This window comes from Nitrospirota bacterium, from assembly GCA_020846775.1.
Taxonomy (GTDB): domain Bacteria; phylum Nitrospirota; class 9FT-COMBO-42-15; order HDB-SIOI813; family HDB-SIOI813; genus RBG-16-43-11.
In genome coordinates, this window is the sequence record JADLDG010000086.1 from 1 (window position 1) to 55,375 (window position 55,375).

Below are 55,375 nucleotides of genomic sequence, written 5' to 3' on the forward strand. Positions count from 1 at the left end.
AATTCTTCATTGATAAATCCTTTAGAATATTTCTCTGATTTTTCGTGTGATAGAATATTTATAAAATTGTTGCCTAACATTATTTCAAATTCATCTTTAAGGATAATATCAGCTTCAGTATTATTTGCAAAAATCAGTTTATTATTTTCAACTTTATTCCTGGACTTAAGGTCTCTTAAGATGGCGATAAATGGAGTTACTCCCGCGCCGCCCGCTATGAATACGCCCTCACCTTTGTAATTGATTAAACCCCAGGGATCGCTGATAATCAGCTCATCACCGGTTTTAAGATTACCAATCTCTTTAGTAACGCCATTATGATCATTATAAATTTTGATTGTGAATTCAAGATAATTCCACTCATTTAAGCTAGTAAAAGTGAATGGTCGTTTTTCATTAACGTAGTTCGGTTTGTTTATAGAAACATCAGCGGCTTGTCCGGGAGTAAAAATAAAGCCTTTTGGCTTCTCAAATTTTAATGATCTTACATTATGTGTAACATTTTTAATATCGCTTATTTTTACTTTATGATCGCTCATAGTATCCCCCGCTTTAATATTGTTGATTGAAAAGAATTTTTAGTGTCAGTTTTCACAATCGGACATTTAACTAAAGCTAACATTTATGCTGATCTTCACCGAGTGCAATGGCATCTTTTGTGTGCATTTCCAGGCAATGTGCGCATCCGTTTATTTGATATATCAATAGGACAATCGAAGAACTAAGTCCAATAATACTCCGCAAAATCTAAGGTGTCAAGACGATTTTTAGGGGTTTTAGAGGTTTTTGAAGGGCCGTCAGCGGCGGGTATGGGTCAAATTTTCCTATTTTGAACTGACTTTTATTTCACCGGGAACGGAGGTGAACACACTTTTTTTTTGGCACACCTGGTGGGCAGGACTTTTTGAGATTTTTCAATTGGCATACCCGGTATTGTGGAAGTAAGACTCCGCAGAGAAGGTCAGAGAGATAGATGGAGCTGCTCGCAGCTCGTGTCCCATCTCCTTATGAAAGCCTCGAATATTATTATGGTATCTATTGCAGCTCACACAGGGAAAGAGAGAATGGAAAACTGGGATGATCAGAATGGGCTCGATTAATCCGTCGTGTCTTTGAAGTAAAACCGCTCCAACGTATAAAATGCGAGGGCAATCAGACATCCTCCCTTAAGATTTCCCTAATTCCAGTTGACAGCAGAATCTTATCCTGTTACCTTATCCTCAAGAAAAGCAAATCCCTATTCTGAATCTCCAATGGTTTTACCTGAACCATGTTTTTTCCTTATCATCGTCGGTCGGATAGGAGATTGTTCAAACTCAGCAACGAAGAGGACGTTCATGGAAACAGCCAAAACAGTGATGTACACCTTGTTTTTTGTGGTTCTGGCCACCCTTCTGGGAAGTCTAATCTTCATATATTCCGGGGTATTCGATGTTTCCGCCCGTTGGGAAGACGGCCCTCTGGTGAAGTGGGCGATCATCACCACCCGCGAACACTCCATTGATGTTCGCAAGCAGGGGATTAAGGTCCCTTCTGACCTGGACAACCCTAAGGTCGTCACGGAGGGATTCAAGCATTATCGGGAAATGTGCGTTGGGTGCCACCAGGCGCCCGGTCTGCAAGACTCGGAGATCAGTAAGGGCCTCAATCCGAAGGCACCGAACTTTGGCCGCCTGAAGGCAATGGATGTGGATCCTGCAGAGTTCTTCTGGATCATCAAAAACGGCATCCGCATGACTGCCATGCCAGCCTGGGGCGTCACCCATAGCGACGAAAAGATCTGGGCCATGGTGGCCTTTTTGCAAAAGCTGCCCAATATGACCCCGGAACAATACAAGGCCATAGACAGAAAGGCCGGCCCGGAGACGGAGCATGACTAAGAGGCAAACGACGCCGATGAACATAATCACGATCACAGTCACTGATCAGAGCAGAGGCGATAGAAAAGTAAAAATAAAAAGGGGACGGTTCTATTTTATAGTGAAGCATTGATTTCCCTTTGTAGATCAGGGGAGAGACAGGTACTGTGTCGGGAGGACGACGGTGGTTTGGTCTATTTTAAGTGTCTGCTAAAGAGCGTCGTGGAGAAAGGGCCCATTGTGAATTCCAGGGAGTAACTATGCCGAAGGTAAAGCGTTTTTATGAGGCAGCTGAGAGAAGCGATGGGGTTCGCTTTTTGGTTGAACGGTTATGGCCGCGCGGAATGAAAAAGGAGGATCTGATCATGCAGGCCTGGCTGAAAGACGTTGCACCCAGTAACAATTTGCGGCGCTGGTTTGAACACGACCCTCTTAAGTGGAGAGAATTTCAGAAGCGTTATCAGGCTGAATTGGATGGCAATCCTAACGTATGAAAACCCATCCTGGAGTCCGCCAAACATGCTGATGTGACTTTATTGTACAGCTCCCGGGATACCGAACATAACAATGCCATTGCGCTGATGCTGTATTTGGAAGCACGCAATTCGCAGGAAGCAGAGAAATGATATTTCCTGATCGCCCCCGCGTGGTCATCGTCGGAGCTGGATTTGCAGGCCTATGGGCTGCCCGAACCTTATCACAATCACAGACCGACGTTCTTCTTTTGGATAAGCACAATTACCATACTTTTTTCCCACTGCTCTATCAAGTCGCGGCAGGGGAGCTTGAACCGGAGGATATTGTTTATCCAGTGAGAAGTATTTTACGCAGGCAGCAAAATATCCGTTTTCTAATGAATGTAGTTACAGAGATAGACCTTGTTGCCAAACAGGTCAAAACCACGGATCACGTTTTCCCTTACGACTTTCTTGTCATGGCCATCGGTAGCACCCCCCACTTCTTTGGAGTGACAGGCGCAGACGAGTATACTTTCCAACTGAAGACGCTGGAACAGGCAATCGCCCTGCGCAACCATATCCTGTTTTGTTTTGAACGGGCATTGTGTGAAACCGACCCTGAGCGGCGGCGACGAATGCTGACCTTTGCCATTGTTGGAGGCGGGCCGACCGGAGTGGAATTAGCTGGCGCTCTTGCCGAACTGATTCGTGGTCCACTGGTAAAGGACTATAAGGCCATAGACCCTGGGGAGATGCATGTCCTGTTGCTGGAAGCAAGTGACCGTCTGCTCGCACCCTTTCCTGAGCGTCTTGGAACATATGCCGTAAAACGGCTGAAGAAGATGGGATTGGAAATACATCTGCGAGCGATAGTAAGCCAAATCACACCTGAGTATGTGAAATTAAAGGATGAGACAACGATCCCTCTTGAAACTGTGATTTGGACAGCTGGCGTGCGAGGTGAGTCTATCAATGCAGAACTTCCAACAATGCGGAATGGGCAGATACGGGTTCTTCCAACGCTTCAAACTCCTGACCATCCCGAAGTCTATGTAATTGGTGACCTGGCCTTTATGGAGCAAGATGGACATTCACTGCCAATGCTTGCCCCTGTTGCCACTCAACAAGGTGAAGCAGCCGCCCGCAACATTATCCGCCAGGCAAACGAACAAGAGCCTATGCCTTTTTACTATCACAACCGGGGTACGATGGTCACTATAGGCAGAAATGCTGCTATAGCCTGTATAAAGGGTCATGCTTTTGCTGGCTTTCCGGCCTGGGTTCTATGGCTGAGCATACATTTATACAGCCTGATAGGATTTCGTAACCGGCTACTTGTTTTAATCGAATGGGCCTGGGATTACTTTTTTTATGAGCGTCCCCTGAGTCTTATTGTATCTTTGCCGATTTCACGAATGATGCAGACAAAGAAGATTTTCCCTGTAGCCGATTCGAAAGGTACTGTTTCCCCTAACCAAAAACATTCTGAGAGTAAGGGATATCGCAAGACTGACTGATATAAAACTTATTTTAAAAAATGACAGATCTTAGTTTAATCTGTAACTAATTATAGTGACAGTAAAAGACCCTATATGCGTTTCCCAAGATGTAATATTCAAAGCTTAGATAAAGGATTTTACTGTCAATGCATAGGTTGTGATGCTATTGCAGAAGGTGGGCAATGTGTATTAAGTTCATTTCTGGGAAAGCGAAACCTTCCGGGCTCCAGCATATAGACTGTGGAGTGAGGGATATCCCGCTCCACGAGACGGGCCGAAGCTTTCAGGACTTCCTGCAACTGATAAGCGCCGACGGCTGTAAGGATCACGCGCTGACGCGCCGCCTGATGACCCGCCCAATCCAGACGATGCGCTCCCATCTCAAAAAGACGGGTTGCTTCATCCACAGTAAAGAGATCGGGCGACGCATCTATCTTCGGGACAACCAGCGTCCATATCTGCCCGTGTGTTTGATATATCCGGCTAATAACGACGGCGGCTGTGTTGTAATCAGGCACAAACATGGCCCGCGACACGTCCGAAGGCTCGCCGAGCATCGCCTCGGCCATGGACGGGTCCTGGTGCGATCGCTCATTTTTGGCATTTTCCCATGTATGGGAAGTTAGCACCAGCGGCACGGAAAGCCAGCCCGGACGACGACCGACCTCATTGCAGTGGTCTACGAAGATGACTTCCTGACGGACAACGCCGTGCATCTTTGTGTCGAAGGCCTCATAGGTGTGGATGAAATTGATACCGCCTTTGTTTGCCAGGGCAGCGGCGGCTACCGCCTCTTCGTTAAGGGCCGTGATAACAGCGCCCTGGATATCCTCCGGCATGCCCGGCTCGGGGTCGGTCACACGGAACTTCAGCTTTTTCAGAGTCTGGATCATACGGTTAGAGCGCATTTCATCGGGGTTACCCACCCGGACACGAAGGCGCTTATTGGCCTGAACTGTGGCCAGGAACATAGCATCTACCGCGAACATTGGGGAGGTCCTGGTCCATCCTGACGGATCTCGCCGGTTTTCCGGCACAGGCCGGGAAACCGTCTGGGGAACTTCGCGTAAATTTACTATTCTATTTACCAGGGCATGGTCACGCTCCCTGGGCCTGCCAGTTGCCGGATGATTCTGAAATGTTACGATGGAATCGTTGAGCTCCTGCGGAGGCACACGCAACTTTCGTGCGCCCTCATTGAAATATCCGGCTGCCGCAGTATCGGTACTCGGATTAGACATAAGTGGCAGATTGTGGGCGAGGTTAGTTCCTTCGCCGTAGAAACCGGCGCCTTTGGGCGCCATGGCTATACCGTAAGGAAGCATCAAGGGGTAATTACCGGCACTATATCGTATTGCATCGGATGCAGCCTCAAGACGGCGCTCCATTTCAAATATAGCCCAGGCAAAGGCTGCCGGGTCTCTCCCGTCAAAGACGATAGGGTCGAAACCGTTGAGTTTCAGATGCTCCACGAACCAGTCAGTCCCGCCCTCTGGTCAGGTGTCTGTACTTGATCCTGTGCGGCTGATCTGCTGCGGCGCCGAGACGGGTCTTTCTGTCTGCCTCATATTCAGAGTAGTTTCCCTCGAACCAGACCACCTTGCTGTCACCCTCAAATGCAAGCATGTGGGTGGCGATACGGTCGAGGAACCAGCGGTCGTGGCTGATTACTACGGCACAGCCTGCAAAGCTCTCCAGCGCCTCTTCAAGGGCACGCATGGTGTTTACGTCGAGGTCATTGGTAGGTTCATCAAGGAGGAGGACATTGGCCTCTTCTTTCAGCATGCGGGCCAGATGCACGCGGTTTCTCTCGCCTCCGGAGAGTGTCGAGACCTTTTTCTGCTGGTCACTGCCTGAGAAGTTAAACCGGGCGACATAGGCACGGGAGTTGATCTGTCTCTTTCCGAGCGAAACGACCTCCAAGCCGTCAGAGATTATCTCCCAAATGGATTTATTAGGGTTAAGGTCATTTCTACTCTGGTCAACATATGCGAGCTTTACGGTCTCTCCTATCCTGAATGTCCCTGAGTCAGGTTTTTCCTGCCCGGTAATCATACGGAACAGCGTTGTCTTTCCTGCACCGTTCGGTCCGATGACTCCTATAATACCGCCCGGAGGAAGGGAGAATGTCATTTCATCCATCAGTATATTATCACCGAATGCCTTGCTGACATTATTGGCCTCAATAACGACATTACCAAGTCTGGGACCCGGTGGGATGTATATCTCCATCTCTTTTAATCCCTTATCAGCATCCTGACGGAGCAGCTCCTCATAAGAGGAGATACGGGCCTTTGATTTTGCATGACGTCCCTTTGGAGACATCCTTATCCACTCAAGCTCGCGCTGTAAGGTCTTCTGCCTCTCGCTCTCTGTTGCCTCTTCCTGCTGGAGACGGTTCTTCTTCTGCTCAAGCCATGATGAGTAATTCCCTTTCCATGGAATACCCTGACCTCGGTCGAGTTCCAGGATCCAGCCTGCTACATTATCAAGGAAGTAGCGGTCATGGGTTACTGCAATGACAGTACCCGCATAGTTCTGCAGATGATGCTCAAGCCATGCCACACTCTCGGCATCCAGATGATTCGTAGGTTCGTCAAGAAGCAGGATGTCCGGTTTCTGGAGGAGCAGTCTGCAAAGTGCTACACGGCGTTTCTCTCCGCCGGATAAGAGATTAACGGCTGCATCTCCGGGCGGACAGCGCAGCGCATCCATAGCCATCTCAAGACGGGAATCAAGTTCCCATGCGTCCATGGCCTCAAGCTTTTCCTGTATTACTCCCTGCTGCTCGATAAGTTTACCCATCTCATCATCTGACATGGGTTCGGCAAATCTTTCATTTATCCTGTTATATTCATTAAGTGCATCCACTACTTCCTGCACGCCTTCTTCCACAACCTGTCTTACAGTCTTGCTTTCGTCCAGTTCCGGTTCCTGAGTGAATAGACCAACGGTGTAGCCCGGTGCGAGGACAGTCTCTCCGTTAAACTCTTTATCCCTTCCGGCAAGGATACGCAGGAGTGAGCTTTTCCCTGAACCGTTGAGACCAAGGACTCCGATCTTTGCCCCGTAGAAATATGACAGGAAGATGTCTTTCAACACCGCCTTCTTGTCGTAAAATTTGCTTACTCCAATCATGGAGTAAATGACCTTATTTGGTTCAATGCTCATAGTTTAGATGCTGCTGTAAAAAATGGCGTCCCCAGGGGGATTTGAACCCCCGTTTGCGCCGTGAAAGGGCGACGTCCTGAGCCGAGCTAGACGATGGGGACGCTGATGAATGAGCCGCGATGGATTCGAACCATCGACAGCCGCCTTAAAAGGGCGGTGCTCTACCAACTGAGCTAGCGGCCCATAGATAAGCTTAGAACATATGTTTATATCATTTACTCATTATTGATGTCAATCATTTTTAAGAGATTAAAATAAGTGATACTTATTGTGTTCACATGAAAATACACCTTTCAAATCCCCCCTTACCCACCTTTTCTAAAGGGGGGGCTTTATTTCCCCCTTTGAAAAAGGGGGATTATTTTCATGCCCTTTTCTCATGCCGGTTTTTCCTCATTGCCCGGCATGTCAGGCATCCCGCTCCACATGGCTGTGTTTCTAGGTTTTCTGTCTATCTGCTCAATGGTCGGGATGTCTTCACTGCCTGTGACACCAAGCTCTTTAAATTTCCTGACTGTAGGAAGCACCCTTGATTCCATGGAACCAACTACCTTGTTGTACGTATCAACCCCCCTGCTTATTGCAGTTCCAAGGTCATCAAAGTGTCCTGCTAATGTGCTTATTCTTTCATACAATTCCTTACCGAGAATACTAACCTGCTTTGCGTTTTCAGTGATCTGCTCCTGCCGCCAGCCGTATGCAATTGCTCTTAGAAGGGCGATAAAGGTTGCCGGCGTGGCAATTATGACCCCTTTCTGGATACCATCCTCTATTAGAGAACTATCCATCTCGAGGGCCGGGCTCAGGAATGACTCGCCTGGGATGAAAAGGACCACAAACTCAGGTGATTTATCAAACTGGCTCCAGTATTCCTTGGAGGCAAGCTTATTCATATGAGTCCTTACATGCTGAGTATGCCTCGTCATTTTCTCTTTTTTTTCATCTTCACTATTTACGGATATGGCATCGAGGTATGCCTCAAGCGGCACCTTTGAGTCTACGACTATCTCCCTGTTCATTGGAAGATGAACTATCATGTCAGGCCTTATCCTTCCCCTGTCCGTATCAACGGATAACTGTTCAGTGAAATCACAGTGTTCAGACATCCCTGAAAGCTCAGCAACCCTCCTTAAAGTCACCTCACCCCATCTTCCGCGCACCTGGGGTTTCCTCAATGCAGTGACAAGGTTTCCTGTCTCTTTCTGGAGTTGTTCCTGTGAAATAGTAAGCGACTTAAGTTGTGACTCAAGGCTGCCGTATGCCTTATGCCTGTTCTCCTCTATGGACCGTATCTGCTCATCAAATCTTTTAAGTGCATCATTTAATGGTTTTATCATGCCATCCATGGCAACCTGATGCTCGCCAAGCCTGCCTTTCGTGTCAGATACAATGCGGTTAAGATTTTCAGAGGCCAGTTTCAGGAATTCATCACTGCTGCTTTTAAGTGCAGCAGATGACAATGCATTGAATGTATTTGTCATATCACCCTTCATAGTCTCGAGAAGCTTACGTTGTGCTTCAAGGTTCTCATGTGAGGCCTCCAGTCTGGTGAGCGCCTCAACTTTGGATTTTCTCTCTGTCTCAATTTCAACTCTGATCTTATTAAGGTCTGAATCCTTCTGCTGATTCTGTTGTCTGAGCTCATTAATAACTGCCTCTGCACTCATGGCCCTTCCTTCAAGTTCTGATAACCGATTGGAGTTGTCTGAATTGAGTTCTGCTATCTCCCTTGAATGGATGTCATGCAGCCTGGTTCTTGCGAGGAACCATGTTAGTCCGCCGCCGATTATTATTCCTATTATTATATAGATAATATTTTCCATACTCAGTATTGTTTGAGATCCTGAAATGAATTCAGTATGACACTAATTAATCGTAACGTGGATGTTCATATCCCACACATGACAATCGTCATTCCTTGTTGTTCCTGTTGTTTTTCCTGAGCGGGAGACCGAGTGCCTTGATCTCCTGTTCTATCACCTTTACCCTGTCGTTCATCCCGAGTTCTCTGTAAATATCCAGAAGCCTCTCAAGGACAACCATGTGGTCGGATTTTGTAATAACCATCTTCTTTGCCTTAAGAAAATAGCGTTCAGCAGACTCCTTGTCTCCAAGGCTTAACATTGCATCACCTGCATTTATAATGACCCACATATCATTAGGAAATCGCATTATATTTTCTTCAATCTGCATAAGGGCTTCTTCTCTTCTGCCTGCGTCTGCCAGTATGCAAGCAGTGTCTCTCAGAAAATTCTGTGGCTGACCGGAAAGCGCTGAAAACCATCTCCCGATGTTAACGGCCTGATCTGTAAGTCCATGCCTGGAAAGTTCATGCGGAATGCTGAGAAGGAATCCATCGAAGTCACTGTGTGCATACCACGTCATGTCATTGTAGAGATCAACATTGGGACTCCCGTCTTCATTCAGCAGCCTATGATAGAAATCCCTAACCCGATCATAGATATTTACCATAAAATATTGCTCATGCGTCTCAGGACTTTCCTCATAAGTATTAAAAATGTCATCAATAAATTCTGCCAATATCTCAGGCGTCCGCTTATCATTACCCAGGTGCCTTCTCCAGAGTTCGAAGATAGCGCTGTAAAGAAAGGTGTCTTCCTCAGCAGTCCAGGTTCCGAACATATAGGCCCAGTTGCCTGCAAGCATTTCAGGCGATCCAGCCTTCATCGCCTCAGCCTTGAAATCATCTATGGTAATCTCCAGCCCCTCATCACTCAACCTCTCCAGTATTTCTTCATCAGTAAGGTCTCTTGGATCAGGCGTAAAACCCTCATCACCTGTCATGCCATGGCGCATAATGCAGATGCTCCTTCCATTGATTCAGCTTATTTAATTGAGCAATAAGCAGTATGAATTGTCAAGAATTATTTGGAGTTTCTTGACACTGACAAAGATTTCCTCTAATCTCAAACTCATGCTGGCAAACAGAGCGGTCACCAGGGACGTTTAACATTTTGTACGTCACCCAATATATCTGGGGTAGGTCTGGATTTTAGATAGAATTATGGGGGGGAGACAGGGTGGGGATTTGGTCATCTGAGCATGATAGATTCATGGAAAAAGCGATAGAAGAGGCCATCAATGCAGCCTCTGAGGGTGAGGTCCCTGTAGGTGCAGTGGCTGTAGCAGGAGGTGAAGTAATTGCAAGGGGACACAACCTGCGTGAATCTCTCCAGGACCCGACTGCCCATGCGGAAATGATAGTAATCAGGGAGGCATCAGGCAGGCTGGGGAAATGGCGGCTGACTGATCTCACTTTATACGTTACTATTGAGCCATGCGCTATGTGTGCCGGTGCAATAGTACTGGCAAGGATCCCCAGGGTAGTCTTCGGGGCGGAGGACCTTAAAGCGGGAGCAGGAGGTTCGTTGTTTCAGATATTGCAGGAACCGGCATTAAATCACAGAGTTGAATTGGTAACAGGGGTAAGTGAATACAAGTGCCGCAGCATCATGAAAGACTTCTTTGTAAACCGTAGAGGGGTAACCCCTTACCGCCGGTAAAGTTGAAATAAATTGATTCTTTGCTATAATACATCACTTTGCCGGGTTTCTCTTATATGCCCACTATGACAGAAGACGCTAATTACGCAAAGACGGAGACGTCAGATGCGCACGAATATCATAAGGCAGGCATTTTTAACAGGTTTGTTGCCAGGGTCATTGATCTGATAATAGCTGCTGCCTTTTCAATGCTGCTATATCCTGTAGGCTTTTTCGCGGGACTTACATATATCCTGATAGCAGATGGTTTTTTTGATGGAAAAAGCCTCGGCAAGAAACTCATTAATCTGAGGACCATAAAGAGTGATGGGGAACTGTGCTCGTATAAAGAGTCTGTTCTCAGAAATATTACAATTGCAGGGGGGTATCTCTTCTTTTTTATTCCGTACGTGGGGTGGTTGTTCACTCTCGCAATAGTTGGGGTCGAAACGTTGATTATTATTGGTAATGAAAAGGGTTTAAGAATTGGTGACGAACTTGCAAAGACAATCGTAATAGAAAATGGAGGGGTAAAAATTGTTAAGTAGTATATTAGGGTGGTTTTCAACGGATTTGGCAATAGACCTCGGTACGGCCAGTACCCTTGTCTATGTGAAGGGTAAGGGGATTGTTTGTAACGAACCCTCGGTAGTTGCCATAGAAAAGAAATCAGGGAAGGTTCTTGCAGTAGGCGCAGAGGCAAAAAGAATGCTGGGAAGGACTCCCGGAAATATTGTCGCAATAAGGCCGATAAAGGATGGAGTAATTGCCGACTTTGACGTTACTGAAAAGATGCTGAGTCATTTTATAACAAAGGCACACAACAGAAAGGCATTCGTAAGCCCGCGCGTAATTATAGGCATCCCTGCAAAGATTACCCAGGTTGAACAAAGGGCAGTCCGGGACTCTGCAGAGTTGGCAGGGGCCAGGGAGGTCTACCTCATTGAACAGCCAATAGCCGCGGCCATAGGCGCAGGTCTGCCTATAACAGAACCATCAGGTAATATGGTAGTAGACATAGGCGGGGGGACTACTGATATAGCTGTCATATCACTTGCCGGTATAGTTTACAGCGACTCGGTCAGGGTAGCCGGAGACAAGATGGACGAGGCGATCCTCTCCTACATTAAGCGTAAATATAATCTCCTGTTGGGCGAACATATGGCAGAGATGATAAAAATGGAGTTAGGTTCAGCCTATAAGATGGAAGAAAAACGTTCCATGCTGATGAAGGGACGGGACCTCATATCAGGAATACCCAAGACCCTGGAGGTCAACAGTGATGAGATAAGGGAGGCGCTTGAAGAACCGGTTAGCGCCATAGTTGACGCTGTTAAGGTTGCCCTTGAAAATACCCCTCCTGAACTTGCAGCTGATATAATAGACCGCGGGATTGTTCTGGCTGGAGGGGGTTCAATGCTGCGGGGACTGGATCTGAGGCTGAGGGAAGAAGTAAATCTTCCCATAATAACTGTGGAGGACCCTTTAACGGCTGTTGTCATGGGGACAGGAAAGGTACTGGATGAACTTGACCTTCTGAAGAAGGTCTCTGTGCTTACCCAGTAATACAGCAGGCAGGGTATGCATGTTCAGGTTTCTGACTTTTAACAGAAAGATCTTAATTGCCTTTATCCTCCTTATAGGAATCTTTGTATTACTCTCTCCTGAGATTAAACAGAGTCCGAGATACAATCTCCTTGAAAGACCTTTTTTAAATATTACAGGTTTTGTTCAGTCAGGTCTCGCCGCCATCTCTAACGGAATTTCATCAACATGGTTTGGATATATATATCTGATAAATGTTCAGAAGGAAAATGAAATGCTTGTTGAAGAAGTGAGAAAACTTCACTCTGAAGCCGTATTCCTTAAGGAAAAGGCATCAACAGGCGACAGGCTGACGGAACTGCTGAAACTTGGTGATTCATCTGCTGTTAAACAAGCTGTTGCCGTCATCATTGCAAAAGATCCCGCAAACTGGTATGAGGCATTAGTTATAAACAAAGGTGAAAAGGAAGGGATAAAGCCGGGTATGGGTGTAATTACAGCAGGAGGGGTTATCGGCAGGGTGGTCAAGACATCGCCTGATTATTCGAGGGTACTCCTGATATCTGACAGGAACAGCGCCGTTGCCGGACTTATACAACGCACTGGTTATGAGGGTATTGTGGCGGGACAACAGGGTAGTACCCTCCGGCTTAACTATATTTTAGCAGATGAGGATGTTAAAAATGGCGACATTATCATTACATCAGGCACTGACGGTGTCTTTCCGCGGGGGATTATGGTCGGCAGGGTCAATAGTGTAGTAAAAACTCAGAACCGGTTATTCCAGTCAGTGACGCTGATACCCGAGGCAAATATTTCCAGGGAAAGAGAGGTTTTGGTAATAAAATCTCCTATGTCATATGATGGTTACAGACTTCTTGAGGGGGAAAAAGAGGAGTGAGGACAATCCTGTGGTCGTTGTTCCTGATACTAATTGCAGCGTTTCAGGGCAGTGTATCGAATCCTATAGAGGCAGGCGGTATTCGGCCTGACTTTATACTGATAACCGTATATTTCCTGGGAATGTTCCGCGGAGAGGCAAGGGGTGGACTTGTAGGTGCCCTGCTCGGATTCTTCCTCGACGTCACATCTGCGGGACCTGTCTACAGTAATATCTTTTCGAAATCTTTTATAGGTTATCTCTCCGGTGTTATAGGACGCTGGGTTCATAACCCGGGTTATCTCCTGCATATGACCCTTATATTTTTAGTTTCTTTAATCCAGGGACTGATCATCTTCCTTATATTCTTATTCCTCGGAACCGAACGGTTTCCCGGGGACATTTTGTATATAGCCATTCCTCAGGCTTTTCTTGACGGTCTCCTTGGCGGGATCATATATTCACTAATATCACTGGTGAGCAAAAAAACATTTCATATCGTTAAATTATAATAATGGAACAGCAGGATAAAAACAGGGGGCTTCGGAAACGCATTGGACACCTCAGGATTTTTTTTATTATTCTCCTTGCGATTATCCTGTTCAAGGCGTGGCATATGCAGATAATGCAGGGGAAGTATTACAGGAAGCTTGCTGAAAACAACAGGGTCAGGAGTGTCGTAGTTCCCCCGTTACGCGGGATAATCTATGACCGTAACAGGGAGGTCATGGCAAAAAATGTGGCATCTTTTGACCTTGGTCTTGTTCGCGCTGATATTGAAGACCTGGAGATGACCTTGAGAATCATTTCTCCAATCACAGGGCTTTCTCCTGAAGAAATGAAAGACATTATAATAGAGAATAAAAACCCTGACCCATTCTCACCGTTGATTATCAAATATGATATCTCGATGAGAGATGTTGCCCTTATAGAATCCCGCAAATGGCTGCTGCCGGGAGTTCAGGTAGTGGTGGAAGGAAGACGCGAATATCCTCACATGGAAAGTGCAGCACACCTGCTTGGATATGTCGGCGAGATCAGTAAGTCACAGTTAAAAGACCCAGAATATGCCGCAGAGATCCCCGGCAGGATTATAGGACAGTATGGAATAGAAAAGGTCTACGATAATCTATTACGGGGAAGTTTGGGAAGGAAGTATATAGAAGTAGATGCAGCCGGACGTGAGCGCCGGGAACTCGATACTATAGAACCGGTATCAGGTGATAATATCATTCTGTCTGTAGACATGAGATTGCAGAGGATGGCTGAAGACGCCCTGGGGGAAAGAAGGGGTGCGGTTGTAGTTATGAAATCCGATACCGGAGAGATACTGGCGCTTGTCAGCAGCCCTGCTTTTGATCCAAATCTGCTGTCAAAAAGGCTGACGCATAAGGTTTGGCAGCAGATTGTGAATGACCCTGAATTTCCCATGAACAACAGGGCAACTCAGGGGACGTATCCCCCAGGCTCTGTATTTAAGGTAGTGATGTCAGCAGGAGGTCTCGAAGAGGGATTAATTGATGATAAGGCAAGGATCTCATGCAGCGGAGGGATGCGCTTCGGAAACAGGGTTTTCAGAGACTGGAAGCCCGAGGGGCACGGCTCTGTTGACCTTAAAAAAGCCATAGTCGAATCATGTGATGTATATTTCTATCAGCTCGGTAATCGGATGGGGGTGGACACTATAGAGAAATACGCATCTCTCTTTGGCCTGGGAACTATTACAGGCATTGATCTGCCGTCAGAAAAGAAGGGGCTGGTGCCCTCAACACAATGGAAACTGGCAGCAAAAAAGGAGCGCTGGTATCCGGGTGAGACATTATCTGTAGCAATTGGTCAGGGGTACATGTCAGTTACGCCTCTGCAGCAGGCAGTCATGTTAAATACTGTGGCCAATTCAGGTGTCGTAGTGAGGCCGAGAATACTGAAAGGGATAATGCCTGAACAATCTGTCAGTCAGGCAGTAAGTAAGGATGGCAGTCAAACCGGGGCTTACAGTCTTGCGGGGACAGAGTTTAATTCTGTCCCCAATGCAGGGAGCGACATTCCCACCAACCGTGTCTACGAGTTCCCTCCTGTTGAAATAAGAAACACAGGCATCAATGAACACACATTGATGCTGATCAAGGAGGCGCTGAAAGGTGTCGTTAACAATGCCGGAGGGACTGGCGGGGCCGCAAGGAGCAATCTTGTCGAGATCGCCGGAAAAACGGGAACTGCGCAGGCTGTAGGAAGAAAGTCCAAGGCAGGCCCGGGCAGCTTCAATGATCACGCCTGGTTTGCAGCATTCGCACCTGCAGATAAACCTGAAATAACAGTTGCGGTGCTTGTTGAGCATGGTGGTCATGGTGGAACTGCTGCAGCTCCTGTTGCAAAGAAGATTATTGAGGAATATATAAAAAATGCTGAATAAAAGCACAATAACCCTGTTCGACTGGAAGGCATTTATCATAGTTGTCCTGATAATGCTTATTGGTCTATCAACCATATTCAGTGCAACATACACCAGTACCCCTGAGAATGTTGCCCCTCTGTACATAAAGCAGGTAGGCTGGATTATCATAGGCATATTCTTTATGTTAGTCGGAAACTACATTGATTATCAGGCTATTGCGAGGTACGCGTATTATCTTTATGCATTATCCTTCATATTATTGCTGGTTGTCCTGGTGGCCGGGAGAAGCGGATTTGGGGCTCAACGGTGGATTGCCATAGGAGGATTCTCATTTCAGCCGTCAGAACTCGCAAAGCTGGCGACTGCATTCGCCATTACAAGATATTTCGCAGACTATCCGGCCCGACATGGTTACAATGTTAAGGAACTGCTGATCCCGGGAGTTCTTATAGCAATCCCGGTACTCCTCGTATTAAAGCAGCCTGATCTCGGGACAGGAATGGTCATAACATTTGTCTCTGTTGTCTTAATCTTCCTTGTAAGGATCCGCTCTCGTGTCTTTGGCATCATGACCCTGCTGATTTTAATGACCTCCCCATTCATATGGCATATATTCTGGGATAACCTGAAGGAGTACCAGAAGACGAGGCTTCTGGTATTCATAAATCCGTCAGCGGACCCTACAGGAACAGGATATCACATTATTCAGTCAAAGATAGCCATCGGGTCCGGGGGGTTTTCCGGAAAAGGTATTTTTCAGAGCACACAGAGTCAGTTGAACTTTCTCCCTGCAAGACACACTGATTTTATATTCTCTGTATTTGCAGAAGAATGGGGTTTTGCAGGCATAGTTGTCCTCCTGCTATTATATCTATCTCTGATTACATGGGGTGTGGATGTTGCCATAAAGGCAAAGGACAGACTCGGCATGTTAATGGCATGCAGTGTAGTAACGATTTTTACTTTTTATTGTGTAATTAACATCGGGATGACCCTCGGGGTCTTTCCTGTTGTAGGAATACCACTTCCCCTCATGAGTTATGGCGGCACATCCATGATTACCACCTTGTTTTCTATTGGCATATTGTTTAATATAAGAAAGAAACGGTTTTTGTTCCACTGATCATTGACCCCGTATTTACTATGTACACTGACATCCTGTTATCCGTCTCCAGGCCTTCACGCTACATTGGCCATGAGATCAATACCCTTAAGAAAGATCCGGCATCGGTTCGAACAAGGGTTGCTTTAATATTCCCTGATACATATGAGATAGGTATGTCCCACCTCGGGATCAAGATATTGTATCAGGTTATTAATAATATGGGCCATATTGTTGCGGAAAGGGCATTTGTCCCCTGGACAGATATGGAAGAGGCACTTATATCGAAAGGACTTCCAGTTCTGTCAGTCGAATCATCTACTCCTCTTGCAGGGTTTGACATCCTTGGATTCACGCTCCCATATGAACTTTGCTATACAAACATTCTTACTATGCTGTCTCTTTCAGGCATCCCCCTTTACTCATCGGAACGTGATTCCTCGTTTCCCCTCATAATAGGCGGAGGAAGCGCCGTATTTAACCCAGAACCGGTGGCAGATTTTTTTGACCTTTTTTTCCTTGGCGACGGTGAAGAGGGGATAAGGGACATAATCAAAATATACGATAAATGGAAAGCGGGCGGAAGTTCCAGAAAATCCCTGCTTAAAGACCTGTCGAAGATTGAAGGTGTGTATGTCCCATCCCTGTACCATCCGGAATATAACGATGACCTGACTATCAGCGCCATAGTGCCGACAGAAGGCGCTCCCGATTCCGTCAGAAGGCGAGTGCTGGAGGATCTGAATGAGGCTCCTTTTCCTACAGCCCCTGTAGTTCCTTACATGCAGGCAGTACATGACCGTCTCACAATAGAGATTGCCAGGGGGTGTACACATGGATGCAGGTTCTGTCAGGCTGGAATAACCTACAGGCCGGTTCGGGAGAGACGTCCTGAAAAGATACTAAGCATTATAGAGGATTCCCTCAGGAACACCGGATATGAAGAGGTTTCATTATCTTCCCTTAGCACAGGTGATTATGCCTGTCTCAGCAGTACACTTACTTCTCTTGTAAATACTTACGGTGATAAACATGTATCTTTTTCACTTCCATCCCTTCGCGTTGGTACATTGACGCCTGCAATAATAGAGCAGATAACCAAAACAAAAAACGCAGGTTTCACTATTGCGCCTGAAGCAGGGACAGAGCGGCTCAGGAAGGTAATCAATAAGGAGATGGATGAAGGTATTCTTGAGACAACTGTAAGAGATGTCTTCAGCAGGGGGGTAAAATCAATCAAGATGTATTTTATGGTTGGTCTCCCCACTGAAACTGATGAAGACCTTCAGGGTATAATCACCCTTGCTCAAAAGGTAAAAGACATAGGTAAACGATTTAGTAAAGGGGCAAAAGAAATTACTGTAAGTATATCTGCGTTTGTGCCTAAGGCCCACACACCCTTTCAATGGTACGGCCATATATCGCCTGATGAGCTTATGAGAAGGCTTAATTATCTTCGTGATGGCCTTAAGAAGGTCAGGATAAATTTAAAGTGGCACAAACCTGATATGAGTTATCTTGAATCAGTATTTTCAAGGGGGGACAGAAGGCTTGGGAAGGCTATAGAGACTGCATGGAGGTCCGGATGCAGGTTTGACAGCTGGACAGAAAAGCTCGACATGGATAAGTGGGAAGATGCCTTTAAGGTATGCGGTATTGAACCTGACTGGTATTCTTCAAGACACATTCAACTTGATGAAGTTCTCCCCTGGGAGCATTTGCATACAGGCGTTGAAAAGGAGTTTCTGATAAAGGAATACGAACGGGCGGAATCATGCCGCACGATCCCTGACTGCAGATACGGTCTTTGTCCGAATTGCGGCCTGTGTGATATGGAGGCTGTAAAAGGGAAGAAGGCAGAGGGGATCAGGCCGATAGCATACAGACATGATGAAAAAATCCCCCTTAATCCCCCTTTTCTAAAGGGGGGATTTGAGTCAGGCACCAGGATGACTGGCGTCAGGATAAAGATGCGCATTAAATATACCAAGTCAGGAGATCTCAGAATGCTCTCTCAGCTTGAGGTAATGACCACATTTGAAAGGGCGTTCAGAAGGGCATCTGTTCCAATACTGTTTTCAGAAGGATTTCATCCGCACCCGAAAATATCCTTCGGTCCGGCCCTTCCTGTTGGCGTTGAAAGTATCTGTGAGTATATGGATGTCGAACTGCCGGTCCCGGTTGCTTCATATGAGATTAAATCCAGGTCCAATAAACATTTGCCCGATGGTTTGAAGATCATCAATGTGAAGGAAATCCCGGTTAATACGCCATCACTAAATGCATTCATAACTCATTTTGCTTATGAGATCAGCCTTGATAGAAATATGCTAAGTCTGCCGGACTGTCAACCTGAATTTAGCTTGTCAGACGTCACGGAACTTAAAGTAGAAAGAGTCACGGAAAAAGATGGAAGAAAGATAACGAAGATAATTAATACCAGGCCTTTTATTGATGAAATACACTGGCTTACTATAGACACAATATTTCTGAAGTTAAGATCAATTGACAGGGAATGCTGCCGGCCGTCTGATGTGTTAAAGGCATTATTCAATATCTCCCATTTAAACCCGGGTGTCATGATAAGACGTGTTGGTCTGTATGGAAAGACAGGCGGTCTACAGGTATCACCGGATGGACATAAAATTGAAACGGAGAATCTATGCCTACTGAAATCATAATAAATGCCCTTCCTGAAGAGGTAAGGGTCGCCCTGCTTGAGAACAGGGAAGTAGTAGAAATATACATAGACAGGAGGAACGAAGGGAGCATAGTTGGTAACGTATATAAAGGCAAGGTTGTCAAGATACTGCCGGGGATGCAGGCGGCCTTCGTTGATATCGGCCTCGACCGTGCGGCTTTCCTTTATGTGAGTGATGCCGGAGCTGACGCAGAAGAATATGCAAGGATGATAGAAGAGGAAGGGGTGGAGGGGAAACTGGAGTTCAAGGCCACGCATTACAGCATTGAAGATATCCTGCAGGAAGGCCAGGAGATCATGGTCCAGGTCTCAAAAGAACCCCTTGGCACAAAAGGCGCGCGTATCACATCATATATTTCACTCCCAGGGAGATGCCTCGTTCTTATGCCTACTGTCGAACATATAGGGATATCAAGGCGTATCAGGGAAGGACGCGAGCGTTCAAGGCTTAGGGAGTTGGTTCAGTCTATAAAAAAGCCCGGGATGGGCTATATCATAAGGACTGCAAGTGAAGACATGGACATTGAATCTCTCACTGCCGATGCCGAATTTCTTGAACTCCTCTGGCAGAATATTCAACAGAAGAGAGAAACAGTTTCAGCCCCTGCATTGCTTTATTCTGAGTTAGATTTGATCTTTCGTACTATCCGGGACCTCTTTACCATGAAGGTAGACAAACTGGTGATAGATTCCAGGTCTGAGTATGAGAGGATAAAAGAATTTGTAAGGCTTTATCTTCCTGACATGCTCCCGCGAATTGAACTATACGATCGTGAAGAACCAATATTTGAATCATACAGGATCGAGGTAGAGATAAACAGGGCGTTGAATAAGAAGGTCTGGCTGAAGTCAGGTGGATACATTGTAATTGACCATGCAGAGGCCCTTACAGTAATTGATGTGAACACTGGTAAGTATGTAGGAAAGAGAGACCCTGAAGAGACAATTACCCAGACAAACCTGGAGGCGGTTAAGGAAACAGCGTATCAGTTACGCCTCAGAAATATCGGCGGCATAATAATAACCGACTTCATAGACATGGAAAAAGAGAAGAACAGGGAGAAGGTCTTTAATGCAATGGTAGATGCATTTTCAGAGGACCGTGCCAGGACAAACATCATCAGGATGTCTGAACTAGGGCTTATAGAGATGTCCAGGAAGCGCACGAGGGAGAATCTGATGCGGACCCTTTGCGAGTCGTGCAGTTACTGTAATGGCCGGGGCTATACAAAGTCTGCCGTTACAATCTGCCATGAATTGTTCAGGGATGTCAGAAAGACTGCGAGGTCAACAAAAGATAAGAAGATAATCGTTACGGCAAGCCAGAGTGTGGCAACCCATATTTTTGATGACGAAAGGCAAATTGTCGAGGAACTCGAAAAGGAATATCAGAAGCGAATTGTTATCAAGGGTGACAAGAGTCTGCACATAGAAGAATATGACATAGTGACCTTATAACAACAGGAGCGGAATAGGGTCTTTTTCATGTCCTAAGGTCCGGTCCAGATCCTGGAAAATGATATTATCAGCCTTCATACCGGCAATGTTTTCTTTAATACTGGACCATTTAGTTTCCGGAATATTAAAGAAGGTATCAACGACAACAGGATCAAACTGGCTGCTCCTGCATCGTAAAATTTCATCCCTCGCGTCCTTGTCAGGGAGGGCCTTTCTGTAGGGCCTGTCCGTAGTCATAGAGTCATAAGTATCAGCAAGGGCAAATATCCTTGCGCCTATTACGATCTGCTCCCTCTTCAAACCCTGAGGGTACCCTGTACCGTCATATTTCTCCTGATGGTGAAGTACAAGACAAGAGGCATCCTTAAGGAACGGAATGCCCTTGAGCATACTGTAACCATATTCAACATGTCTTCTCATCTGCACCCACTCTTCCGAGGTAAGTGTAGCAGGCTTTCTAAGTACCGAATCAGGCACTCCGATCTTTCCAATATCGTGCAGCAATGTCCCCTGGGCCAGGTTTTGAAGCTCTTTGCTGCTAAGTCCCAGCGCCTTTCCGACTTCAATGCTGTATTGAACTACCCGCTGTGAATGTCCTTCAGTTGCGCTATCCCTGTAGTCAAGAGCTGTTGAAAGCGCCTCGAGGGTAGTATTATATGTGACCTCTATCTCTGCCAGTGCTCTGTTCAATTCTGCTGTTTTTTGTTGTTCCACTGAGAGCAGCCCCCTGATCTCAGCGGTCTGAGCCTTGACTATTTCTTCAAGATGTTCCTGATACCCCCTGTTTTCAAGGATAAGCCGCCGCTTATCCAGGGCACGCTGTATGCTTATCACTATCTCTTCAAGATTGAACGGTTTTATCAGATAATCCGAGGCCCCATGTTTGAGAGCCTCAATCGCTGCATTGGCATTTGATACTGCAGTTATCATAACTACAGCAGTGTCCGGATACAGTACCCTGACCTTTTTAATAAGATCAATTCCGTCTATCCCCGGCATCATAATATCACTGAGGATCACTGGAAACGTCATCTCCCGCATCTTGTCGAGAGCCTCAAAGGCATTCTCAACGGCCACGGGCCGATATCCTGAGCTTGTAAGCTTTCTTATGAGAATATCCCTTATAATTGGCTCATCGTCTACTACGAGTATGTCTTTATCTTCAGTCATCATTACAATAATAAGCTATATTATAAAGCGGTTTTAATGTCAACAGATTTAACAACTATAAATAGACTGATTTGTTTCAGCATGATAAGATGATAGTCAGTGTAAAGTTATTGCCAATGACATGTGAATTTCCTGCTTTAGTGATTTAGTTAACTCCCTTACACTCAGACAGCAGTAATCCACAGGTGGGAGGTGTTATGCTAACTACGGTCAACGTCCCTGAACAATTCATATCTGTGTTCGAAAAAGCCCAGGATTATGTAAACAGATTTTTCGCTGATAAAAGGGAAGATCCATCAAAAGGCACTATAGAAATATTTGGAGAACGTTACATACTCGTACGGGCTGCATCAATGTCCGTTGATTTTTTTGAGACTATTGAAAAACTCTATTTTAAGGAGGGGCAGGAGGAGGCTTCAAACATTGCGAGACAACTGCTCTTCGACATAGCCCATACCATTGGCAAACAGGACGCAAGGAATCTACACCAGAAGCTTGGATTGAAAGACCCTATAGAAAGGCTCTCTGCCGGGCCGGTACACTTTGCACATTCAGGGTGGGCCTTTGTTGACATATTACAGGAATCAAAACCTTCACCTGATGATGATTATTATCTTATCTATGAGCATCCCTATTCATTCGAGTCAGCCGCATGGATTGCTGCCGGTAAGAGCAGCGAATTTCCGGTCTGTGCGATGAACGCAGGGTATTCGTCAGGATGGTGCGAGGAAAGCTTTGGTATAGCTCTTGTCTCATCTGAGATTATTTGCCGGGCAAAAGGAGATCATACCTGCCGTTTCATTATGGCGCCTCCGTCGAGGCTGCAGGGACATATCGAAGCGTACATGAACAGTACAAGAGAAGAGGTAATAAGGACGATAAGATATGAAGTGCCGGGTTTTTTCAAACGCAAGGTTATTGAGTCTGAGCTGCGGAAATCGGAAGAGATGTTCAGGGCCATCTTCAACGACTCTATTGATGGGATGCTTCTTGCAGATGTCGAAAATAAGAATTTCGTACTGGCCAATGATTCAATTTGCCAAATGCTTGGCTACAACAGGAAGGAGATTTTAAAACTGGCGATAGACAATATCCATCCCGAAAAAGACCTTCCTTACATCAAAAGTCAGTTAGAGAAGCTGGCACGGAAGGAGATAAGTGTAGCAGTTAATCTGCCAGTAATAAGAAAGGGTGGCGCTGTCTTTTATGCGAACATCAGTACATCCGTCATCTCATTAAATGGCAAGAGCTACATGTTTGGTGTATTCAGGGATGTTTCTGAGCGTATGAGGCTGGAAAATGAAATCAGGGCTTCTGAGGAACGTTACAGGGGGGTAGTTGATAATATAGGGATCGGTGTGTCGCTGATAAGTCCTGATATGGAGATAATGACACTGAACAATCAGATGAAGAGGTGGTTCCCTGATATTGACGCTGCGGACAGGCCTATATGCTACAAGGCTTTTAATCAGCCTTCAAGAGACGATATTTGCTCTTATTGTCCAACAGCCATTACTCTCAGGGATGGACAGATACATGAGGCAGTGACCGAGACTCCTGCGGCAAACGAGATAAGAAATTACAGGATAGTTGCATCACCACTAAAGGACGCGGAGGGGAACATTATAGCGGCAGTCGAGATGGTAGAAGATATTACGGACCGCAAACGCATTGAGCGTGAACTTCTTGCAGCAAAGGAAGATGCTCAGGAGGCCAACCGCCTGAAGAGCGAATTTCTTGCAAACATGAGTCATGAGATACGAACCCCGATGAACGGCGTAATAGGCATGACAGAATTGCTGCTGGAAACTGAACTTACTAAAGAACAGAAGGAATACGTCAGTGCCGTGAAGCTTTCTGCCGAGTCGTTGCTGACCATAATCAACGATGTACTTGATTTCTCAAAGATCGAGGCCGCGAGACTGGATCTTGAGCCTATTGAATTCAAATTACGTGACTGCATCAGTGATGCGCTTAACGTAGTGGCACTGAAGGCATCAGAAAAGCACCTTGAGCTGGCCTTTCGTATTTCCCCTGATGTACCTGATGAGGTTATTGGAGACCCGGGGCGCCTGAGACAGATATTGGTCAACCTTGTGGGAAATGCCATCAAATTCACTGAGAAGGGCGAGGTTATGGTTTCTGTTACTTCAGAAGAAGCTCCAATGGGAGAGTCTTTTTTCCACTTTACCGTGGCTGATACCGGTGTAGGTATCCCTCTTGAGAAACAAGAGATAATTTTCGAGGCATTTTCACAAGCAGACGCCTCGACTACACGCCGGTACGGCGGGTCCGGTCTCGGACTGACTATCTCCTCAAGGCTGGTGAAAATGATGGGAGGTCAAATGTGGATTGAGAGTCAGGTGGATAAAGGAAGCAGCGTTCACTTTACTATAACTCTTGGAATCAAGCAGGGAGCACAACCTGTGCAGAAAACTGAAAAAACGGAAAACACTAATGGTGTGAAGGTGCTGGTGGTTGATGATAACGCAACTAACAGGCGCATACTCGAAGAGTTATTTATAAACTGGGGTATGTATCCAGTTACAGCAGATAGTGCACAAGCGGCGTTAAGGGCTATGGAGGAGACATGGAAATCTGGTGAGCCTTTCAGACTTATTCTTGTAGATGCAAATATGCCGGTCATGAACGGTTTTGAATTAGCAGAGAGTATAAAACGTAACCATGACTTCGATGGAGCCATTATTATGATGCTTGCTTCTTCCGGACAACACCGGGAAGTTGACCGCTGCCGCAGGCTTGGGATTTCAGCACATCTTGTCAAGCCGGTAAAGCCCTCTTCACTTCTTGATCTAATTCAACTCGTCCTGGGGGGAACGAAACAGGAGGCCGTTAAATCACCACCGGTTACGATGCACACGATTCGGGGAAAACAGCGGCCACTGAATATCCTGCTGGCTGAAGACAACCTTGTTAACAAAAAAATTGTTTCCGGGATACTTGATAAGCGAGGCCATATGGTTGTTATTGTAAAAAATGGAAAAGAGGCAGTTTCGGCCTACGAAGAACGTCCCGGTTTTTTCGATATCATCGTAATGGACATACAGATGCCGGAGATGGACGGCCTTGAGGCCGCAGCCTTAATCAGGTCAAGAGAAGAGATATCAGGAGGACACATCCCCATACTCGCTCTTACCGCCCATGCAATGAAGGGGACCAGGGAGAAGTGCCTCATAGCCGGTATGGATGGATATGTCTCAAAACCCGTCAAGATCAATGAGCTTATATCAGAAATAGAAGAGGCAATAAATTTGGGAAAGGCAAAAAACAGGGACTTGTCGCCTCAAAAATCTGAAGAGTCTGAACCTATTTTAGATATGGATGCAGCTTTGGCGTGTGCAGATGGAGATATTGAGCTTGTAAGAAAGGTGGCCGGCTTGTTTTTGAAGGAGTGCCCTGGAATGCTTGCAGCGATAATTAATGCTATAAAAAACAGGGATGCCCCGGGTGTCAGCAGGACATCACATACCCTTAAAGGTTCTGCAGCAAATTTTGGCGCACGCACAGTTGTAGAAATTTCCCTGAAACTGGAAGATATGGGAAAGAGCGGTAAACTTTCAAACGCAGCAGGAACATTTTCAATGCTTGAGGCTGATACACGGCGGCTTATGAAGGATCTCAAAATATTACTGTCTGGAGGCAATAATGCGTATACTGATAGCAGAAGATGATCCCGGGTCGAGGTTGCTTTTAGAAACAATCCTTTTAAAATGGGGCTATGAGGTTGTTGTGACCTGCGATGGGGATGAGGCATTGAAGGCCCTGCAGGCAGAGGACGCCCCCAGTGTGGCGATCCTTGACTGGATAATGCCTGTTATGAACGGCGTTGAAGTGTGCCGGAGGGTAAGGAAAGAGGGCAAGGAACCCTATATTTACATTATCCTTCTTACTGCCCTCTATCCTGAGGAAGATCTTGTCACCGGTATGGAGGCCGGAGCTGATGATTACATTACTAAACCTTTCAAGACGAATGACTTGAGGTTGCGGTTGAAAGCCGTCCGCCGCATTATTGAGCTGCAGGATGAACTCATTGTAGCACGCGAATCATTAAGGGTGAAAGCGGCTCACGACCAGCTTACCGGTCTTCTGAATCATGAGGAAATTCTTCGTATTCTGAGTCTTGAGATGGACAGGGTTAAAAGGGAGGGCGGCAAAGTTGGCATAGCAATGGCTGATCTTGACCACTTCAGGAATATAAACGATACATACGGACATATGGCCGGTGATCTGGTTTTACGCAAAGCTGCCGAAAGGATACTTTCTACTACACGTTCCTTTGATTCAATCGGCAGATTTGGGGGAGAGAAATTTCTGTTAGTGTTTCCGGGATGCGATGAGAAAGGAGTTACATCTTTAGCTGAACGACTTCGTTTAAGCATAAGCAACAACCTGCTCGAGACCTCTGAAGAAGTGATACCGGTAACAGTCAGTATTGGGGTGACTTCAATAATGGGAAAGATCATTGGAGATATGGATACCGTTATCCGGGCGGCGGATGAGGCCCTTTACAGGGCTAAGATTAACGGACGAAACCGTGTTGAGCCAGCCTCTGAAAAATAGATGACCGTACCATCTCAAACTGAACAAGAAATCTATAACATGACAATAGCTTAGCATATTGCTTAATAATAAAATCCTTGACGCCCAATATTTACGAGTATAAAATACAGACATTATACTGATAAAAGGTATAATGTGCGGTTTAACTTTCCTGAACCTGGTAGACTGATCCGACCGGTAATCCCAGTATCGGCAGGTCATGTCTTGATCAGGTTACATGTACAGCAAGAAGGAGGCGTTAAATGTTTGGCCTTGGATTATCAGAGTTACTTGTAATACTCGCCATCATTCTAATTATCTTTGGCGCTGGAAAACTCCCCCAGATAGGTGAAGGACTGGGGAAAGCAATCAGCGGATTCAAAAAGGGTTTAGCCGAGCCGTCGAAGTTGGAGGAGTTGAAAAAAGAAGGCGAAAAGGATGCAAAGGTTTGACTTAATAGAAACCCTGGTATAATACATGTTTGGTATTGGCACATCAGAGTTAATTATTATTCTCATTATAGCGTTTCTTGTGGTAGGGCCTAAGGACTTGCCAAAGGTTGGTAAAGAGATAGGCAAGGCATTCCGGAGTTTTCAGCGTGCCAAGGCTGATTTAACTGACAGTATAACGCGGGATGTTGCAGACATTAACAGAGATAAAGGGTCAGGGAGTGATGAAGAAAAACGGGGCTAAGGGCAGCAGTTATGGAATGGATGACCTCATTACTGTACGTGCAAAATTGTGGCTTGAGATTGATGGCAGGCCTTTCTTCGGTGAGGGGAGGTTCCAGCTTCTGAAGGGTATAGACAAGTATGGCTCTATAAACCAGGCTGCAAAGGCAGCGAGGATACCCTACAGACGGGCATGGAGTTATCTTCATGCCATGGAAGACCGTCTCGGAATACAGATGATAGTAACTCAGACAGGTGGCAGTAATGGCGGCGGTACGGTGCTGTCAATGGAGGCAAAGGAGTTTTTAAAGAGGTATGAAGGGATGATGGCAGACCTTGAAGGTGTTCTGAAAAAAAAGACGTGGAATTTTTTATAATCCTGCGTTATGCTATATAGCATAACGGTAAGACAATATTAAATGATTCAAACAAAAACATCAATTCCGGTGATATGCTTTGTAGGGTCTTCCAGCAGCGGTAAGACTACGCTTATAGAAAAGGTTATAGGGTTACTTGCACGAAAGGGTTATGATGTGGCTACTGTCAAGCATACACATAAGAACGTCAGCATGGATACAGAAGGCAAGGACAGCAGGCGTCACAAAGAAGCCGGTGCGAAGACAGTTGTACTTGCATCTCCATCACAGTTTTCTGTTGTATCTGACAGTGATAGTGAGCTTACAATTGAAGATATCCTGGAGAGGTTTATTTCTAAGGCGGATATACTTATCGTCGAGGGGTTTAAGAGGGATTCATATCCCAAGATTGAGGTCAGCAGGAATGGCAGCGGCAATGATCTGAGGTGCCTTAATGATCCTTCAATTATAGCAGTGGCGTCTGACAAACTGCTTAACTTGACCATACCTGCATTTGATATTAACAATGCTGAAGGTATTACCGGATTCATAGAAGAGAGGTTCCTGCAGGATAAGCAATAAAATAGAATTCAGCCGGCGGTTCAAAAACCAGGGAGGGCATATCAATGATAAAGGTTGCCGTATTAACAATGAGTGACAAGGGTTCAAGGGGGGAGCGTATTGATGAGAGCGGAAAACTGATCTGTCAGATGGTAAAAGATATTGATGGTGACGTTATTGTGCATGACATTATTCCCGACGAGCAGAATTTGATCGAGGATAAGTTGCGGTATTTTGCAGACGTTATGAAGGCAGATCTTATTGTGACAACCGGAGGAACAGGGGTCAGTCCAAGAGATATAACGCCCGAGGCGACAAAGAATGTAATGGAAAGAGAAATTCCGGGATTAGCGGAGTTGATGAGGGCGGAAGGCTGTAAGAAAACGCTGAGGGCTGCTATCTCCCGTGGACTGGTTGGCACAAGGGGCAGATCCATGATAGTCAATCTCCCTGGAAGTCCAAAAGGGGTTGCAGAAAGCCTTGGTGTGATACTAACGACGATACCGCACGTTATTGAGAAATTACGCGGTGATGAATCGGACTGTGGTAAGCCTGTATAATGACCGGTGTTATCCTGACAGGTGGAAAGAGCAGCCGTATGGGACAGGACAAGGCGCTTCTGACTGTAGGCGGCGTACAGTTGATAAGAAGGATTATAGATGTGTACGAGAAGCTTTTTGATGAGATACTTGTAGTCACAAACAAGGCAGGGCGGCACGAAGGTCCCGGATACAGGGAAGTGACGGATATTATACCTGAGTGCGGACCTCTCGGAGGTATATACACAGGGTTGTCATACGCCAAATATGACAGGATCTTTGTGGCCTCCTGTGACTTGCCATTTATAATGGATTCAACTGTCAGGATTGTAATCAGTGAACCTGTAAGTTATGATATAGTGGTTCCGGACGACGGCCTCAGACTGCATCCACTTCACGCAGTGTACAGTAGAAAGTGTGTGCCTCAAATGCGTAAATGGCTTGATAATGGGTTGTATAATGTCACTAAATTTATCAATGAAGTTGAAGGATTGAGTGTCCGGAAAATTCAGATGTCTGAAATAACAGCAGGAGACCAGGATTTCAAGTCCTTTTTCAATATGAATACTCAGGAGGACTTGGCTGCAGCTAATACGGTTGCGGATAAAGAGAAATTGAAATAATGACTGCATGATGTAAATCCCCCTTGATCCCCCTTTTTCAAAGGGGGAAATCAGACTTCCCCCTTCCCCTCCCCTTCAAGGGGAGGGTTAGGGTGGGGATGGGTTAATCAGGGTATTTTCAAGCAAAAAGGAGGAATCACTTATGCGTTCAGTAGAAGAGGCGTTAAAGACTGTCCTGGACAGCACAAAGGTGCTTGGCACTGAGAGGATCGCAATTCAGGATGCTCATGAGAGGGTTCTTGCTGAAGATGTAACAAGCGGCCTGTTTCATCCGCCCTGGGACAATTCCGCAATGGACGGATTCGCTGTAAGATGGAATGATATTAAAAATGCTTCAAAGGAAAGCGGTGTTCAGCTTGTTATAGTAGGTGATGTTCGTGCCGGTATAATGCCGGATAAACCTGTAAAAAAAGGCGAGGCAATACGGATAATGACCGGAGCGCCTGTGCCAGATGGCGCTGATTCTGTTGTGCGTGTCGAGGATACTAAAACTGAGGGTGAAAGCGTTAATATATTTTATGCAGGAAAAATCGGCGAGAATGTCAGACACAAGGGTGAAAATATAAAAAAGGGTGATACTGTACTCAGTAAGGGGAGTGTCCTCGGGGCCTCCCATATAGGGGTAATGGCAATGGTAGGGAAACCTGTGGTCTCTGTTTACAGGAGGCCGAAGGTCATGGTGCTTGCTACGGGTGATGAACTTGCCGACCTCGATGAGGAGATTACTGAGAATAAGATACCCAACAGTAATGGATATACAGTTGCGGCCCAGGTTATTGAGGCCGGCGGTGTCCCTCATCTCCTTGGTATTGCCCGAGACAATAAGGAGAGCCTGAGGGAAAAGATAGGCGAAGGTTTGGAAGGGGACATGCTCCTTGTCTCCGGTGGTGTATCTGTAGGCATGTATGATTTTGTCAAAGACATTCTGAAGGAATATGGGATAGATATGAAGTTTTGGACGGTAGGGATAAGACCAGGTCATCCTATAGCCTTTGGACTTGTAGGTAACAAGCCGATATTCGGGCTGCCCGGAAATCCGGTGTCTACGATGGTGACATTTGAGGTATTCGCAAGACCTGCTCTTTTAAAAATGAGCGGGCATACATCATTATCCAGACCGGTCATTGACGCTGTATGCGAGGCAGAATTACGAAGCCGCCCCGGCCGAACCCATTATGTAAGGGCTGTAACACGATATGAGGATGGGAAATACTATGTCAGATCTACCGGCGATCAGGGAAGCGGCATATTAATATCAATGTCGCGGGCAAACAGTTTCATAATCCTGCCCCCTGATAAAGAGAAGGTATTGCAGGGTGAGATTGTTAAGGTTCAATTGTTTGCTGGTCAGGTAGAATACTCATAAGGGATGGGTGTTTCAGGGTGCATGATTCTTCAGATGAAAAAATGATCGGCAGGCGGGGATTTTTCAAGGCTGCCTTTACTGAGATTACAAAAAAGCTTGTCGAAATTTCTTTAGAGTCTGAGAGTAAAACTGTCAGGCAGCGAAAGTACCTCAGGCCCCCTGGAGCTGTAGAGGAGACCCTGTTCCTTTCCCGCTGTACACGATGTAATGAGTGTATCAGGGTCTGCCCTCATTATTGCGTCAGAGGCATTGATTCAGACGTAGAATATGGGATAGGCACCCCTGTAATAATCCCTGAGATTACACCTTGCAGACTCTGTCCTGACCTGCCATGTATCAGTGCATGCAAAGATAAGGCGCTGATGCCCGTAACGGATGTAAGCAGCGTTAGAATCGGAATCGCATTAATAGACCGTAACAATTGTAATGATTATTCCCCTGATGCCAGTTCACCGTGCAATAAGTGTTACACAGAATGTCCTCTTAAGGGAGATGCAATTTATCTTGAAGACTCAAAACCAGTAATAGGGGGAGAGAAATGCACCGGATGCGGTATCTGCGAAAATGTATGTGCTGCTGTAAGTTATCCCCCGGCGGTCAGGGTAATTCCGAAATATATCTGAAGTATTAAAAAAGATGAGCCGCTTTCTTATATATCTCCAGATATTATTCTACTTGACGTAGAATAAATATCATGGTAAAAAGATACATCATGCTTAAACGACTCGCATCCTCATTTAAACCTCACAAGGCAGGGCTTGGGCGTGTACTGGGTGACCTCGAACGCCTGGTTATGGACATCTTATGGAACAGGGGGGATGTTACAGGCCGGGAAGTGCTGGAAGAGATAGGAAAAACGAGGCCCCTTGCCTTAACTACAATCCTGACAGTCATGGACAGGTTGTTAAAGAAAGGACTGATAAAAAGGAAGAAAAGGGGAGGTGTTTTTGTCTATGCCCCCTCCATATCGAGAGATGATTTTGTGAGGCAGGTCTCAGAAGAGGTAATGCAGGGTATCCTCGATATTTCAGCCGGCTCTGCCGCATCATCCTTTGTTGACATCCTGTATAAGACCAGCCCCGGGGAGATGGACAGGCTGTCGAGGTTGATAGAAGAGAGGAAGAAGGCAGCAAGTAAATAACCCGAAGAAAAGGCCTTTATCATAGAGACAATCCCGATAGCTATCCCGATTATTCCAATTATAATTGCATTGACTTTACCACCTATTGGCATTATATTCTTGTACGTCCAGATTAGACCATTAAAGCCTTTCCACCTGTTTTCAAAGAAATAACTCAGGATGGAAAATATGCCGCCGAAAAACATCATGATTCCCCAGATAAGGAGCAAGACATCAGCAAGTATTTGGAATCCTCCGGGGAAAGAGAGTATGCGTACCGTTATTTCACCTATGAGGGCAGCTGAGGCAAGAATAACAAGCACCCATACAGGGTGAACAATGTGTTTTTTCACGAAAAGATTATATATGAGAACAGAATGGCAGGCAATGTCCTGTTTCTGGATGACCGGATGGGTTGTCACCCATCCTGCAACCGGGCTAATATTTAAAATAATTGGATTTTTGGGTGAACATGTTTAAAAACACAATGCAACTCACACGCCGTCTCTATGACTGGGTCATCCACTGGGCGGCGACCCCTCACGCAGTTGGCGCACTCTTCCTGATTGCCTTTGCCGAATCATCCTTTTTCCCTGTCCCGCCGGATGTGCTGCTTATTGCTATGGTCATTGCTGTCCCGGCTCGCGCCATGTGGTATGCCCTTGTCTGTTCCCTTGGTTCTGTGCTTGGAGGTATGGCAGGCTATGCCATAGGCTGGGGAATGTGGGAAATGGTAGACAGTATCTTTATAGGCCACATCTTCAGTCAGGCGGTCTTTGACAAGGTCGTCCATGCATACAATGACCACGCATTCCTGACTGTGCTGACAGCTGCATTCACGCCAATTCCGTTTAAGGTCATTACGATTGCAGCAGGTGTCTCAAAGATAAGTTTCTTAACGTTGGTCACAGCTTCCGCAATAGGACGTTCAATGCGCTTTTTCTTAGTCGCCGGTCTCCTGTACTACTTCGGTCCTGTCATGAAAGAGAAGATTGAGAAATACTTTGATCTGCTCGCACTTGCTTTTTTTGCACTCCTCATTGCCGGATTTCTTGTCGTTAAGTATCTGCTTTAATTGTACGGTATTGACAGGTGGGATGATATTCTCTTAAATGTGTTAAAATAGTGCAGCAGCCTTTACCATACAGGAGGTGCGTAAATGCCGGTAATCTTGCTTGAATTCAGTATGACCCCGCTTACTAAAGGGGAAAGTGTCAGCAAATATGTTGCAAGATCCCTCGATATTATAGACAAGAGCGGTCTTGAATACAGGCTGAATCCTATGGGAACTGTGATAGAAGGAGAGTGGGATGAAGTGTTTGAGGTAGTGAAAAAGTGTCTTGACCGGATGAGAAAGGACTGTGACCGTATATCTGCCAGTATCAAGGTAGATTACAGAAAGGGTAAGGCCGGCAGGATTAAGACGAAGATAGAGAGTGTTGAAAAAAAACTAAAGAGAAGACTAACAACTTGAATAATCAGACAAAACATTCTCATATTTAATTTTTCCCTTTTCCCCCCTTGACAAAATTCAAGAGTTCTATTAAGGTGTTTTCTTACCACTGGGGGGAAGTAACTAATGCTGATGACCTATCTTCCGGTTTTGTTGATCGCGGGCTTCGTGTCTGCCCTTGCGGTGACCGTTTTGTTTGTCAATTCTATTGTCAGCCCCAAAAATCCGTTTAAAGAAAAACTATTGCCATGGGAATGCGGTATGGAGCCCATTGGCAGTGCTTCATCAGGGCATTTCAGAATCCATTTTTTTATCGTAGCAATCCTCTTTGTTGTATTTGATGTTGAAACCGTATTCCTATTTCCATGGGCAGTTGTCCTAAGGGATATCGGCGGGATTGCCTTTGTTGAAATGCTTATTTTTATAGCCGTGCTTGCTGTCGGACTTATTTATGCCTGGAAGAAAGGTGCTTTGGAATGGGTATAAACGAGAATGTATTATTTACCACGCTGGACAATGTTGTAAACTGGGGCCGCAGGTCTGCACTATGGCCGATGACCTTCGGGCTGGCCTGTTGTGCCATAGAAATGATAGCCGCAGGCTGTTCACGTTATGATACCGACCGGTTTGGCATAGTATTCAGGCCGACCCCCAGGCAGTCTGATGTCATGATAGTGGCAGGGACTATGACAAAGAAGATGGCCCCGGCGGTGAAGAGATTATATGATCAGATGCCTGAGCCAAAATGGGTGATCGCAATGGGTGGCTGCGCCTCAGCAGGCGGGCCGTTCAATACATATAGTGTGGTTCAGGGTACAGACCTTGTTGTCCCTGTAGATATTTATATACCCGGGTGTCCACCGAGACCTGAGGCCCTCTTGTTCGGCTTTCTGCAGTTGCAGGAAAAGATCCGGAGGGAGATGCCTTCTGTCCTCGAAAAGTTTAAAAGTTGAGTGTAATGGAATTGAATGATATAGAAAAAGAAAAGGTTCTTATAGAACATCCTGTCCTGGTTCAGAAGGTCAAGAGCAGGTTTGGGAAATCAATTATCGAAACCGTGATATTCCGTGGCGAGATAACTCATGTAATAGAAACAAGAGATATTGCTGATGTGTGCAACTTTCTCAAGTATGATCTCGATTTTCAATTTAATTTTCTTTCAGACGTAATAGGCACTGATTGTCGTCCGCTGAACTCTTTCTTTGAGGTCGTCTATCAGCTCTACTCTATCCCATTCAGGAATCGCATCAGGTTGAAAGTCAGGGTTAAAGAGGGTGAAAGCGTTCCCTCTGTCACCTCTGTCTGGAGGACTGCTAATTTTGCTGAGAGAGAGGCGTTCGATATGGTGGGTGTTGTTTTTGAAGGACACCCTGATTTGAAGCGGATTTATATGCCGCCGGACTGGGAGGGGTATCCTTTGAGGAAAGACTACCCTCTTGTGGGATATAAGGATCAGTATAATCCGTGCGGGGTTGAGAAGAAGAAATGAGTATAAGAAGCGATGAGCAATGAGTTGAAGCAAGAAGTAAGAAATTAGATATTAGAGAAAATGGAAACTTTATGGCGGATACTTTAGAAGCAACTACAGATAATGCAGAGCTGACGACGCGGGAGATAACCCTTAATATGGGGCCTCAGCATCCTTCGACTCATGGTGTCATGCACCTCATCCTTTATCTGCAGGGTGAGAAGATTGTTAAGGCAGAGCCTGACATAGGATACCTTCACAGGGGGATGGAAAAGATTGCTGAAAACCTCCTCTACGGGCAGTTTGTCCCGTACACCGACAGGCTTGACTATCTCAGCAGTATGACCAACAACCTCGGCTATGTTTCGGCAGTGGAAAAACTGCTCGATCTTGAGATACCTGAAAGGGGGAAATACATCAGGGTTATAGTATCCGAGCTTTCGCGGATATCCAGTCACCTCCTTGCTGTAGGCGCATGGGGGCTTGATCTTGGCGCTATTACCATGGTCCTTTATGCATTCAGGGAAAGGGAGATGGTGCTTGACCTTTTCGAGATGCTTTGCGGTGCCAGACTTACTTATAATTACATGAAGATTGGCGGTGTGAGGGGAGACCTTCCTCCAGGTTTTAAAGAGAAATGTACCGAGTTTATCAAAATATTCCCGAAGCGGGTGGATGAATATGAAACCCTTTTGACAGGTAACAGGATATGGCTGCAGAGAAACAAGGGCATCGGGGTTATTTCTGCCAAGGATGCAATTGACCTTGGACTTTCAGGGCCCGCTCTCAGGGGGTCCGGTGTCAAATGGGATATAAGGAAAGATAATCCGTATCTTGTATATGACAGGTTTGAATTTGATGTGCCGGTTGGTACCAATGGTGATTGTTTTGACAGATATATGTGCAGGGTAGAGGAGATGAGGCAGGCTGCAAGGATAATATCTCAGGCTCTGCAGCAGATACCTGACGGGCCTGTGAATGCCAATGCGCCGGAAATAGTTGCGCCGTCGCGGCAGGATGTTTACAACAACATGGAGGCCCTCATCCACCATTTCAAGATAATTTCTCACGGATTCAAGGCCCCGGTCGGCGAGGTCTATGCTTCTATAGAGGCGCCCAAGGGTGAGCTTGGTTTTTATATAAAGAGCGATGGCACTGAGAAGCCGTTCAGGGTCAAGATCAGGGCGCCATCCTTTGTAGGATTGCAGAGTATAGACCTGATGTCGAGGGGGGCATATTTTGCTGATGTAGTATCGGTAATATCGAGCCTCGATCCGGTTTTCGGTGAAGTTGACAAGTAGGATATGCGGCAGCAGTGAGCAGGCAACAGGTTATAAATAAAACAGAGGAAGAAGATGCTCTCAGAAGCGGCGGTAAATGAGATAAAGGAAATTAGAAAGAGATATGTGACAGCGCGCTCGTGCATCATGCCTTGTCTCTATGTTATTCAAAGGGAGTATGGTTACATTACTGAAGATGGTATGCGGGAGATCGCAAAAATACTTGATATAAACCCTATTCTTGTCTTTGAGGTATCCACATTCTATACGATGTACAACAAGAAGCCTGTAGGCAAATATCATGTGCAGGTTTGTACCAACATTTCATGCTCCATTTTGGATGGTGAGCATATTTTGGATGTTATTTCAAAAAAACTGGGCATCAAGGCAAAGGAAACTACACCTGATAAAAAGTTCACACTCTCAACAGTTGAATGCCTTGGTTCATGCGGAACTGCGCCAATGATGCAGATAAATGATAAATATTATGAAAACCTTAATGATGCTAAAGTAGAGGAGATACTTAATAGCTTACGATAGATTATTTAGTAAAACTTTATGTTTGAACCCGTAATATTAAAAAATATAAATGTCGCTGATTCACATAAGCTGTCCACCTATCTCGGCAGCGGCGGGTATCAGGGATTAAAGAAGGCGCTGGATATGACGCCTGATGCTTTAATCCAGATGGTAAAGGATTCCGGGTTAAGGGGACGGGGCGGTGCTGGGTTTTCTACAGGACTTAAATGGAGCTTCATACCAAAGGATGCTACTCTGCAGAAGTACCTCTGCTGTAATGCGGATGAAGGAGAGCCGGGTACATTTAAGGACAGGGCAATAATGGAGTATGACCCGCATCAGTTAATAGAAGGTATGGCTATTGCTTCCTACGCTATCGGAGCCGACACATCATACATCTACATACGAGGTGAATTTGCACTTGCTGCAGACAGACTGGAAGATGCTATAAAAGAGGCTTATCAAAAAAAATACCTGGGAAAGAATATCCTGGGTAGCAATTTCAATCATGATATGTATGTCCACAGGGGTGCGGGGGCCTACATATGCGGAGAGGAGACTGCCCTGCTTGAATCAATCGAAGGCAGAAGGGCTTTGCCGCGTATCAAACCGCCGTTTCCTGCGCATGTCGGTCTCTTTGGAAAACCAACAGTGATAAATAATGTAGAAACGCTTGCCTGTATCCCGCATATAGTGAACAGGGGCGCGAGCTGGTTTGCATCTATAGGTCCGGCAAAAAGCCCGGGACCCAAATTATATGGAATAAGCGGAAGTGTGAATAAACCGGGGTTATATGAGCTTCCAATGGGGACTCCGCTCAGGGAAATTATTTATACGCATGCAGGCGGTATAAAGGACGGAAAGAAACTGAAGGCTGTCATACCTGGCGGGGTATCGGCCCCCATGCTTACAGAAAAAGATCTTGATACCCCGATGGACTTTGACTCTCTGGCTGCAAAGGGTACGATGCTTGGAAGCGGTGCTGTTATTGTTATTGATGACAGCATGTGTATAGTAAAGGCAGCGCTCATTACGCATGAATTTTTTCACCATGAATCATGCGGAAAGTGTACGCCATGCAGGGAGGGCCTTGATTGGCTTGTAAAGGTGATGAGGCGTATAGAGCATGGTCAGGGCAAAGAGGGAGACATCGAGCTTTTGGAGAAATTGTGTGTGGATATATTCGGGAGGACGTTCTGTCCCCTTGGTGACGGCGCAGTTATGGCGCTTAGAGGGGCATTTAATAATTTCAGGGAAGAATTTGATTTTCATATAAAAAACAAGAGGTGTATGGTTAATGGCAACCGTTAAGATAAACGGTAAAGAGTTGACAGTAGAAGACGGTACGCTGATACTTGATGCGGCACGGACGGCCGGGTTTGAGATACCTACCATGTGTTATCATGCAAGGTTAAGCAAACTCGCATCATGCCGGGTGTGTCTTGTTGAGATTGTAGGGCAGAGAAAATTACAGCCGTCCTGTGTAACGCCAGTCATGCATAATATGGAGGTCCTGACCGAGTCTCCTGTCGTGAAGTCTGCCAGGTCATCTATGATAGAGCTCCTGCTTGCGAATCATCCGCTTGATTGTCCTGTGTGTGATAAGGGTGGTGAGTGTGAGCTGCAGGATGTCACATTCAAGTTTGGTCCGAGACATAGTCCTTTCGGAGAGAAGAAACGCAGATTTAACGAAGAAGATTACCTCTTAAGTCCTGTTATTGTTCAGAATATAAACAGATGTATTCAGTGCAAGAGGTGTGTGCGGATATGTGCCGAGGTAGTCGGAGCAAATGTGCTTGGCTCAATTGGCCGCGGTGCAGGGACTCAGGAGACGAGTTTTGTTAAGGAATATCTCGATTGTGATCATTGCGGAAACTGTATAGAAGTATGTCCTGTAGGTTCACTGATGAGCAGGACTTTCAGGTATAAGTCGAGGCCATGGGACCTTGCCGGTGTTGATACCGTATGTACATTTTGCGGTACAGGATGCCAGCTGACTGTGCAGGCAAGAAAAGGCGAGGTGTTGAGGGTAATCTCCAATCCTGATACCGGTATAAATAATGAGACTTTATGTGCACGGGGCAGATATGGCTACTCATTCATAAATAGTCATGAGAGGCTTGTCACCCCGTTTGTAAGGGTTGATGGAAGGCTTGAGCCTGCTACATGGGATGAGGCCGTGGATTCTATCAGGGCAGGATTGAACCAGGCATTAAAAATGGGAGATAAGATAGGCGGCATTGCCTCAGCCAGGCTTACAAATGAAGAGCTTTATATGTTCCAGAAGCTCATGAGGAATGCATTGAACTCTAACAACCTTGATGCAGGAAGTAGATGGAACAGTGATACTGTCGCGGATTTCATAGAGGTCATGGGATTAAAGAACGGCGGCGTATCTATCTATGATGCCTTAAAGTCTGATACTTTGATTATAATAGGATCGGCTATTTCTGAAGAAAACCCGGTGACTGATTACATAATAAGACGGTTATCCTCGTATAGAAAGTTGAACATAATTATAGTATCATCCCGTGGAGTGAGACTCGATAGTTCAGCTAAAATGTCATTACGCTGCAAGCCCGGTACTGAAGGAGAAGTAATCAGGACGATTACAAATATTTTATCCGGTCAGGTAAAAGGTGAATCAGACAAGGACAGCGCCGGTGCAGCAGAAATTATAAAAAACTCAAGCAGTGTATCAATAGCAGTGGGAACAGATGTTCTCAGGTCCGCTAATCAGTTAAGTTATTTGAGCAGCCTTGCAGGTATACTGAAGGGACTTGGTAAGGATATTAAACTTATCCCTCTACTTGACCGTGCGAACCAGAGGGGCGCATGGGATATGGGTGTTCATCCTGAATTTCTGCCGGGTTACAAAAAAACTGTAAATACAGGGTTGGGCAGTGAGGGGATTGTGCGGGCAGCGCTTAAAGATGAAGTTGGTGCGCTCTATCTGGCCGGTGAAGATCTGGTCTCTGGTTTTCCGGATGGACGGGCTGCGAGAAAGGCGCTTGGTAAGGTTAAGTTCCTCATAGTGCAGGATATGTTTATGACAGAAACTGCGAAGATGGCGAATGTCGTCCTTCCTTCAGCAAGTTTTGCAGAGAAGGATGGCACCTTTACCAATCAGGAGGGCAGGGTTCAGCGTCTGAGGAAGCTGCACGATCCTCAGGGTGATATAAAGGCTGATTGGGAGATATTCTCCGCTGTCGGGGAGGCATTGGCGCCGGCATTCGGGGTCAAATCGGCAGCTGAAATATTCAATGAGATTAAAGAAGTTGTGCCTGGGTACAGTGACATAAGTTTTGAAAGCCTGAACGGTAACGGTGCAGTTCTGCAATTGTCTGGGTCCGGTGAGCAGGCAACAGGCAGCCCTGACCCTCATGGCCGGATAAAGGGCCGCAATGAGAAACCTTCAGCTTTGTCCTCAGAGGCGGTTGACAATGAATATCCATTTATACTTACGACCGGAAATTACCTTTATCATTCCGGCAGGCTGTCACTTAAGGCTGACAAGCTCAACGAGATAATGAATGAGGCTATTGTAGAGCTGAATGCGGAAGATGCAATGACACTCGGCATTACAGAGGGTGTCAAGGTCCGGGTTAAGAGTAAGTCCCATGAGGCATATATGACGGCAAAGATAAACCAGGGCATGGCAAAAGGGGTAGTATTTATACCTGAGAATTTTACTGATGTCTATGTGAATATGTTTTTTAATATGGGGGAAGGATTCCCAAGGGTTAAAGTGCAGATTCCTTAAAGGAGATGAAGATGATAGATCCAAAGTCACTCCGGGAAATAGATTTCCTGACAGACCTCAATGATCAGGAACTTGGTGTCTTGTCTCAGGTCTTAAAAGAAAACGAGTATCCTACAGGGACCACAGTCTTTAAGGAAGGTGACGATGGTCAGTCCCTCTACATAATAAAGAAGGGTGAGGTCAAGGCATGCAAGACATCACCTGAAGGGGATCTTCTGACCCTGATGCTGCATAAAGATGGAGATATCTTCGGGGAGATGGCGTTCCTTGACGGTAAACCAAGATCGGCTACTATAGTTGCGATTGCAGATACCATGACCTACATCCTCGATAAGGATGATTTTGAGACATTGATAGATAATCACCCCAGGTTGATGTATAAAATCCTGAGAAACATAGTCTTTCACATTCATACTATTGTAAGGGGAATGAACTCAAGGTATCTCGAAATGATTAATTATATGTGGGGGAGAAAGAGATAAGTGTTTGATCTGATTAATATGAGCCCTGCGTTAATTACGATTTTGGAGGTCGTGATAATCTGTGTCAAAGTCGTTGTCGTCTGCCTGATCCTTTTTATGCTGCCTCTGCCGCTTACTTACATGGAGAGAAAAGTCGCAGGCCATATTCAGGTCAGGCTTGGCCCATTCCGTACAGGATTTCATGGTCTCCTGCAGCCCTTTGCAGACATGCTGAAGTTGATCTTCAAGGAGGATATTATTCCTTCACAGGCTGATCGGTTTCTCTTTAAGATAGCGCCGATAATAGCCATGGTTCCTGTATTTACCGTCTATGCTACTGTCCCTTTTGGTGAGAGTGTAACTATCCCGTTTATCAATCAGAAACTCAATCTGTATATATCAGACATGAATGTTGGCATCCTTTATGTCCTTGCCATAGCAGGTTTGAGTGTCTACGGGATGATTCTTGCCGGCTGGGCATCCAACAGTAAATACCCGATGCTCGGGGGGCTCCGGTCATCAGCTCAGATGATCAGCTATGAGCTTGCCCTCAGTCTTGCCGCGGTTGGTGTAGTAATGATGTCTAATTCGCTTAGCCTTTTAGACATAGTGAGGGGACAGTATGACTGGCACTGGAATATCATATATCAACCGGTTGGCTTCTTCATCTTCCTCATCGCCGGTATAGCCGAGATTAATCGTATACCATTTGATATGCCTGAAGATGAAGGCACACTCGGTGCAGGTTATCATTCTGAATACAGTGCAATGAGGTTTGCGTTCTTCATGCTTACAGAATATGTGGCTATGGTTACTATCTCTACGCTTGGCGTTATCCTCTTCTTCGGTGGCTGGGATGGACCATCATTCCTTCCGGGGATTGTCTGGTTCGTGCTGAAGGTAATAGCCTTTATTTACTTCTTTATGTGGGCAAGGTTTACTTTTCCAAGATACAGATTTGATCAGTTGATGGCAATAGGGTGGAAGATATTATTGCCGTTAGCGTTATTGAATATCCTGATTACCGGGCTGGTGATTATATGAGTAATAACCGCAAATTAAATTTCAGCATAACAAATATCCTCAAAAAAGTCCTGTTCATAGACCTCATCCAGGGCCTCGCTGTCACATTTGGCTATACCTTCACAAAGACCATGACCATGAGATACCCTGATGAAGAGACATGGATTCCCTATCAGAGATTCAGGGGGCTTCATACATTAAACAGGAACAAGGCCGGTAGAGAGTTATGTGTAGGTTGTGAGCTCTGCGCAAAGTCATGCCCGACCCAGTGCATTACTGTTGTCCCGATGGAGGACAAGACGGGAAAGGGGATTGCAGACAGGGTTGCAGCGAGATGGGAGATAAACCTGTTGCGCTGCATGTTCTGCGGCCTGTGTGAGGATGCATGCCCGACAGAGGCGCTAAAACTGGGTAGACAGTATGAACTTGCAGGTAAGAAGATGCAGAGACAGTTTCGCTCAAAGGATGAGCTCCTTGCTCCACAGGCAATACCGTTTGATTTTGAGGGCGGTGTGATAGTCAAGGCACGTTTGGAGAGGGATGAGGATGGCGCTGTTGTGAAGCCGGATTTGAGTTCACAAAAGAGGTGGTGGTAATGGCTGAGATGGTCTTTTTTTTCATATTTGCAGTTATTGCTGTAGTCTCTGCCGTTGGAGTTGTGACATTGCGAAATCCTGTACACAGTGTCCTGTCTCTTATGGTATGTTTCCTTCAGATGGCGGCGCTGTTTGTTTTGCTCCGTTCTCCCTTTCTGGCTGCGGTTCAGGTATTCGTATATGTCGGCGCCGTCATGGTGCTTTTCTTATTTGTAATCATGATGCTGGATATACGTCGGGCAAGTATGAAGAGGTTTGTTTCCGGAGGACACTCCTGGGTAATAGCCCTCCTGGTAATTCTTATTGCTGAAATGGTTCTCATTTTATCCAGGAGCAGATTTGCAGAGATGGCAGTTTCTACAACAAGCCGTCTTGACGGCAGTGTGAAGGAGATGGGTACGGTATTGTTTTCAAAGTATCTCCTTCCGTTTGAAATTATTTCCATGATACTTCTTGTAGCCCTGCTTGGCGCAATAGTATTGGGAAAAAAGGAGCTAAGGTAAGATGGTTCCGTTGTCATGGTACATAATTCTCAGCTCAGTCCTTTTTATCATAGGGACTGCTGGTGTATTGCTCAGAAGGAATATTCTGATAGTCCTGATGTCAGTTGAACTGATATTAAACTCAGTAAATATCAACTTTGTTGCCTTTTCGTATTATCATCAGGACCTGAGGGGACAGATATTTTCCATTTTCATTATAGCAGTTGCAGCGGCTGAGGTGGCTGTGGCGCTTGGTATATTAATCGCTCTTGTGAGGAACAAATCAGCGCTCAATGTTGATGAAATAAGGACAATGAAAGGATGATGAATTGGAAGTTATAGAGTCTGTAAGGCCACTTTTAGCGCTATCCGTTTCCTTTATAGCCATGTTTGTGGTGCTGGGATTCAACAAGATGCCGAATCAGCGCGACATTACATCGTTTGTTGCGGCTATTATAAAGTTTTTGATTGTAATCTCGATGGCCCCGATTATCCTTTCAGGCAATATTATTGAATATTCAATGTTTACAGTATTGCCGGGCATAGAGTTCAAGTTCAGGGTGGATGCCCTGGGGATGGTCTTTGCCACCATTGCCTCATTCCTCTGGATCCTGGCTTCTGTTTATTCCGTAGGCTATATGAGAAGCAGCAAGGAGCATGCACAGACAAGGTTCTTTGCATGTTTTACTGTCAGCATCTTTGCGGCCGTAGGCGGTGCATTCTCCGCCAATCTGTTTACACTTCTGGTATTCTATGAAATACTCAGTCTTGCCACATATCCGCTCGTTTATCATAAAGAGACACCGGAGTCATGGGCAGGAAGTAAAAAATACATTATATACCTGGTAGGAACATCAAAGACATTTTTACTGGCTGCAGTAATCCTGACCTTCGTAATTGCAGGCACCCTTGATTTCGCGCCTCATGGTCTGCTGGCCGGTGTGAATGCCTCACCTGTTCTTCTGACAGTAGTCTATATCTGTTTTCTTATCGGTTTTGCAAAGGCTGCAATCATGCCATTCCACGCATGGCTGCCGGCAGCCATGGTGGCGCCGACCCCCGTCAGTGCGCTTCTGCATGCAGTTGCCGTTGTCAAAATGGGTGTCTTCTGCGTCCTTCGTGTAGTATTTAATGTATATGGCATTGATCTGATGCGTGATCTCAACCTTGGTATTGCAACTGCCTATGTAGTTTCGTTTACGATAATATTGTCTTCAATCTATGCCCTGACGCAGGACAATCTTAAGAGAAGGCTTGCATATTCAACAGTGAGCCAGCTTTCTTATATAGTTCTTGGGGCTGTTTTACTTACGCCGAGCGGCATGGTAGGCGGTATTGTACATATTGCGAATCATGCATTTTCAAAGATTACTCTCTTCTTTTGTGCAGGTTCAATTTATTGTGCGGCGCACAAGACAGAGATAAGCGAACTCTCAGGCATAGGGCGAAAACTGCCGTGGACAATGACTGCATTCTTCATAGCATCTCTGAGTATGATAGGGGTATATCCGGCAGCCGGTTTTATCAGCAAGTGGTATCTTGCTATGGGTTCGATTGAGGCGCATGAGATTCCCATACTTGTTGTTCTTCTTGTAAGTTCAGTCCTTAATGCTGCATATTTCCTGCCTATAACGTACAAGGCTTTTTTTGAAAAAGAGGGCAATAAACATAATAAGGAGTGGGACCACGAATTACATAAAGACAGTCATGACGATCACGGTCATGGAGAGATTAGAGAGATACCGCTTGTTGCCATACCACTTGTCGTTACGTCTGTAATCTCCATAATAGTGGGCATTTATCCGGACTACTTCCTTGGTCTGGCAAAGGTAGTAATCAGGTAAAAGGCATAATTTTTCGGGAGACGCTCTATGCTTGAAAAGATAATTAACTTTATAGGCGATGCAAAGAACGCGAAGACAAACAGGATAATTTTCTATATCATACTTGTGGTCGTATTTGCCTCGGATTTCTTTGTAGATCGGGAACATGCCCATTATATATGGGATAAGATACCCGGATGGGGAGCTTTCTACGGGTTTATCTCCTGTGTCCTCATTATTGTAGTCTCGAAGTTTCTTGGCCATCAGGGAAAACTGATGAAGAAAGAGGATTATTATGACTGAGTCGTTCTTTCATCCAGCGATACTCTTTATAGCAGGCGCCTTTTTAATTCCTCTTTTATGGGGAAAGGTACAGAAGGTATATCTTCTTATAATTCCGGCAATCGCATTTTTAGTCTGTATTGGTGCGTCACAGGGTACGTACGGTGTATATCACTTCCTCGGGAACGAGATCATAATTGCAAAAGTAGACAAGCTCAGTTTAGTATTCTCTTACGTCTTTACCATAATGGCTTTCATCGGTATGATGTATGGCCTGCATGTTAAAGATGCCGGCCAGCACGTGTCGGCATACCTCTATATTGGCGGCGCACTTGGTGTGACCTTCGCAGGTGATTACTTTACCCTCTTTTTATTCTGGGAAATCATGGCCTTTTCCTCAGCATACTTAGTGTTCGCTCAGAGAGAATCTGCGGCTGTCAAGGCAGGTTTCAGATATATCCTTGTGCATATAGCAGGCGGGGTATTACTGCTCGGAGGTATCATACTGCATTATGCAGAAACAGGTTCCATCCTGTTCGGCCCCATTGAGCATAGCGGGAGCCTTGCATTCTATTGCATTATGACCGGTTTCATACTGAATGCCGCAGTACCTCCTCTTCATGCATGGCTTGCGGATGCATACCCTGAGGCAACTGTTACCGGTGCAGTATTTATGTGTGCCTTTACGACAAAGACTGCAGTATATGTCCTGGTCAGGGCATTTCCAGGCACAGAAATACTTGTCTGGCTCGGTGTTATAATGGCGCTCTACGGTGTCGTATATGCTGTGCTTGAGAACGACTGCAGAAGACTTCTTGCATACCACATTGTAAGTCAGGTCGGTTACATGGTTGCCGGTGTCGGTATGGGTACATATATGACGCTTAACGGTTCAGTGTCTCATGCCTTTTCTCACATCCTTTATAAGGCACTCCTGTTCATGGGTGCAGGCGCAGTAATTCAAATGACTGGAAAACGTAAACTGACGGAATTAGGTGGTCTTTACAGGACGATGCCGGTTACATTAACCCTCTATATGATAGGGGGGTTTGCTATCTCTGCATTTCCCCTGTTCAGTGGTTTTGTGAGTAAATCCATGGTAGTTGCAGGTGCGGCTGCGGACCACAGACCAATCGTTGCCTTGTTGTTGACAATGGCGTCAGCAGGAACCTTCCTGCACACAGGCCTTAAACTCCCGTACTATATGTTCTTTGGCAAGGACTCAGGTCTGAGGCCAAAGGAACCGCCGATGAATATGCTTATTGCCATGGGTATTGCTGCGTTTCTGTGCATTGCCATTGGAGTAGTTCCGGGTCAGCTCTACAGAGTCCTCCCGTATCCCGTTCACTTTGAACCTTACACAGGAGACCATGTTACCAGTGCACTCGGCATATTGATGTTCACTGCGCTCGGATTCTTCCTGCTGCTTAAAAAACTTGACCCTGAACCAACGATAAGCGCTGACACAGACTGGTTCTACAGGAAGGGTGCGTTGGTATTCATGTGGTTTGCAAGAAAGCCTGTCGGGGCCTGGGAAGGCTTTATAACGGAAATAACCAATACAGCCATAATGCCGTTTATTTATGCGGTTGCAAGGATAGGTTTCTGGATTGACAAAAACATAGTTGACAAGGCCGTAAATGGTATTGCAGGCATTATTATGTCCCTGAGTGCCGGTGTAAGGCGAGTGCAGTCAGGCCAGCTTCAGCACTATGCCGTAGGTATGGTTTTAGGGATCATGGTGATCATCTTTATATTTTCGATGATAGTGAGGGGATGAAGTGATAGAAGCAGTTCATAACAGTATGGGTATCCCGATATTAAGTATAGTAACATTTCTGCCGCTCCTTGGAGCACTGATTCTCCTTTTTGTAAGAAATGCCGTTGCAGCCCGGTGGATTGCCCTGGCCTTTACAGTCGTTGATTTCCTTGTTGCCATCCCGATCGTCCTGAAGTTCGACAGCACAACGCACAATATGCAGTTTGTGGAACATTATATCTGGATTCCATCATGGAATATTACATACTTTATGGGTATAGACGGTATAAGTGTCCTGTTTATATTCCTGTCGTCCCTGCTTGGCTGGGTATGTGTGCTTGCGTCGTGGCGCTCCATCCAGCATAAGGTTAAAGAATTCATGATGGCGCTTCTTGTCATGCAGACGGCTATGATAGGCGTCTTCTGCGCCCTTGATTTCTTTCTGTTTTACTTATTCTGGGAAGCGATGCTTATCCCTATGTATCTGATCATCGGAGTCTGGGGGGGCAAGAACAGGATCTATGCAGCGATTAAGTTCTTTCTCTATACACTGGCAGGAAGTGTGCTCATGCTTATCGGAATTATTGCACTCTATTTTGCCGGCGGCCATACCTTTGACATCATAGAACTCATGAAACAGAACTATCCTTTCGCATTTCAGTTCTGGGTATTTCTCTCATTCTTCATAGCATTTGCAATCAAAGTCCCGATGTTTCCTTTCCATACATGGCTGCCTGATGCCCATGTGGAGGCGCCGACAGCAGGGAGTATTATACTTGCCGGAGTGCTGCTTAAGATGGGGACATACGGGCTTATTAGATTCAACCTGACACTTTTTGAAGAGGCCGCGAGGTACTTTACACCTCTTATACTTGTCATGTCAGTGATAGGAATAATATATGGCGGTTATCTTGCACTTGCGCAGAGCGACATAAAGAAACTTATTGCCTATTCGAGTATAAGCCACATGGGTTTTGTTACTCTTGGACTCTTTGTCTATAACTCAGCTGGCGTCGAAGGGGCTATAATGCAGATGCTGAATCACGGCATCACAACAGGGGCGTTGTTCCTGTGTATCGGGTTGATATATGAGAGGACCCATACGAGAGAGCTTGCTGACTACGGCGGCCTTGCCAAGGCGGTGCCGATTTATACTACATTTTTTACGATTTTTATTCTGTCATCCATGGCTATCCCGGGTACCAATTCGTTCATAGGTGAGTTCCTGATACTGGCCGGGGCATTCGGATACAGTAAGGTTGCCGGTGCGTTTTCAATAATAGGCGCCATGCTCGGTGCAGTTTATCTGCTCAGTATGTATAAGAAGGTTGCTCTTGGAGAGATCAATCACAAAGGTCATATACATGAGGCACATGATGTCAATGTCAGAGAGCTCGCAGCAATGGTTGCCCTTGCCATATTTGTCTTTTGGATCGGAGTGAATGCAGCTCCGTTTGTCGAGCTCATACATCCATCAGTTAGTCACCTGCTGGAACAGCTTAACTCAGCCGGGAATATGGTTGCTCATGTTAGATAATCAGGATCTCAATTCGAAGGGATGAGGGTGGGTTATTAATGAATTTTGATATCAGCAATATAATATTCAGTATGCCGGAGATAATCGTTCTGGCCGGGGCATGCCTGCTCCTTATGTTCGATCTGATACTTCCTAAAGGTCAGAAACAGGCGATAGCTTATGTCGCCCTGGCTGTTGTCATTATAGCCGGAGCTGAGACCTGGCTGCTTTCTGATAATATTGCCCATATATTTAACCGGATGTTCATGTTCGATGGATATTCAATATTCTTTAAATTTGTATTCTACATAGGTACCCTGCTTGCAATACTGCTTTCAATCAATTACATGAAGATTGAAGGGGAGGATTATGGAGAATATTATGTTCTGATTCTGTTTGCACTCAGCGGAATGATGATAATGGCCTCTGGCACTGACCTCCTGAGCATATATGTAGGACTTGAGTTGATGGCTCTTTCCATATACATACTAACCGGTTTTACACAGCGCTCAGGAAAATCAAATGAGGCTGCCATGAAATACATTATCCTTGGTTCTTTCTCCTCAGGTGTTTTACTATATGGCATGTCTCTCATCTATGGTATTACCGGTACTACTCAGTTGTCTGATCTTGCATTGGCGCTTAAAGGGCAGGATAACATGGATATGTCATTAATACTTGCTGTTATTTTCTTAGTGGCCGGCTTTGGTTTCAAGGTCGCTGCCGTGCCCTTCCACATGTGGGCGCCGGATGTTTATGAAGGGGCTCCAACATCAATTACTGCATTCATGTCAGTAGGTCCAAAGGCTGCTGCGTTTGCAGCCATCCTGCGGATTTTCATTGAGGCCCTCGGTCCGGTGGCAGGGAGCTGGGAAACAATACTCGCCCTGGTTGCAGTCCTGACAATGGCGACAGGAAGCATCTTTGCGTTGATTCAGACTAACATAAAGAGGATGATCGCATACTCCAGTATTGCTCATGCTGGCTACGCACTCCTTGGTGTAGTTGCAGGCGGTCGGGACGGCATATCAAGTGTGATGTTATACATGCTTATATATACTTTAATGAACATGGGTATTTTCGGATTGATCATCATGATGAGGAAAGGGGACTTCCGCGGCGAAAATATTCACGATTACACCGGATTGGCTAAGACTAACAAATTAGCGGCACTGCTGATGCTGATATTCCTTTTCTCTCTGGCCGGAATCCCGCCGACCGGAGGTTTTGTAGGTAAGTTCTATATTTTTATGGCCCTGGTAGGTCAGGGACTGATTCCACTTGCCGTCATTGCTGTAATCTTCAGCGCAGTCTCGGCATTCTTCTATATCCGCATAGTAATGTTGATGTACATGAAGGAGCCAACCCACAAATTTGACCTTGCAACTACCCCTGCCAGCGGCATTGCCATAGCTATAGCCTTGATCGGCATACTCATCATAGGTGTTCTGCCTTCCTGGTTCCTCGAGATGGCCCAGAGGGCCGCGTTTCCTGTGTAAGGGAGCGCATATATGATGAGATCACTGGTCTTTTTCCGAAATTGATTCAGGAAATCTAAGAGAAAGGAATAACTATGAAACTTGTTCTCAGACTCACTTTAGCAGCCATGTTGTTTGTCTCCATAGCGGTCTTTTCAGGGACAGCGCTTGCGACTAACGGTTATCAATTGATAGGTGTTGGTCAGATCCAGAAGGGTATGGCAGGGGCTGTTACGGCTGCGCCTCTGGATACAATGACGGCTATCAGTAATCCGGCGGGGATGGCACGTGTTGGCGAGCGGGCTGATTTCAGCATGGAGGCATTTATGCCGGTCCGGTCTGTAGACTTTGGCGCCATGGGTGGCGGTAAAACAGAGGGTGGGTCAGAACTCTACGGTATTCCATCTGTGGGATGGGTGGCAAATGCCTTCAATCGCGAAGACGTTTATTTTGGCGGCGGAATGTTTGCGACCTCTGGTCTTGGAGTTGATTATGGTGAGGTGCTGATGATGCCAGGGGCTGCCCTTGATATGATGACAGGAGCGCCATCTGGAACGCACAGCGATGTGACATTTGACGGTTTTTCCGCGATTCAATTCTGGAAGATGGCGCCGACCATAGCATGGAATGTTAATGGAGGACTGAGCCTGGGCGCTTCATTAAATGTAGACTATCAGTCAGTAACCATAAGGGAGAGGCTGCGCAATGTACCTTTTAACCCTTCCTCTCCTGCCTTTACTCAGATGGACGTCAATCTTGACCTTGGAAGACCGACAAGTCAGCTTGGTGTAGGTGCAGCGCTTGGTCTGTTGTATGATCTTACTGAAGAAGTTACACTGGGATTTTCTTACACGAGCAAGCAGGTCTTTGGCGACGCCGACTTTCGTGTAGGAAAAGATGATGTGAAAAATTATAATGGCGCTATGGGTGTTGCAGGTGTATATCATCTGGATCTCGATTATCCACAGCAGGCTGCATTTGGCGTAGCCTTCCAACCTATTGATTCATTGCTTTTCGACTTTGATATAAAATGGATTAACTGGTCAAACACCCATGATAAGGTAACGCTTAAAGGCCCTTCGAACTCATTTGATACAAATAGTGATTTTATTGGTGATTCAAATCAGACCAGACTCGATTTTGGCTGGGAAGATCAGTACATTTATGCTGTCGGAGCCCAGTATAAACCGACTCAAAGACTGGCCCTTCGTGCTGGTTTTAATTATTCAAAGGCGCCGATTGACAAAGCCGATGTGTTTAATAATTTAATCTTTCCTGCCTATGTTGAAAGGCATCTGACCTGTGGTTTTGACTATCAGTTAGGGACGCACTGGGGTATTGGCGCGGCGTACAAAAAGGCGTTTAAAGAGACTGCTACAGGAAAAGGGGACGTCCCTGCCGGGTTTGTTGCGATGACCCCATTTACTGTTGACTCAGGGGTAAAGGTTTCGTTAGAAGAAGATTCAATCGGGATGCTGCTTTCATATCGTTTTTAGTAGTCAGGTATAATCGTCCTTTTGACAGTTTGCGATATTGACATTCATTATCATGACTGCTATTGTTCATACAGGGATATCATTTCAACCTCGTAAAAACAGTGTGCACGACGGAGAACCGGGCCACGCAACTGGAGGACAAGGAAATGAAAAGGATGATAAAGTATTTAGGGCTGATGTCTCTGATCTTATGTTTTTCTTCTGCTGCCATGGCAGCAGACAAAGGAAAAAGTCCCATTCCCGGGATGACCAAAAGCGAGTTGATCAAATTGGCAAAGAGTGCGGCTCCAGCCAGCATTGCTGATCATGCTACGGTCATGATTCCGGGAGCAGATGGGAAACTGGTGGAGGCTGTCAAGGGGACAAATGGATTTGCCTGTATTCCGGATATTGACGGCCAGGAAGTGCCTGATCCTTTTTGCGGTGATGCCGCTTCCATGGAATGGGCAGATGCTCTGATGAGCGGTGCAGACAGACCTACCAACACAGTGCCTGGCATTGCATATATGGCCAAAGGAGGCTGGCACTTCGAGAAGGATGGCAAGATCCTGATGAAGGAGGTGCCAGGCTCAAAACGTGTCAAAGAACCTCCTCATTGGATGCTTTTCTGGCCGGTAGATTCAAAGACAAGCGGCATACCATCATTGCCCAATAAACTGGGAACTTATGTAATGTGGGACGGAACTCCGTTTGCTCACTTAATGATCTATCAGGATCCTGGCAAATTGAAGTAGAATAAAGGATAGTATTGGAGGAGGGGCTCAAATTATAAGGGACCCTCCTCTTTATACAAACCTTATTGATACATTATTATGGAAAAGTAGTCCTTTTTGTGTCAGCCTAAGCCGGCCATTATCAAATGTTAAGAGATCTCCCCCCGTCATTTCGTCTATTGACTCTTTATAAGCTTCTTCTATTTTCATCCTGAACCTGCTCTCAAAGTCCTTTACGTTAATTCCTTCCATCATCCTCAGGCCCAGGAACACGGTCTCTCCCATAGCCATTTCCCTTGTAAGCAGGTCCTCTTCAACCACCGCTGTTCCATTGCGATTTATAAGACTTAGATAATTATTCAAGAGCGGGCTATTTGCCATCCTTATACCAAATCCCTTTTTGAAATATGAATGAGCCGACACCCCGAAACCAAAATAATCTCCGCCCTTCCAATATAACTGATTGTGTTTTGACCTGAAGCCAGGGAGTGCATAGTTTGAGACCTCGTAATGTTCATATCCTGCGGTGCAAAGTAACTCAATTGTGTCAAGCAGCATTTCTGTCTGATATTCATCCCCTGGAAGGTCCAGTAATCCTTTTTCCTGACTAAGTTGAAATGGTGTTCCTTCTTCGATGGTAAGGTTATACGCTGAGATATGTTCAGGACGTAGTGATAAAGCCTCTTTAAGATCGTCCTTCCAGTCTTGTAAAGACTCTCCTCCGATGGAATGTATGAGGTCAATGCCTATATTATCGAATCCGGCCTTTCTGGCCGATTCTATGGCATTTAACGCTTCTTTACTGCTATGGGACCTGCCGAGGCTCATCAGTAGTCTGTCATTGAAAGACTGGATGCCGATACTGATACGGTTTATGCCGGCATCTTTGTATCCTCTGAGCCTTTCCATGTCAATAGTGCCGGGATTTGCCTCAATAGTTATCTCAGGATTTATTAGTCTGAACTTTTTTGCGAGATCCGAGAGGATCTTTGATATACCTGCCGGTGAAATTAGAGAGGGGGTCCCGCCGCCGAAATAAGCTGTTACAATATCAGTGGAATTTGATTCGGTGGACCGTGAATTGATCTCTTTCAGCAATGCGTTGATATATTCTTCCTCCGGCACATTGCCCGGTGTGAATGATGTAAAGCTGCAATATGGACACTTTCTTATGCAGAAAGGGATATGGATATAGATTCCGGTCATTTCCGATTGTGTTATTTCTTACGGTTTGATGTCGTTGAAGGTGCTTTCCCGGCACTCTTTTCAGACCTGTTCTGACTGAGAGTTTTTTTTGAATTACTGAATGTGAAGCGTCCGTGCAATATACAGCCTCTCATGCCAGGCTTACAGGTGCGCTCCTCTGAAATGGTACATTTTTCATTCACTTCATGCGGACATCCCCAGTTGCTCATATGCCTGTATTTTCATCCTTCCCAACCCGTCTACCCAACCGCTTGGGACAGAATGAGTTCTGTCTCCAATTCCAGATTTTAATCATATATTGTGAAATACATGATGTCAACCAGCCACCCGCCGGTTCTTATTGTCTAAAAATATGATTTAGACTATACTTACCGGACGGAGAGATGGCCGAGTCCGGTTGAAGGCGACTGCCTCGAAAGCAGTTTCAGGGGTAACTCTGACGGGGGTTCGAATCCCTCTCTCTCCGCCAGGAAAATTGCTTTGCAATTTTCACTTGTAGCTTATAGCAAAAGCGGGACGGATAAATTTCTCCATCTCTATGAAAACTTATAGCAAGCCTTTTCTGTCTTTTATAATTTCTGCACTCTTTATCTTAATGTCAGCGCCGTCAGAGGCTGTTATGGGACAGTATGGCATGATTGAAGGAGACAATATCAACATTGTTGATATCAATGATCCTGATGGTAAGGATGGACTTATTGCAGAGATGAAGGTAATGAGTCCAATTGACCGTACGTGGGATGTAATGACTGATTATAGTAGTCTTCCGGAATTTATCCCTAACCTTAAGGTCAGCAGGGTGATAGAGAAAAAAGGTGATGAGATTATACTTTATCAGGAAGGGGTAACAGGCATCATGATGTTTAAGTTCAGGATAGGTGTTACTGTTAAAATCGTGGAACATCATCATCAAAGTATTGAATTTACAAAGGTTGATGGTGATTTTGAAATCTTCGAAGGAGAGTGGCGGGTAGTTCCGCTTACTTATGATGAGACATTAATAATCTTTACACTCAAAGCAAAACCAAAATTCTATGCCCCGAATTGGGTTATTCGATCTATTATGAAACGGGATATTCCTCTGGGGATGAAGGCATTGCGGGAAAGGATAGAAAAATAGGGTATTTTAAGGGATGTGTTGTCAGGATTTGTCTCTTGACCTTATAGTCTGTTTCCAATAGAATTGCAGAACAGTATGAAATGGCCGGAGAGGTACCCAAGTACGGCTGAAGGGGCGTGCCTGGAAAGCACGTGTGCTGGCAACAGTACCATGGGTTCAAATCCCATCCTCTCCGCCAGGAAAATTGCTTTGCAATATTCACTTTTGGCTTATAGCATATAGCTTATAGCATAATCAGTAAACAGCAGCAGTAAAGCAAAAGCAGTAAAAAAAGATTGTCTCCTGTACGCAGCCGGGAACAGGGCAGGGGGCTGCGCAACAGAGGCTTGCGAACCCCGACAGGTCCGGAAGGAAGCATCGGTAAGTGATAACCTTTGTGTGCCGCAGAAACCCTTGTCCTATCCCGGCTGCATTCAGGAGACAAGTGTTAACGCTGAAAAATGGGGGTACCCATTGCTACGAAGTAAATGCAATGGGTAGTGCGGCGTCAGGATTCAGAATTTGAGGTTCAACGTACAACACAGTACGCCTCGCCTCAAATTCTGAATCCTTCCTTGCAACTGAGCATTTTTGAGCGTTAACTTAAGGCATCATGTAGTGAATAATAAGAGTGAATAATGGGTTATCAAGTCCTTGCAAGAAAATGGCGTCCCAGATCCTTCCAGGAGCTTACAGGCCAGGAACATGTATCAAAGACGATTGAGAATGCTATCACGGCCAACCGTATAGCGCATGCCTATCTCTTTTCCGGTGTACGTGGTGTTGGAAAAACGACTGTTGCACGAATCCTGGCGAAGTCGCTCAATTGTTCCGAAGGCCCCACTCCGACACCCTGCATGAAATGCGAATCATGCAAAGAGATTACGGATGGTTATTCCGTAGACGTAATGGAGATTGACGGCGCTTCCCATACCGGTGTAGACAGTATACGGGAACTTCAGGAAAATGCCCAGTATGCCCCCATGAGGGGGCGTTATAAGATATACATAATTGATGAAGTTCACATGCTCTCAACCTCGGCCTTTAATGCCTTGTTAAAAATCCTGGAGGAGCCGCCTCCGCATTTAGTGTTTATCTTTGCCACGACTGAACCTCATAAGATCCCCAATACTATACACTCGAGATGCCAGCACTTCCAGTTCAGGAGGATAAGCTACAGAGAGATTGTTGACAGGCTTAGATTCATACTCAAAGAAGAGGGGATTGTGGCTGGAGAAGATGCGTTATCCATAGTTGCCAGATCTTCTGACGGCAGTATGAGAGATGCACTCAGCCTTCTTGATCAGGCGATATCCTATGCTGGAGGCAATCTGACAGGAGAGGATGTTTCGTGGATATTGGGCCTGGCGGATAATATGACCCATCCATTTGTCAGGTACATTCTGAATAAGGATTCAGCA

General features: G+C 45.7%; 54 protein-coding genes, 4 tRNA genes, 1 other RNA gene and 1 pseudogene. 50 read left to right on the plus strand and 10 right to left on the minus strand.

The window, feature by feature from the left end:
* On the minus strand, window positions 1-539 hold a 539-nt coding region (locus IT392_10160; GenBank protein ID MCC6544846.1), incomplete at its 3' end, for a flavodoxin reductase.
* Between the two features lie 76 nt (window positions 540-615).
* The gene (locus IT392_10165; protein ID MCC6544847.1) at window positions 616-747 is read right to left on the minus strand and encodes a carboxymuconolactone decarboxylase family protein; all 132 of its coding nucleotides are present in this window, start codon (window positions 745-747) and stop codon (window positions 616-618) included.
* Between the two features lie 590 nt (window positions 748-1,337).
* Between IT392_10165 and IT392_10170 the strand changes: the two genes are divergently transcribed.
* The 3 genes and pseudogenes from IT392_10170 to IT392_10180 all read left to right on the plus strand — a co-directional run bounded on the left by IT392_10170 (window position 1,338) and on the right by IT392_10180 (window position 3,834).
* Window positions 1,338-1,880, plus strand: coding sequence for a cytochrome c (locus IT392_10170; GenBank protein ID MCC6544848.1), 543 nt, complete (start codon window positions 1,338-1,340; stop codon window positions 1,878-1,880).
* A 239-nt stretch (window positions 1,881-2,119) separates the two neighbouring features.
* Window positions 2,120-2,485, plus strand: a pseudogene (locus IT392_10175) (DUF488 family protein).
* Window positions 2,482-3,834 carry an NAD(P)/FAD-dependent oxidoreductase gene (locus IT392_10180; GenBank protein ID MCC6544849.1) on the plus strand — a complete coding sequence of 451 codons (1,353 nt, stop codon included), beginning with the start codon at window positions 2,482-2,484 and terminating at the stop codon, window positions 3,832-3,834. Before IT392_10175 ends, IT392_10180 begins: the two are co-directional and overlap by 4 nt.
* A gap of 125 nt (window positions 3,835-3,959) precedes the next feature.
* On the opposite strand, the gene IT392_10185 is transcribed toward IT392_10180, so the two are convergent.
* The 6 genes from IT392_10185 to IT392_10210 form a co-directional block, all read right to left on the minus strand.
* Window positions 3,960-5,288: a hypothetical protein gene (locus IT392_10185; protein MCC6544850.1), complete on the minus strand. Its 1,329-nt coding sequence runs from the start codon at window positions 5,286-5,288 to the stop codon at window positions 3,960-3,962.
* Window positions 5,289-5,295: 7 nt separating this feature from the next.
* A complete protein-coding gene (gene ettA, locus IT392_10190; GenBank protein MCC6544851.1) occupies window positions 5,296-6,987 on the minus strand; it encodes an energy-dependent translational throttle protein EttA in 1,692 nt (563 codons plus the stop codon).
* Between the two features lie 23 nt (window positions 6,988-7,010).
* A tRNA-Glu gene (locus IT392_10195) sits at window positions 7,011-7,088 on the minus strand.
* 9 nt (window positions 7,089-7,097) lie between these two features.
* Window positions 7,098-7,170 (minus strand) — tRNA-Lys (locus IT392_10200).
* Between the two features lie 194 nt (window positions 7,171-7,364).
* Window positions 7,365-8,810, minus strand: coding sequence for a DNA recombination protein RmuC (rmuC, locus tag IT392_10205; GenBank protein MCC6544852.1), 1,446 nt, complete (start codon window positions 8,808-8,810; stop codon window positions 7,365-7,367).
* An 88-nt stretch (window positions 8,811-8,898) separates the two neighbouring features.
* A complete protein-coding gene (locus IT392_10210) occupies window positions 8,899-9,804 on the minus strand; it encodes a hypothetical protein (GenBank protein ID MCC6544853.1) in 906 nt (301 codons plus the stop codon).
* Window positions 9,805-10,061: 257 nt separating this feature from the next.
* Between IT392_10210 and IT392_10215 the strand changes: the two genes are divergently transcribed.
* Genes IT392_10215 through IT392_10255 form a run of 9 tightly spaced genes read left to right on the plus strand, consistent with a single transcriptional unit; the run spans window position 10,062 to window position 20,571 of the window.
* Window positions 10,062-10,511 carry a nucleoside deaminase gene (locus tag IT392_10215; protein ID MCC6544854.1) on the plus strand — a complete coding sequence of 150 codons (450 nt, stop codon included), beginning with the start codon at window positions 10,062-10,064 and terminating at the stop codon, window positions 10,509-10,511.
* A 56-nt stretch (window positions 10,512-10,567) separates the two neighbouring features.
* Complete coding sequence (locus tag IT392_10220) at window positions 10,568-11,038, plus strand: RDD family protein (GenBank protein MCC6544855.1); 471 nt, start codon at window positions 10,568-10,570, stop codon at window positions 11,036-11,038.
* A complete protein-coding gene (locus tag IT392_10225) occupies window positions 11,028-12,056 on the plus strand; it encodes a rod shape-determining protein (GenBank protein ID MCC6544856.1) in 1,029 nt (342 codons plus the stop codon). The genes IT392_10220 and IT392_10225 overlap by 11 nt, the downstream gene beginning before the upstream one ends.
* A gap of 19 nt (window positions 12,057-12,075) precedes the next feature.
* Window positions 12,076-12,936 (plus strand): rod shape-determining protein MreC, encoded by an 861-nt coding sequence (gene mreC / locus IT392_10230; GenBank protein MCC6544857.1) that lies wholly within the window; start codon window positions 12,076-12,078, stop codon window positions 12,934-12,936.
* Window positions 12,933-13,427, plus strand: a complete 495-nt coding sequence (gene mreD, locus IT392_10235) for a rod shape-determining protein MreD (protein MCC6544858.1) — start codon at window positions 12,933-12,935, stop codon at window positions 13,425-13,427. The genes mreC and mreD overlap by 4 nt, the downstream gene beginning before the upstream one ends.
* Window positions 13,428-13,429: 2 nt before the next feature.
* The gene (gene mrdA, locus IT392_10240; GenBank protein MCC6544859.1) at window positions 13,430-15,328 is read left to right on the plus strand and encodes a penicillin-binding protein 2; all 1,899 of its coding nucleotides are present in this window, start codon (window positions 13,430-13,432) and stop codon (window positions 15,326-15,328) included.
* Complete coding sequence (rodA, locus tag IT392_10245) at window positions 15,318-16,433, plus strand: rod shape-determining protein RodA (protein MCC6544860.1); 1,116 nt, start codon at window positions 15,318-15,320, stop codon at window positions 16,431-16,433. Before mrdA ends, rodA begins: the two co-directional genes overlap by 11 nt.
* 20 nt (window positions 16,434-16,453) lie before the next feature.
* Window positions 16,454-19,093, plus strand: coding sequence for a TIGR03960 family B12-binding radical SAM protein (locus IT392_10250; GenBank protein MCC6544861.1), 2,640 nt, complete (start codon window positions 16,454-16,456; stop codon window positions 19,091-19,093).
* Window positions 19,075-20,571 (plus strand): Rne/Rng family ribonuclease, encoded by a 1,497-nt coding sequence (locus IT392_10255; GenBank protein MCC6544862.1) that lies wholly within the window; start codon window positions 19,075-19,077, stop codon window positions 20,569-20,571. Before IT392_10250 ends, IT392_10255 begins: the two co-directional genes overlap by 19 nt.
* On the opposite strand, the gene IT392_10260 is transcribed toward IT392_10255, so the two are convergent.
* The gene (locus tag IT392_10260; GenBank protein ID MCC6544863.1) at window positions 20,566-21,744 is read right to left on the minus strand and encodes a response regulator; all 1,179 of its coding nucleotides are present in this window, start codon (window positions 21,742-21,744) and stop codon (window positions 20,566-20,568) included. The genes IT392_10255 and IT392_10260 overlap by 6 nt on opposite strands.
* Before the next feature lie 194 nt (window positions 21,745-21,938).
* Here IT392_10260 and IT392_10265 point away from each other — a divergent pair, with 194 nt between their 5' ends.
* From IT392_10265 to IT392_10425, 33 genes are all read left to right on the plus strand, one after another.
* Entirely contained in the window at window positions 21,939-25,433 is a 3,495-nt protein-coding gene (locus tag IT392_10265; GenBank protein ID MCC6544864.1) for a response regulator, read from the plus strand.
* Window positions 25,408-26,322 (plus strand): diguanylate cyclase, encoded by a 915-nt coding sequence (locus IT392_10270; GenBank protein ID MCC6544865.1) that lies wholly within the window; start codon window positions 25,408-25,410, stop codon window positions 26,320-26,322. The genes IT392_10265 and IT392_10270 overlap by 26 nt, the downstream gene beginning before the upstream one ends.
* 242 nt (window positions 26,323-26,564) lie before the next feature.
* Window positions 26,565-26,753: a twin-arginine translocase TatA/TatE family subunit gene (tatA, locus tag IT392_10275; protein ID MCC6544866.1), complete on the plus strand. Its 189-nt coding sequence runs from the start codon at window positions 26,565-26,567 to the stop codon at window positions 26,751-26,753.
* Window positions 26,754-26,778: 25 nt separating this feature from the next.
* A complete protein-coding gene (locus IT392_10280) occupies window positions 26,779-26,994 on the plus strand; it encodes a twin-arginine translocase TatA/TatE family subunit (protein MCC6544867.1) in 216 nt (71 codons plus the stop codon).
* A gap of 16 nt (window positions 26,995-27,010) precedes the next feature.
* Window positions 27,011-27,349 (plus strand): winged helix-turn-helix domain-containing protein, encoded by a 339-nt coding sequence (locus IT392_10285; protein MCC6544868.1) that lies wholly within the window; start codon window positions 27,011-27,013, stop codon window positions 27,347-27,349.
* A gap of 42 nt (window positions 27,350-27,391) precedes the next feature.
* A complete protein-coding gene (gene mobB, locus IT392_10290; GenBank protein MCC6544869.1) occupies window positions 27,392-27,910 on the plus strand; it encodes a molybdopterin-guanine dinucleotide biosynthesis protein B in 519 nt (172 codons plus the stop codon).
* Window positions 27,911-27,954: 44 nt separating this feature from the next.
* Window positions 27,955-28,449, plus strand: a complete 495-nt coding sequence (locus tag IT392_10295) for a MogA/MoaB family molybdenum cofactor biosynthesis protein (GenBank protein ID MCC6544870.1) — start codon at window positions 27,955-27,957, stop codon at window positions 28,447-28,449.
* Window positions 28,449-29,051, plus strand: coding sequence for a molybdenum cofactor guanylyltransferase (locus IT392_10300; GenBank protein MCC6544871.1), 603 nt, complete (start codon window positions 28,449-28,451; stop codon window positions 29,049-29,051). The genes IT392_10295 and IT392_10300 overlap by 1 nt, the downstream gene beginning before the upstream one ends.
* A 142-nt stretch (window positions 29,052-29,193) precedes the next feature.
* A complete protein-coding gene (locus tag IT392_10305) occupies window positions 29,194-30,417 on the plus strand; it encodes a molybdopterin molybdotransferase MoeA (protein ID MCC6544872.1) in 1,224 nt (407 codons plus the stop codon).
* Between the two features lie 17 nt (window positions 30,418-30,434).
* On the plus strand, window positions 30,435-31,040 hold the full coding sequence (locus tag IT392_10310) for a 4Fe-4S dicluster domain-containing protein (protein ID MCC6544873.1): 606 nt from the start codon (window positions 30,435-30,437) through the stop codon (window positions 31,038-31,040).
* Window positions 31,041-31,111: 71 nt separating this feature from the next.
* Window positions 31,112-31,558: a BlaI/MecI/CopY family transcriptional regulator gene (locus IT392_10315; GenBank protein ID MCC6544874.1), complete on the plus strand. Its 447-nt coding sequence runs from the start codon at window positions 31,112-31,114 to the stop codon at window positions 31,556-31,558.
* Window positions 31,559-31,726: 168 nt separating this feature from the next.
* The gene (locus IT392_10320; GenBank protein ID MCC6544875.1) at window positions 31,727-31,873 is read left to right on the plus strand and encodes a hypothetical protein; all 147 of its coding nucleotides are present in this window, start codon (window positions 31,727-31,729) and stop codon (window positions 31,871-31,873) included.
* A 151-nt stretch (window positions 31,874-32,024) separates the two neighbouring features.
* Window positions 32,025-32,612, plus strand: a complete 588-nt coding sequence (locus tag IT392_10325) for a DedA family protein (GenBank protein ID MCC6544876.1) — start codon at window positions 32,025-32,027, stop codon at window positions 32,610-32,612.
* A gap of 84 nt (window positions 32,613-32,696) precedes the next feature.
* Window positions 32,697-33,011: an MTH1187 family thiamine-binding protein gene (locus IT392_10330; GenBank protein ID MCC6544877.1), complete on the plus strand. Its 315-nt coding sequence runs from the start codon at window positions 32,697-32,699 to the stop codon at window positions 33,009-33,011.
* A gap of 111 nt (window positions 33,012-33,122) precedes the next feature.
* Entirely contained in the window at window positions 33,123-33,476 is a 354-nt protein-coding gene (gene ndhC / locus IT392_10335; protein ID MCC6544878.1) for an NADH-quinone oxidoreductase subunit A, read from the plus strand.
* The gene (locus tag IT392_10340) at window positions 33,467-33,943 is read left to right on the plus strand and encodes an NADH-quinone oxidoreductase subunit B (GenBank protein MCC6544879.1); all 477 of its coding nucleotides are present in this window, start codon (window positions 33,467-33,469) and stop codon (window positions 33,941-33,943) included. The genes ndhC and IT392_10340 overlap by 10 nt, the downstream gene beginning before the upstream one ends.
* Before the next feature lie 5 nt (window positions 33,944-33,948).
* A complete protein-coding gene (locus IT392_10345; protein MCC6544880.1) occupies window positions 33,949-34,479 on the plus strand; it encodes an NADH-quinone oxidoreductase subunit C in 531 nt (176 codons plus the stop codon).
* Window positions 34,480-34,550: 71 nt separating this feature from the next.
* A complete protein-coding gene (gene nuoD / locus IT392_10350) occupies window positions 34,551-35,759 on the plus strand; it encodes an NADH dehydrogenase (quinone) subunit D (protein ID MCC6544881.1) in 1,209 nt (402 codons plus the stop codon).
* A 54-nt stretch (window positions 35,760-35,813) separates the two neighbouring features.
* Entirely contained in the window at window positions 35,814-36,278 is a 465-nt protein-coding gene (gene nuoE / locus IT392_10355) for an NADH-quinone oxidoreductase subunit NuoE (protein MCC6544882.1), read from the plus strand.
* A gap of 18 nt (window positions 36,279-36,296) precedes the next feature.
* Complete coding sequence (nuoF, locus tag IT392_10360; protein MCC6544883.1) at window positions 36,297-37,568, plus strand: NADH-quinone oxidoreductase subunit NuoF; 1,272 nt, start codon at window positions 36,297-36,299, stop codon at window positions 37,566-37,568.
* Entirely contained in the window at window positions 37,555-40,020 is a 2,466-nt protein-coding gene (nuoG, locus tag IT392_10365) for an NADH-quinone oxidoreductase subunit NuoG (GenBank protein MCC6544884.1), read from the plus strand. Before nuoF ends, nuoG begins: the two co-directional genes overlap by 14 nt.
* 11 nt (window positions 40,021-40,031) lie before the next feature.
* A complete protein-coding gene (locus IT392_10370) occupies window positions 40,032-40,502 on the plus strand; it encodes a cyclic nucleotide-binding domain-containing protein (protein ID MCC6544885.1) in 471 nt (156 codons plus the stop codon).
* A gap of 18 nt (window positions 40,503-40,520) precedes the next feature.
* Window positions 40,521-41,525 (plus strand): NADH-quinone oxidoreductase subunit NuoH, encoded by a 1,005-nt coding sequence (gene nuoH / locus IT392_10375; GenBank protein MCC6544886.1) that lies wholly within the window; start codon window positions 40,521-40,523, stop codon window positions 41,523-41,525.
* Complete coding sequence (locus IT392_10380) at window positions 41,522-42,100, plus strand: NADH-quinone oxidoreductase subunit I (GenBank protein ID MCC6544887.1); 579 nt, start codon at window positions 41,522-41,524, stop codon at window positions 42,098-42,100. Before nuoH ends, IT392_10380 begins: the two co-directional genes overlap by 4 nt.
* Window positions 42,101-42,108: 8 nt before the next feature.
* Window positions 42,109-42,603 (plus strand): NADH-quinone oxidoreductase subunit J, encoded by a 495-nt coding sequence (locus IT392_10385; GenBank protein ID MCC6544888.1) that lies wholly within the window; start codon window positions 42,109-42,111, stop codon window positions 42,601-42,603.
* A 1-nt stretch (window position 42,604) separates the two neighbouring features.
* Window positions 42,605-42,907 (plus strand): NADH-quinone oxidoreductase subunit NuoK, encoded by a 303-nt coding sequence (gene nuoK / locus IT392_10390; GenBank protein ID MCC6544889.1) that lies wholly within the window; start codon window positions 42,605-42,607, stop codon window positions 42,905-42,907.
* Window positions 42,908-42,911: 4 nt separating this feature from the next.
* On the plus strand, window positions 42,912-44,426 hold the full coding sequence (locus IT392_10395; GenBank protein MCC6544890.1) for a monovalent cation/H+ antiporter subunit D family protein: 1,515 nt from the start codon (window positions 42,912-42,914) through the stop codon (window positions 44,424-44,426).
* 27 nt (window positions 44,427-44,453) lie between these two features.
* Window positions 44,454-44,708, plus strand: coding sequence for a hypothetical protein (locus tag IT392_10400; protein MCC6544891.1), 255 nt, complete (start codon window positions 44,454-44,456; stop codon window positions 44,706-44,708).
* Complete coding sequence (locus IT392_10405; protein MCC6544892.1) at window positions 44,701-46,467, plus strand: Na(+)/H(+) antiporter subunit D; 1,767 nt, start codon at window positions 44,701-44,703, stop codon at window positions 46,465-46,467. The genes IT392_10400 and IT392_10405 overlap by 8 nt, the downstream gene beginning before the upstream one ends.
* Before the next feature lie 25 nt (window positions 46,468-46,492).
* Complete coding sequence (locus IT392_10410) at window positions 46,493-47,983, plus strand: NADH-quinone oxidoreductase subunit M (protein ID MCC6544893.1); 1,491 nt, start codon at window positions 46,493-46,495, stop codon at window positions 47,981-47,983.
* A gap of 38 nt (window positions 47,984-48,021) precedes the next feature.
* Window positions 48,022-49,461, plus strand: a complete 1,440-nt coding sequence (locus tag IT392_10415; protein ID MCC6544894.1) for an NADH-quinone oxidoreductase subunit N — start codon at window positions 48,022-48,024, stop codon at window positions 49,459-49,461.
* Window positions 49,462-49,535: 74 nt separating this feature from the next.
* Window positions 49,536-50,936 carry an outer membrane protein transport protein gene (locus tag IT392_10420; GenBank protein ID MCC6544895.1) on the plus strand — a complete coding sequence of 467 codons (1,401 nt, stop codon included), beginning with the start codon at window positions 49,536-49,538 and terminating at the stop codon, window positions 50,934-50,936.
* 146 nt (window positions 50,937-51,082) lie between these two features.
* Window positions 51,083-51,670: a hypothetical protein gene (locus IT392_10425; GenBank protein ID MCC6544896.1), complete on the plus strand. Its 588-nt coding sequence runs from the start codon at window positions 51,083-51,085 to the stop codon at window positions 51,668-51,670.
* A 51-nt stretch (window positions 51,671-51,721) separates the two neighbouring features.
* On the opposite strand, the gene hemW is transcribed toward IT392_10425, so the two are convergent.
* Window positions 51,722-52,855, minus strand: a complete 1,134-nt coding sequence (gene hemW / locus IT392_10430; protein MCC6544897.1) for a radical SAM family heme chaperone HemW — start codon at window positions 52,853-52,855, stop codon at window positions 51,722-51,724.
* A 377-nt stretch (window positions 52,856-53,232) separates the two neighbouring features.
* Between hemW and IT392_10435 the strand changes: the two genes are divergently transcribed.
* From IT392_10435 to dnaX, 5 genes are all read left to right on the plus strand, one after another.
* A tRNA-Ser gene (locus tag IT392_10435) sits at window positions 53,233-53,324 on the plus strand.
* Window positions 53,325-53,393: 69 nt separating this feature from the next.
* The gene (locus tag IT392_10440) at window positions 53,394-53,975 is read left to right on the plus strand and encodes an SRPBCC family protein (protein MCC6544898.1); all 582 of its coding nucleotides are present in this window, start codon (window positions 53,394-53,396) and stop codon (window positions 53,973-53,975) included.
* A gap of 86 nt (window positions 53,976-54,061) precedes the next feature.
* Window positions 54,062-54,153, plus strand: a tRNA-Ser gene (locus IT392_10445).
* Between the two features lie 124 nt (window positions 54,154-54,277).
* An RNA gene (gene ffs / locus IT392_10450) (signal recognition particle sRNA small type) lies at window positions 54,278-54,376 on the plus strand.
* Between the two features lie 216 nt (window positions 54,377-54,592).
* Window positions 54,593-55,375, plus strand: a 783-nt coding sequence (dnaX, locus tag IT392_10455) for a DNA polymerase III subunit gamma/tau (GenBank protein MCC6544899.1), incomplete at its 3' end; no start/stop codon positions are given.

Coding starts and splice junctions, on each gene's coding strand:
- nuoG (MCC6544884.1), top strand. CDS start 37,555: ATGGCAACCGTTAAGATAAACGGTAAAGAGTTGACAGTAGAAGACGGT.
- rodA (MCC6544860.1), top strand. CDS start 15,318: ATGCTGAATAAAAGCACAATAACCCTGTTCGACTGGAAGGCATTTATC.
- IT392_10320 (MCC6544875.1), top strand. CDS start 31,727: ATGCCGCCGAAAAACATCATGATTCCCCAGATAAGGAGCAAGACATCA.
- mrdA (MCC6544859.1), top strand. CDS start 13,430: ATGGAACAGCAGGATAAAAACAGGGGGCTTCGGAAACGCATTGGACAC.
- nuoE (MCC6544882.1), top strand. CDS start 35,814: ATGCTCTCAGAAGCGGCGGTAAATGAGATAAAGGAAATTAGAAAGAGA.
- ettA (MCC6544851.1), bottom strand. CDS start 6,987: ATGAGCATTGAACCAAATAAGGTCATTTACTCCATGATTGGAGTAAGC.
- IT392_10340 (MCC6544879.1), top strand. CDS start 33,467: ATGGGTATAAACGAGAATGTATTATTTACCACGCTGGACAATGTTGTA.
- IT392_10295 (MCC6544870.1), top strand. CDS start 27,955: ATGATAAAGGTTGCCGTATTAACAATGAGTGACAAGGGTTCAAGGGGG.
- ndhC (MCC6544878.1), top strand. CDS start 33,123: ATGACCTATCTTCCGGTTTTGTTGATCGCGGGCTTCGTGTCTGCCCTT.
- mreC (MCC6544857.1), top strand. CDS start 12,076: ATGTTCAGGTTTCTGACTTTTAACAGAAAGATCTTAATTGCCTTTATC.
- IT392_10380 (MCC6544887.1), top strand. CDS start 41,522: ATGAGTAATAACCGCAAATTAAATTTCAGCATAACAAATATCCTCAAA.
- IT392_10420 (MCC6544895.1), top strand. CDS start 49,536: ATGAAACTTGTTCTCAGACTCACTTTAGCAGCCATGTTGTTTGTCTCC.
- IT392_10280 (MCC6544867.1), top strand. CDS start 26,779: ATGTTTGGTATTGGCACATCAGAGTTAATTATTATTCTCATTATAGCG.
- IT392_10305 (MCC6544872.1), top strand. CDS start 29,194: ATGCGTTCAGTAGAAGAGGCGTTAAAGACTGTCCTGGACAGCACAAAG.
- mobB (MCC6544869.1), top strand. CDS start 27,392: ATGATTCAAACAAAAACATCAATTCCGGTGATATGCTTTGTAGGGTCT.
- IT392_10440 (MCC6544898.1), top strand. CDS start 53,394: ATGAAAACTTATAGCAAGCCTTTTCTGTCTTTTATAATTTCTGCACTC.
- IT392_10170 (MCC6544848.1), top strand. CDS start 1,338: ATGGAAACAGCCAAAACAGTGATGTACACCTTGTTTTTTGTGGTTCTG.
- IT392_10285 (MCC6544868.1), top strand. CDS start 27,011: ATGGATGACCTCATTACTGTACGTGCAAAATTGTGGCTTGAGATTGAT.
- IT392_10210 (MCC6544853.1), bottom strand. CDS start 9,804: ATGCGCCATGGCATGACAGGTGATGAGGGTTTTACGCCTGATCCAAGA.
- IT392_10180 (MCC6544849.1), top strand. CDS start 2,482: ATGATATTTCCTGATCGCCCCCGCGTGGTCATCGTCGGAGCTGGATTT.
- IT392_10325 (MCC6544876.1), top strand. CDS start 32,025: ATGCAACTCACACGCCGTCTCTATGACTGGGTCATCCACTGGGCGGCG.
- nuoD (MCC6544881.1), top strand. CDS start 34,551: ATGGCGGATACTTTAGAAGCAACTACAGATAATGCAGAGCTGACGACG.
- hemW (MCC6544897.1), bottom strand. CDS start 52,855: ATGACCGGAATCTATATCCATATCCCTTTCTGCATAAGAAAGTGTCCA.
- IT392_10315 (MCC6544874.1), top strand. CDS start 31,112: ATGGTAAAAAGATACATCATGCTTAAACGACTCGCATCCTCATTTAAA.
- IT392_10215 (MCC6544854.1), top strand. CDS start 10,062: ATGGAAAAAGCGATAGAAGAGGCCATCAATGCAGCCTCTGAGGGTGAG.
- nuoH (MCC6544886.1), top strand. CDS start 40,521: ATGAGCCCTGCGTTAATTACGATTTTGGAGGTCGTGATAATCTGTGTC.
- IT392_10385 (MCC6544888.1), top strand. CDS start 42,109: ATGGTCTTTTTTTTCATATTTGCAGTTATTGCTGTAGTCTCTGCCGTT.
- IT392_10250 (MCC6544861.1), top strand. CDS start 16,454: ATGTACACTGACATCCTGTTATCCGTCTCCAGGCCTTCACGCTACATT.
- IT392_10410 (MCC6544893.1), top strand. CDS start 46,493: ATGGGTATCCCGATATTAAGTATAGTAACATTTCTGCCGCTCCTTGGA.
- IT392_10405 (MCC6544892.1), top strand. CDS start 44,701: ATGACTGAGTCGTTCTTTCATCCAGCGATACTCTTTATAGCAGGCGCC.
- IT392_10400 (MCC6544891.1), top strand. CDS start 44,454: ATGCTTGAAAAGATAATTAACTTTATAGGCGATGCAAAGAACGCGAAG.
- IT392_10255 (MCC6544862.1), top strand. CDS start 19,075: ATGCCTACTGAAATCATAATAAATGCCCTTCCTGAAGAGGTAAGGGTC.
- nuoF (MCC6544883.1), top strand. CDS start 36,297: ATGTTTGAACCCGTAATATTAAAAAATATAAATGTCGCTGATTCACAT.
- rmuC (MCC6544852.1), bottom strand. CDS start 8,810: ATGGAAAATATTATCTATATAATAATAGGAATAATAATCGGCGGCGGA.
- IT392_10330 (MCC6544877.1), top strand. CDS start 32,697: ATGCCGGTAATCTTGCTTGAATTCAGTATGACCCCGCTTACTAAAGGG.
- IT392_10270 (MCC6544865.1), top strand. CDS start 25,408: ATGCGTATACTGATAGCAGAAGATGATCCCGGGTCGAGGTTGCTTTTA.
- IT392_10370 (MCC6544885.1), top strand. CDS start 40,032: ATGATAGATCCAAAGTCACTCCGGGAAATAGATTTCCTGACAGACCTC.
- IT392_10260 (MCC6544863.1), bottom strand. CDS start 21,744: ATGATGACTGAAGATAAAGACATACTCGTAGTAGACGATGAGCCAATT.
- IT392_10220 (MCC6544855.1), top strand. CDS start 10,568: ATGCCCACTATGACAGAAGACGCTAATTACGCAAAGACGGAGACGTCA.
- IT392_10265 (MCC6544864.1), top strand. CDS start 21,939: ATGCTAACTACGGTCAACGTCCCTGAACAATTCATATCTGTGTTCGAA.
- IT392_10300 (MCC6544871.1), top strand. CDS start 28,449: ATGACCGGTGTTATCCTGACAGGTGGAAAGAGCAGCCGTATGGGACAG.
- IT392_10345 (MCC6544880.1), top strand. CDS start 33,949: ATGGAATTGAATGATATAGAAAAAGAAAAGGTTCTTATAGAACATCCT.
- IT392_10425 (MCC6544896.1), top strand. CDS start 51,083: ATGAAAAGGATGATAAAGTATTTAGGGCTGATGTCTCTGATCTTATGT.
- tatA (MCC6544866.1), top strand. CDS start 26,565: ATGTTTGGCCTTGGATTATCAGAGTTACTTGTAATACTCGCCATCATT.
- nuoK (MCC6544889.1), top strand. CDS start 42,605: ATGGTTCCGTTGTCATGGTACATAATTCTCAGCTCAGTCCTTTTTATC.
- IT392_10415 (MCC6544894.1), top strand. CDS start 48,022: ATGAATTTTGATATCAGCAATATAATATTCAGTATGCCGGAGATAATC.